Source organism: Gammaproteobacteria bacterium (assembly GCA_019748175.1).
GTDB lineage: Bacteria > Pseudomonadota > Gammaproteobacteria > JAIEPX01 > JAIEPX01 > JAIEPX01.
The window spans coordinates 1-57,671 of the sequence record JAIEPX010000027.1 but is presented as its reverse complement, the minus strand read 5'-3'; the positions used below and the strand labels follow the sequence as shown (position 1 = coordinate 57,671).

Sequence of the window (57,671 nt, the reverse complement as noted above, 5' to 3'; positions counted from 1 at the left end):
CAGTGCCTTTGTCTGCTGAGTCCGGATTGTACACTTCATCTCGATAAATAAAGGTAATGATATCCGCGTCTTGCTCAATCGCACCACTCTCACGCAAATCCGACATGATCGGTCTTTTATCGGTTCGTGATTCTAAACTTCGATTTAATTGTGATAACGCAACAACCGGCACTTTCATTTCTTTTGCTAACGCTTTTAATGAACGAGAAATTTCTGAAATTTCCAGTGTGCGATTTTCTTTAAATCCAGGAACTTGCATTAATTGCAAATAATCTAAAACAATTAAACCTAAATCACCGTGTTCGCGAGCAACGCGTCTCGCACGAGCGCGCACTTCTGCGGGACTTAATGAAGGTGTATCATCAATCAGCATTTTTGCTTCAGACAACATACTCACAGCAGACGAAAGGCGAGGCCAATCATCATCAGATAGTTTACCTGTACGCACAGTATTTTGATCAATTCGTCCTAAGGATGACATCATACGCATAGCCAGTTGTTCACCAGGCATTTCCATACTAAAAACCAGTACCGGGGCATGCCCACGAATCGCTACGTTTTCTGCTAAATTCATTGCGAAAGCCGTTTTACCCATGGATGGTCGACCCGCAACAATCACTAAATCACCTTTATGTAATCCCGACGTCATTTGATCGAAATCGGTAAACCCTGTCGATGTTCCCGCTAATTCAGAGTCAGAGTGATACAATGCGTCGATGCGCTCAGAGGCCAACGCTAAAAAATCAGATAATTTAGTAGGGCCCGTACTTTGCCGACCGTGATCTGAAATATGAAATATTTTTTGCTCTGCTAGATCAATTAATTCAGAACTATTTCTGCCTTCAGGATTAAAAGCCATATCAGCAATTTCAGAAGCTGTTTGAGTTAATTGTCTCAACACAGAACGTTCGCGCACAATATCTACATAGGCGCGAATATTCGCAGAAGAGGGTGTATTTTTTGCAAGCTCGAATAAATAAATATCACTGCCAGCTTCTGCTAATTGTTGATGCGTTTTAAGGTGTTCACTCACCGTAAGAACATCAAAAGGTTCATTACGATGTGCTAAAGCTTCAATGGTTCTAAAAATTAAACGGTGATCGGAACGGTAAAAATCATTTTCAGTAATATGTCCTGCAATTTGATCCCACGTTAGATTATCGAGCATTAATCCGCCAAGCACAGATTGTTCCGCTTCAACAGAGTGGGGCGGGATTTTAACTCCCGTTACTTGATAGTCTTCAAATTTTTTTTTCCCACGGACGGTATTGGATTGCATGAAAAAATCCTTTTCGAGGGGAAGATGAAAGGGGCAAACAGAGACTTGCCCCCTTCATTATATTTACTTCGCTGGTTCTTCTGCGATAACAGTCAATTTGAGTTTCAACTCAATTTCGCTATGTGTATGCACGAAAAATTCATGTTCGCCTAATTCACGAACCGGTCCGCCTAACAGATCGATTTCGCTCTTATCTACATGATGTCCCGCATCTTCAAATGCCTTCGAAATTTCTCGTGGACCCACTGAACCAAATAATTTTCCGTCTTCACCTGAATGCGCTGTTACAATTAACGTAACATCTTTCAAAGTATCAGCACGACTTTGTGCAGCAGCAAGAACTTCAGCTTCTTTCTTTTCTAACTCAGCACGACGTTTTTCAAATTCAGCAATATTTGCTGTAGTCGCATAAACCGCTTTACCTTGTGGTACTAAAAAATTACGACCATAACCCGGTTTCACTTTTACACGATCACCAATGCTGCCCAAATTGCGAATTTTCTCTAATAAAACGACTTCCATCTTACACCTCGTATGTTAATTAGTGCGTATCGCAATAAGGTAAAAGCGCCAAATAACGCGCAATTTTAATTGCCGCAGATAATTGACGTTGAAAGCGTGCACTGGTACCCGTAATTCGGCTCGGAACCATGCGACCATTTTCCATGATATAATTTTTCAACGTTTCTACATCTTTATAATCGATAGCATTGATGCCATCGGCAGTAAATTTACAAAACTTTTTACGACGTGAATAACTCACTAGCATTCTCCTCTTACATTATTCGGCAATATCGTCTTCAACGAGATCTTCGTTTTTAGACGTTTCGCTTCTGGTAGTTTCACTCTTCACTAATGAAGACGGTGCGGTAATAGGCGCATCCATGCGGATGACCAGATTACGAAGCACGGCATCATTAAAGCGAAAACCCGTGGTCAACTCATCCAACGCTGGTTGACTGCACTCAATGTTCAGGAGCACATAGTGAGCTTTATGGATTTTTTTAATTGGATAGGCTAACTGACGTCGGCCCCAATCTTCAAGTCGATGGACAGTGCCACCGCTTTCTTCGATCATAGATTGATAACGTTTCACCATGGACGGAACCTGATCGCTTTGATCAGGATGTACCATGACGACAATTTCATAATGTCGCATACAGATTTCCTCTCGGTTTATAGCCTCCCCAACGAGGGGTGAGGCAAGGAAGTTAAATACAAGCCGGCCATTATAAGCTTATTTCCAGAAGAAGAGAAGGGGTAAGATCTTGGTTTGATGGGTTCTTACAGGACTCATCAAACCAAGATCTTACCCCTTCTTTGCCTTCTTCCTTAATCCACATTATTTATTGAGTTAGCAGCCATTCCAAAGGAGATACTATTGCTGTCTTCAGGATGCTCAACGAGTGACACATATTTATTAGATCGCGCAGAAGATCCAAAAAATGAGCCTACAAAATTGCCCGCGCTTTCTCCATAAGTAAACTCAGCTTTCTGAAAAGATTTTTCTGCGGTGTTTTCTACTGGAAGTGCATTCAATGCAGATTCTGATAAATACAGTGATTTCAGAAATGCCAAATTATTGAATTGAATATCTCCGCTCCAGCAATTCAAAAAGAAATACTCACTGATCATCGCTGAAGTATTCGCGATGAATGTGTTGAAATTTTTCACCGGGAAATAGCCCCACAGCAGAGCAACTAAACAAAGCACTACGGGAATAGCGATCATAAAAACCAGTGACGAGTAAATAACAAGTGGGAGTGTGATAAGCAGAAGATCATGTAAAATCCAATAATATATAGCCCCACCGAAACAGGAAACTGCTGCAGCTACCCACAACCATTCTGTGACATTGCGGATATATTCAACACTCGAAACTTCATCAATTGCATAATCATAATAATCACGATTCGCTAACTCTAGATTAATTGCTAGCGTTAACAATCTGTGCAGGGATTGAGCCGCACTCTCTTTCGTAAGATTTTTATTAATATATTCAACCATTGCTGGTTGACCTTGACGTGTAAAAATTGAGTTTAACATTGGATCAACAAGTGTTTTAACGTCCTTTTTATAACGCAAAGGATAAGGTAATCTATATTCGCCTGATACCACCAACTTGAAAAGGACCAGCAATTCACTCGTGGTATAATTTTCTGCTGTAATTACAGTGAGATCATCATGTTCACCTCGGAGAACTGTTGGTAAAAATTTCTGATCTATTTTTTGAATTGCAGGAAACAGAAGATTAATAAACACAGCAATATTATTTTGAATCAATGGTGGAAAATTCTCTAACCCTACAGGACTAGGAAGCATCTTCATTTCCTGTCCATTTTTATAAAAGGTGAATGTCAAATGATATCTGAAAATTTCTTTTGAAAATTGAGGATGCCGACTGAGCAAGGCAAAACTAGAATTTTGAAAGAGTCTATAAAGCTGAGCCTTTTGAGGCGATCTCAACAGCGAATTAACAGATTCCATAGCTGCATTAAGTTGTTTTGTTTTTTCCTCTGAACCTTTAGCATGAGTTGTTTTTGCAGTTCTATCAGGATGATGTTCAAGTAATGCCTTCGTAATCGCTTTTTTTAATTGTTTTATTGATGCGATTCGTTCAAGCCCAACAAGATCATATGCGTTTTGAATTGCTTCAATATCTGCAGCGGTGAGGACTTCGATAGAAGGTACAGAAGGGAGTTCACTAGAAGGTTGTTGACCGCACTCTGTGCAATTAGGATTAGTGCAAGGAGCATCAGACTCATTGTATGTGGCACGACAATCGTCGCAATCGCATTCCCCATGATCGCTGTTTTCACTAGCATCACTATTTTGATCAAAATCGTGATCATCAGCCTGATATTGTTCGAACGCTTTTTTGCCAGCCATTTTTACCCTCTTCATTTAGATAATATTTGATGGGCATTATCCCATTTTTCTAGCAAATATTCAACAAAATTTGATCAACTAAGCAAGTGTTGCCTAACAACCTCAAAGCAGCATATTCCCGTCGCAACTGACACATTCAAGCTATCCACCGAACCTTCCATAGGAATTTTGACCAGAAAGTCACAATGATCGCGTGTTAAACGCCTTAAACCCTTGCCTTCAGCACCCATCACGATCGCCAATGGGCGCTCAAGTTTCTTATCAAATATCGTGTCTTCGGCCTCTCCTGCCGCCCCATACAGCCATATACCGCGATCTTTGAGCTCTTGCAGTGTTCGAGCAAGATTAGTCACCTGGATGTAAGGCACCGTTTCAGCCGCCCCGCTCGCTACTTTCCGGACCGTCGGCGTCAAGCTCACAGCATTATCTTTTGGAGCGATCACTGCATCGACCCCCGCAGCATCCGCCACCCTCAGACAGGCCCCCAAATTATGCGGATCTTGGACACCATCCAACACCAACAGAAAGAGTTTCTCTGTCTTCTCATACACATCATCCAATGTCACCACACTCGATGAAATCGCCCTCACACTTGCCACAACCCCCTGATGCACTCCGCCCTGCACCATCTTATCGAGCTCATCACGCGACAACTCACTTATACCAATCTGCAACCCTTTGGCCTGCCCCACTAACGACTCCAAGCGCACGCTTCTCTTTCCCGCCAGCACATAAATCTTTTGCACCGAACCCGGCGACCGCTTTAGCTTCGCCTGAATCGCGTGTATCCCATAAATCACATTGTTACTCATTGCTTCTCCAATTTCATATGAATCATCAACCGTAATAGTAGCACTTCACTATCATGATAATAAGGAAATTAATTCTTTATTCACTGCCTCAAACGCTTCTCCGAACGACCATCTAGTTCCTTCAGCCAACAGATTGAATGTATCTTGTTGAAAATCAAGATTTCTCAATTTCTCTGTTAGATTTTTTTCAAATAATCTTCGAGAAATTTGAGTCCCATCTCTATCGCCATGAGCTAAAAACACATCAATAACAACATTAGTATCAATAAGTTTATTTTTCAACACAATCCAAAGATCAAACAAATCACGCCCTTTACGTCGTTGATATAATGCACGTAATTTAGTTCCCATCAACTCATTCAGTTGATACGTTCTAATAGTACATTTCCCAGAATACCAAGAATTGTTGAACTTAAATTCATAGTCAATTAAATCATGGACATAAAAATGTTCAGTAGTATTTATTTCAATTTTAAGTCTTTTCTTTGAGCCATCTATTGCATTATATCTATAAATTAATTTCACACCTCTTTCTGTAATTTTTCTGATAGGATCACCAAGCCAAACTAAATTTTCTCGAATTTCATCAATCACCTCTCCTATAGGTTCAGGACGAATCTGTACTAAATCAATATCTTCACTATATCTTGCTGCAGGCGTAATAAACAACTTATGCAAAGCTGTACCACCACGAAAAACGAGACTATCTCTAATTACAGGATTTTCATAGAGACTAACGAGCGCTCTTGTAATAATCAAATCTTGTTCAACTTGGTAATCCTGAATCCATGGAACTTCTTGCCTCCATTCAGCAATGCAATAATCAGGTATCATAAATCATTCTCCAAAGTTATATTTTCAATAATTTTCCAATCATTATTCCTTGGATAATATTTATTGATACCTTTTTTCCCTGGCATTAATAAAATGTAATCGACTCTTTTCAATTTAACTAAATGCATTCGCAATACTTCTGCCAAACCTCTTGCACCAACATGCTCAAACAAAAATCCTAATCTTTGCTTCCACGCAACTTCTTTACTTGACTCAGCCAAACTCGATAATTTCTGGCGATCTATGACTTCTTGAAGTTCCTCAAGAACAGTCACTATGTGATTTAATCCACCACTTTGTCCTAGATAATACATCAAATCTTTAGCTGTGCCTTCTGGTGTTGACACATTTAATATACTTTTTGAAGTGCTAATACGTTGAACAGGTATTTCTTTCAAATGTTGATTAGTCATAAACCGAACTCTTACTCTGCCACAATGCAATTCTGGATGGCGTCCTTCAATCATAACTTGAAAATTTTGCACAGCTTGGTGAGACGCACCATGATATGACGCTGCTGATAACAACCCTGCATAGTAACTACTATTCCAATACTGCATTAAATAGGGAATAAAATGTTCAGCGGGAATACATCCCAGCTTCTGATACTCAGGTGCTACTATGACATAAAAGCCCCTAGCTGGACTGGCAATCTCACCTCTAGCTAACAAGTGCTCTATAGAAGATAGAACTGCTTTACGGCTTTTACCCATTCTCAGTACAGCTTCTTCAATACTAAAGCAGCATTTACCATATTGCTGAAGTTCACGAATATAATTTGAGAAACTCATAAACTGCTCCATTCTCTTTAAACCCCTAATTTGGGGGTTATATATGATTATATCCGATTTATTGGCATATATCAAACCCTATCGAGCAACTGCGACTGTAAAGATATACAGTTTTCAAAGGTTTATAGGGAGCACATTATCAACCGTTCAATATGAACTATAATAGTATTATGCCCGAGCCAAATTTTGATTATTAAGTTTCGATATAACAATTGGCCTCATTACTTAGTAAAATTCTACAATGAGCGCATGGGGAGTATTTATGATAGTTAAAAAATTATCAGAACAAGATTTGAATAATTTTATTAAAAATCAAGTACCGGAATCTCGATATCTAGAGTATAAATCACAAATTTTGCTTGACGGGAATGAGAAATATGAATTTTGTCGAGATGTCTCCGCGTTCGCAAATACGGAAGGAGGACACATTATTTATGGGATTAAAGAAGAAAATGGACTACCTGTAGATCGCTGTAAAATTACCGACAATATAGATGAACTACAAATTCGTATTTCACAAATTTTACAGTCTAACTTGGAACCAAAATTATTAGGGTATTATTCATATCCATTAAGCGGATGCCTCGTCATTTCTATTAGAAAAAGCTGGAATGCACCTCATGCTGTAAAACTCGATGGATCGGAATGTAAATATCAATTCGCTTATCGCACTGACGCAGGTCGACAATATTACGATATACATACACTTAAGGATAAAATTATGCAATATGGTACGTTAATTAAAGATATAAACGCATTTATTGAAGCGCGAATTAATAATTTTTGCAATGAAAACCTTAATGCATTCACAAACGATGGTAAAATTTTTGTTTTAGCGCATATGATCCCTATCGGTTCATATTATAACCATAATAGCATTGATGTTGACTCATTAAATACCGACAAAAAAAATAATGTTTATAATATCCTCAGGCCGTTTAATTTAGGCAATGATGTGCATAATTTTCACATCTTTCCTAATTTAGAAGGTTTACGGATTTATTGGAACGCACCAGAACGCCATTTTTATAATCAAGTCTTTAGAAATGCATCTATTGAAGCTTGCTATGAAGTTAATATTTCTTCAGATCCACTACAAACAATAATCTCTTTTCCTGCGGGTAATTTCGAAACGAAACTAATTGATGGCATCAATAGATTGATAGCATTTTTAAAATCTGAAGGAATATGTGAACCATGCATAGTATCCATTAATATGTTCAACATTAATAATTGTCATTTAGGAGGAATAGGTTTTGATGAAGATTCCATGCCAGATCCAGTCACTAAAAAGCGTTTAAATCTTGGTAATATCGAAATAAAGTTAGACGAAAAAATTGACGATTCTCTAGAGCCCATATTCAAAATACTTTATAATTCTTTTGGACTTACAAAACATAAGTGATGCATGATAAATTATATTTCAGAATGACGATTTTTACGTACGATTTTACCAATCACAAAATGAGGTTGGATTCTGAATAAGGCAAACACATGAGCAATCGTAGCTAATGTTAAATTAGCCCCACCACTTTTAATTCTAGAAGCCTGAGTTGGGCTAATTTGTAAACGACGCACTAACTCATTAAAACCAATGTTTTCTTCTTTCATGTAAAAAGTAACAGCTCCAGAAATATCTTCTTGGAGTGATTTAATATATTGGGCTTCCAAATTTGCTGACTTTTCAATTTCAGCAATTTCACCCTTATCCAACCTTTTTTCAAGGTATTTTTTAAAGCCCCTAGATCTCATAATATTATTCTCCTAAATCACAAAAAAATTGTTTACTCGCAAATCTACTCACTACACTATAATGTAGCACTTTTAATTGTATCTGTCTAGATGGCCTTGAATTCACACACTGGACAAACTCGCGAAAACCCTATTACAATCGACCTAATTTCAACGGCTGATGAAAGGATCCAAGTTCATGAAAATCCAACAGAATGCTCTCAAAACCACCTTGATCATTGGGATGTTATTAGGGCTGGCTGGTTGCGTCGATGATCCTTATAACTATGATGCTCCATACTCTGAACCGCATTTCGCCACACGCTCAATCCCTCAAGATGAACCACTTTCTAGTTATGGCAATGAACGTGAATATGTGGTGGAAGGAAAATGTTATAAAGTCCTGCACACTGCCAAAAATTACACCAAAGTCGGAATTGCGTCCTGGTATGGTCAAAAATTTCATGGTCATCTCACGTCAACCCATGAACGCTACGACATGTTTGGTATGACAGCAGCCAGCCCAGATTTGCCATTGCCAACCTATGCGCGTGTAACCAATCTAGAAAACGGGCATTCGGTCGTTGTTAGAGTAAACGATCGAGGACCGTTCAAATCAAATCGTGTCATGGATGTATCTTATGCAGCCGCCAAAAAACTGGGATTAGTGGCTAATGGCACCGCTAAAGTACGTATAGTGGCGCTGCACAAAGGAGAGCCTGAAACTTTAGATACACTCGCCACTCGTCAAATATTACAAGTCGGTTCATTCGCTCAAAAAGGCAATGCAAATCAATACAGCGCGAAAATCACACAAATGACGAACTTACCCGTCAGAGTGCGGTTGACGATGGTCAACAACACACCCGTTTATCGGGTTGAGGTCGGGCCATTTCAGGACCAAGCCTCTCTCGATAGCACTCAAAAGACCCTGGAACAGCACGGGGTGAGGAATATCACAGCCCATAGCAGCTCAGGCAATATTCAGGCTTAGAGTCAAGGGGTCAATTCTTGCCCCCTTCCCAACCTTCACCCTGTAAAACTCCATTTCACTATGCTAAGATCCCCCCAACTATATATTCAATTTTTATTACGGGAGACACGTCATGATAAATTTCAAGCAAGCAATCTCTGCTTTCTTGATGGCTGCAGCCTTCACGCTTGGAACCACACCCTGCTTAGCAGACCAAGCCACGCCACTCATGCTCAAAGCAACTGCCGCTGCAACTAGCCCCAACGCATCCAACTTTATTCCTACCGCTCCCGATCTTGCTGTAAAATCTTATGTGTTATTAGACGGCGTTAACGGACAAATCTTGACCGAAAAAAATGCTCACGACAAAGTGCCTCCCGCTTCGCTCACTAAAATGATGACCTTGTATGTTATTTCAAGCGCACTCAAATCAGGAAAAATTTCGCTAGACACGCCTGTCACCGTCAGTGAAAAAGCGTGGCGCACCGGTGGCTCACGCATGTTTATTAAAATAGGCACCAAAGTTCCAGTGAATGATTTATTGCAAGGAATTATTGTGGCTTCTGGCAATGATGCGTGCGTTGCACTTGCAGAACTAATTGCAGGCACAGAAGAAGCCTTCGCTGATTTAATGAATCAAACTGCAAAATCATTGGGCATGAAAAATTCTCATTTTGTTGATTCAACAGGTTTACCTAACCCTCAACATTATTCTACAGCGTACGATATGGCATTACTCGGTCGTGCACTGATTAAAGATTTCCCGGAATATTATCCTTGGTACAAACAAAAATGGTACACGTTTAATGGCATTAAACAGCCCAACCGAAATCGATTATTGTGGCGTGACGATTCGGTAGATGGTCTTAAAACAGGCCACACTGAAGAAGCAGGATTTTGTTTAGTCGCTTCTGCGAAAAAATCAGACACTCGTTTAATTGCAGCGGTGATGGGATCAAAAAGTGAAGACAGTCGCGCAAACGATACAGAAGCTTTATTAAATTACGGCTTTCATTTTTTTGAATCGCACAAATTATTTTCTGCTAATACAACCGTTAGCCAACCTCGCGTTTATTTAGGAAAAGATAAATCTGCCGACATCGGTCTCGCGAATGATTTAGTGGTAATTCTTCCAACAGGAAAATTAAAAGACATCAAAGCAACGATGGTGATCGATAAAGAATTAAAAGCACCTCTTATTAAAGGGAATACTTACGGTACCGTAAAAATTATGCTCGGTGATAAAGAAATAGCTACACAACCTTTAATCGCGTTAAAAGACAACCCACAAGGTGGTCTGTGGAGCCGACTTTGTGATCGTTTAAACATTACTTTTCATCGGTGGTTTGGTTAATTAAGAATCCTTATGAATGTGAATCAACAATGGCTATCAGAAACTATTTTTTTCGATGGCCATTTTGTGAGTAAATGATGACTTCTGATCGCACACCTGTCCTACAGTTTCCTTGTGAATACATGATTAAAGTGATGGGTAAAAACACACCTGAATTTGAAGGGACTGTATTAAAAATTATTAATCAGCATGTCAAAGATCTTAGTGAAGGCGCCGTTTCTTCTCGCCAAAGTAAAGAGAGCAATTTTTTAGCATTATCCGTAACATTTACAGCGACTAGTCAAGAGCAACTCGATCAAATCTACACTGCGCTCTCTGAAGCTGAAAGTGTGATCATGGCATTGTGAGGATTTTATGAATAGTTCCAGCGATATCATCATTCGTCAACTCGGCATGCAAGCCTATGCTGCCACTTTTGCTCGTATGCAAACTTTCACTCTCACTCGCACCGAAAATACCACAGATGAAATTTGGTTACTCGAACACCCTCCTGTTTTTACACAAGGCCAAGCAGGAAAGCCTGAACATGTTATTGATCCTGGCACAATTCCTGTTGTACAAACGGATCGTGGTGGACAAGTCACTTACCACGGCCCTGGACAATTAGTCGCTTATTTTATGTTAGATTTACGACGATTAGGTTTTGGAATTCGTCGATTAGTTACCTTACTTGAAAATAGTGTCGTAACTACTCTCGCTGAATATGGAATTCATGCTGCTCCTCGTGCCGATGCACCGGGTGTCTATGTTGACGGGGCTAAAATTTGTTCGATTGGATTAAGAGTGCGACAAGGCTGTAGTTATCACGGTATCGCATTTAATGTGAACATGGATTTATCGCCCTTTCAACGCATTAATCCGTGTGGATTTAAAAATCTTCTGGTAACACAAGTACACGATTTTTCACCCGATACCACAGTCGCCACTGTCGCGGGTCGATTAATCCCCAATATATGTCAGCAATTTGGTTACACCAATTGCAATATTATTAATGAAGTTGAAATCCATGAATCAGAACCCGCCATTGCTTGACCCCAATCAAAAACAACGCGCTGCCGATAAGCTTTCACGCATCCCTGTGAAAGTTGAAAACCTTGAACCCGCGTTAGCAAAACCTGATTGGATACGAATCAAATTACCATCGAACGAAAAAATTCTTGAATTAAAAAATATGCTGCGACAAAAAAAATTAGTGACTGTTTGTGAAGAAGCTTCTTGTCCTAATTTACCTGAATGTTTTTCACACGGCACAGCAACATTCATGATCATGGGTGATCGTTGCACACGCCGATGTACTTTTTGTGATGTTGCACACGGTCGTCCTGAACCACTTGATCCAGAAGAGCCCAATAAAATTGCTGAAGCAACTGAACAACTCGGATTAAAATACGTGGTCATTACTTCTGTCGATCGAGATGATTTACGCGATGGAGGTGCTGCTCATTTTGCCGACGTGATTCGCGCACTGCGCGCGAGAATTTCTCATATTAAAGTTGAAATTTTGGTACCCGATTTTCGCGGGCGTATGGAAAAAGCGCTTGATGCGTTATCGTTGGCGCCCTCTGATGTTTTTAATCATAACCTTGAAACAGTACCACGATTATATAAATCCATTCGTCCGGGCTCAGATTATCAATGGTCACTCACACTATTAAAAGAACACAAGTTACGCTTCCCCAACATACCGACTAAATCGGGCTTAATGGTTGGATTAGGTGAAACCGATGCGGAACTCGAGCAAGCCTTTGCAGATTTAAGAGCCCATAACGTTGATATGCTCACAGTGGGGCAATATTTAGCACCCAGTAGGCATCACTCTCGCGTCGAACGTTATGTGACTCCGGCTCAATTTGAGCATTATCATAAAATCGCCAAAGAAATAGGATTTTCTCAAGTAGCGAGTGGACCTTTAGTTCGTTCTTCGTATCACGCCGATCAAATGGCGAAGGAATTAGATTAATAGTTTATTAAAGAGGTTAGGACACTGATGTTAGAAAGTTTTGCCCACGGAATGGTCACAACCTTACATACCCATCCCAATTGGGGATATTTTCTCGCTTTTTTTGTCGCCTTTATTGAATCACTCGCCATCATTGGAACCATAGTACCTGGATCTGTCACCATGACCGCTATAGGAGCATTAGTAGGTTCCGGGGTATTGCCCGCTGCACCCACTTTTATAGTTGCTGTCTTAGGAGCATTAACAGGCGATTTCATCAGTTTTTGGGTGGGTAAACATTTCGATACTCGCTTATCCAATATGTGGCCATTCACTAATCATCCACAATGGATTCCTGCGGGTAAACTTTTTTTTGAAAAACATGGTGGCAAAAGCGTCATCATCGGACGATTTTTTGGACCCGTACGCAGTTTCGTTCCTTTAATTGCGGGGCTTTTACATATGCACCCGATTTATTTTTTATTGGCTGCCAGTATTTCAGCAACGCTTTGGGCTATTGTCTATATGTTACCCGGCGTATTTATTGGTGCATTATCGATGGAATTACCACCTGGGTTAGCCACAAAATTTGTTCTCTTTATTTTAGCGGGGCTCATCGCCATTTGGCTATTAGTGTGGCTCACTCGATTCACAGCACAAAAAATTTGGGGCGTCTTTGATTTAGGCATCAGTAAAATATGGCAAGGAATGCGTGCCCGCAAATCGTGGCATTTTATTACAACGCCATTAGCAGATCCTCGCGAACCGAATTTACATAACCAATTATTTTTATTATTCGGCGTAATTGTTTCTTTCACGTTACTTCTCATTTTTCTGTGGAATATTACACATCACGGGATTTTGACAGCACTCAACCAGCCTATTTACAATTTGTTGCAAAGTATTCGTACACCTATTGTTGATAGCTTTATGACGTTGTTTACATTACTCGGCGATCGAAAATGTATTTTAACTTTTTCTGTTGCGATATTGTTATGGCTCACGTATCAACGTAATTGGCGTGCTGCAGCACATTGGTTAGCGCTGATGATTTTAGTCATTGGCAGTGCACTAACCATTAAATATGGTTATTATTCTCCTAGACCTTCACCTGATTTACCCTCTAATTCCACATCTTCATTACCTAGCGGTCATACTATTTTTACGCTCGCATTTTTTGGATTTTTATCCGTAATCATCGGACACGAATTACCAACAGCCCAAAGAAAACGCTGTTACAAAATTGCGCTAACAATGGTTGGATTAGCGGCATTTTCACGCATCTATCTTGGTCCTCACTGGTTAACGGATATCATTGCTAGCTTTTTGTTAGGATTAACGTGTCTATTAATTGTCACTATTTCTTACAGACGACACCTCACTACTCACATCTCGCCGAAAAAATTAAGCATTGCCTCCATCATTATTTTACTGATTTTATGGTCCGGATATAGTGCGTGGAAATATGAGGAAACGATAGAGTTTCATCAACACCCGCCCAGTGCGACGCATATAACCGAAAATGATTGGTGGCAAAAAGCCAACCCTGTTATTCCTACAGCACGATCCAATCGAATAGGAAAACCTACGGATCCTTTAAATATTCAATGGTATGGCTCTCTAGAATCTATTAAAAAGCAGCTGGAAACTAAGGGTTGGCAAAGCCATTACCCCACATTAAATCTACGAGGATTTTTTGACAGACTGTCCCTGCAAGATCCTGATCGTCGTTTACCACTGCTACCGCAGCTGTATCATAATCGCCCCCCTGCACTGCTCATGACAAAAACAAACGATCAAAATCGCTACGATATTGTTTTATATTTATGGCAATCGGATATTGAATTAACTGATCATAAATCCTCTCTCTGGATCGGAACTCTCATGGAATACGAAGATCCACACCAAGGAATTCTTCATCCCAACAGAGAACCTAAATTGACTTTTAAGGATGCATTACCCCTTCTTATTCATGATCTTCAAAATGAAAAAATCACGACGCTACAGTTGTTTCCATCCGAACGTATCAATGCTCCACATCTCAAACACTGGGATGGAAAAATACTGCAGATAAAAAATCACGAATAAAAGTCTACTTTGTCAGCAGTTCCTGATCAAAGAAAATTATTTAACAAGAGATGCACATTGTTTGTGATCATTGAACCTAGATTCTGCAGTTGGAATCGTAGCGAGAGGCCCTAAAGTGCTGAAGACAAATGCTTTTACTTCGTTCTCAAATCCAAACCAGCAAATAACTTTGATCCAGCCTGTGATTCATCTGCTTCATCTGTTACTGCTGCATTTGGTACTATACCAAATGAAGTCGTGACTCCATGAACTCGCAATAAGCTTGTGACTTGAGTAATTTTGGGTACTAAAACTTGAGCGAAAGTAGTCCCTTGTTCAGCATTAGGAACACCTTCAACGTTGAGGCAATCTTTTAAAGATTCGGGAGCAGCCTGAAACCAAGACATTATAAATTCAAAAAAGTTTTGAAAGGCTCTCAGTAAAACACCATTTTCTGCTTCTAATTTTTCATTTACTGAGGCAAGTCTTTCATTATCAACACCAAGTCTTTCAACTTGTCTGGTCAACCCATCAATTGTTTTAGTTTGCTCACCCATTACATCAGTTTGAGCTGCTAAATGTGAAGCTAATCTCTCATTTGCCCTCTGCATTTCAGTAATTTGCGAATTATTCACAGTGGAAGCTGCTCTCATTCCACCCTTAGTCGGTGAGGTTTGCAGAGCTTGAATGCTTTTTAACTCTTCAATTTGTGCTCTGTTTCGTTTCACTTCATCAACTAGAAGCTGATTTGCCGCTTCTTTCTCACGCAGAGCATTAGCATATTCAGCTTCTTTAGCCCTCAGCGCGTCGCTATAGGCTGATTCTTTTTGTAGATTTTGTTGTCTTGCTTGCTGTTTTAGTTGAGCATTCACACTTGTTGAATCTTTTATTTGATATTGCAACTCTTGAATTTTTTGCCTGAGAGCCTGTATCTCTTGAGCTTGATTATCTTTTTCAACCAATAACTCCCTATTTAGCTGATTCAATCGAGTTTCTTCTTGTCTCATTTTCGACAAGATTTCTTTATGACCATCAGCAGAACCTGTTGCAAGTTTTAAATCTTGTTTAAATGAGGTCGCCATTTGAACAGAAGTATTATATTGAACGCCCCGAACTTTAATCATTTCACTCAAAGCAAACAGCCGACTAGGTAATCCATTCCAACTACCAAATTCTTGAACGCGATTTCGTTGAATCAGCTGAGCGAATACATTTGTAAAAGCATCAAAGGTGTGCATGGTAGACGCAGTATCTGTTAGTCGATGTTTTTGTAGGGTTCCATCGGCCTTTTGCACTAGTTTATAAAAATTTCCCTGCTCTTCTATCACAGGTATAGGATTGTCAAATTGGTCTAATATGACTCGAGGATAAAATGCCACTCCATCAGCTGTCTGATACATCGCCTTAGTTAAAAATAGTATGGCTTTTAGAATAACATGCACATGACTATTCGAAGGAGAACCTTTACGTCTAGTACCAGAAGTGCTTTCAGGTAAAGAAGTTGCGTCTTTAAAAAATTTATACGCTTGATCTGCTGCATCAGTATTGCCATTAAACCCTTTATAAAATTGTTCTTTAAAGCTAGCGGGAACATTAGGAAATACATATAGCGTGTATTTAGGATCGCCTGTGAGTCCGTAGCTAACGGCTACATCAAGTACAGCTCTCCAAGCATTGTGAATATATCGATCTACATCAATATAGACATTGTTCTTGCTTTTAACAGGAAAACTAACTGTTTCGTGGTAGACTACTATTTCATTCTCTTTTGCTAAGCGATCGTATGCCAACGGTGATTTCATGATAATTTTTACTCCAAGATGCCTTTAATTTTTGCTAACGAATAAGTCGAACGATAACAGAGATCCGGTGAAATGTCAATTATTTCTATGAAGATTCCACATTTTTGCTCCAAAAAATGAGGCCATAAAACCCTTAAAATTATTACAATTTAATATATAACATACTGCGACAACTGACAGCTGAAAATGACTTCACCTTACTCCTCTGGACTAGACTTCGTATAAAGCAATACTTAAAAAAATACGAATCTATTGCTTATCCCTTAGGTGCAGGGCTAAAGTTCTCAAGTAAAGTTTGTTGCTCCAAATGTACACAAATTGATGCTACTTGGTCATATGCTGAGTGGATGGCTTTTTTAGCTTTTAAGCGCTCACTATCAGAATCTAATTTAAAAACCAATAAATTCATAGCCGTCGAATAATCAAACGTACTTTTATCAGTTATCCCTGAAACAGACAAAGAGGTAGACTGCATTTTTTTTATTTTATCGATAATATTAGGTCTATTTTTTTCAAAATGCATAAAAACATAAAGAATGTTTTTAATTGAGCGAGCAATACCTAATTTAATCATATCCGGCTTTAAATATGAAGATAAGGGCTCCATAATAGCGTCAATAGCTTTAGAAATAAATTTATCATCTGTTGTCTGAAAAAAAAATAAACTCCTTAGAATGTTTCATTGGCACTCCGATACTTTATTAATAAAATAATATATTGTTCGTTATAATTTAACTTGCTCCCCAAGCAGGCAGCAAATCCTGCTCAATCCCCAGAGTATTCAAAATTCGAGCCACCACAAAATCAACCAGCTCATCAATACTCTTAGGCTGATGATAAAATCCAGGTGAAGCCGGCATAATGACCGTATTTAAGCGAACTAATTTCAACATATTCTCTAGATGAATTGCAGATAAAGGCATTTCGCGAGGCACTAAAATGAGTTTGCGCTGCTCTTTAATCACTACATCAGCGGCTCGTTCGATTAGATTATTACTCAATCCATTCGCAATCGCTGCCAATGTCCCACTGCTGCAAGGACACACTATCATTCCATCAACATAAGCGGATCCACTCGCAATCGGCGCAGTCCACTCCTGTGCAGAAAAAACATCGAATTGATTCGCATCAACCGAAAAACGCTGCTGAATAAATTCTTTGAGCAAAGAAGATTGTCCGGGAATATTTAAATTTTCTTCGTGAATTGCAACAGCTCGCGCTGCTTCAGAAACCAATAAATAAATATGATGTCCGGACTTTAATAAACATTCTAATAAACGAAGCCCGTAACGAAATCCTGACGCGCCTGTTATTGCTAATGTCAGCGTTAATTTTTTACTCATTATATTTACCTATTTAAGCGTAGTCATCGCGAGCGAAGCGTGGTGATCCAAGATATTTCTCTGGTTGGCCATGCTTCGCTAGGGATGACTTGATCAGAAAGCTCACTATTATTAAACAACCTTCCTATGAAGGATTAATTCCTAGTGCACGGACAATCGCTGCAGCATCTTGATTGGATAACACTAAAATTACATCACCAGAATTCACATTTTCTTTTACGGCTTGTGCAAGATTAGGTAAATCTTCACAGACTGTTGCAGGACAATCGACTGCATCTGCTAATGCAGACACATTCCATTCCACTGTAGAAGGTGCTAGAAAAAAGGCTCCATCTACATCTGCAAATACGTCAGTTAAAGTATTTTGATGATGCCCTGTTCGCATCGTGTACGAACCAAAATCCACCACGGTAAAAATTCGAGTGGATCCTAAATTGGCACGCGCACCCGCTAGTGTTGTTTTAATTGCTGTCGGATGATGAGCAAAATCGTCATAGACTTTCACACCAGACACTTCGCCTCTAAAATGCATACGACGCGCCACACCTTCAAATGTTGCTAATGCTGAAACGGCTTTGCTTGGTTCAACACCCGCATGCACTGCAGCTGCAATAGCAGCCAATGCATTTTCAACATTATGTTGGCCAATTAATTTCCAGTGAACTTTTCCAATTAATTTTTCTTTATGATAAACAGAAAATTGACTTCCATCTCTTGAAACATCACGGGCATGCCAATCACCATTTTCTCCGCCAAATTTTACAACACTACTCCAACATCCTCGCACTAAAACATTAGCACAATTATTATCTGTTGCATTCGAAATAATTTGACCTTTACTCGGAATGGTTCGTACTAAATAATGAAATTGTCTTCTAATGGCTTCTAAATTTTCATAGATATCAGCGTGATCAAATTCGATATTATTCATGATTAAAGTTTTAGGGCGATAGTGAATAAATTTCGGGCGCTTATCAAAAAATGCGCTGTCATATTCATCCGCTTCAATTACAAAAAATGGACTGTCTGTCAAACGTGCGGTAACACCAAAATTATGAGGCTCTCCACCAATCAAAAATCCTGGATTTAGTCCCGCGCTTTCTAAAATCCATGACACTAGACTCGTTGTAGTTGTTTTTCCGTGCGTGCCACTCACAGCAATGACCCATTTCGACTCTAAAATATGTTCCGCCATCCATTGCGGCCCTGAAGTATAAGGCAGTCCTGAATCTAATAACGCTTCTACAACAGGATATCCTCGTGACATCACATTCCCAACGACCACGCAATCTGCTGTTTTATCCAGCAAATTGGCATCGTAGCCTTCTTGCAAAGGTATTCCTACCTCCACCAACTGCCGTGCCAACTCCGAGTGAATATTCTTATCAAGACCAATGACATCATGACCCAGCTGCTTTGCCATCAAAGCCAAACCGCTCATAAACTTACCGCAAGCCCCTAAAATTTGAATCCTCATAGCTTTATCCTCATTGTTACTTAGCCGTATAGTATCAAAGATAAAAACGCGACGCTATTTTCTTTCCGGGCAGGCTGATATAATCCGGCCTTATTTTTATGACAAGGCAGTGAGTATGGCTGGAAACAACGTCTTTTATGCACAATCAGGTGGCGCAACAGCTGTGATTAATGCGTCAGCGTGCGGGGTAATCGAAACTGCACGAAAGCACTCAGATCAATTGGGCAAGGTCTATGTTGGGAGAAATGGTATTTTAGGCGCATTACGCGAAGAACTGATCGACACTAGCCAAGAATCGCCCGAAGCAATTTCGGCTCTACGTTACACTCCATCCAGCGCCTTTGGATCTTGCCGTTATAAACTCAAAGGTCTAGAGGAAAATCGCGCTGAATATGAACGCTTGATCGAAGTATTTCAAACACACAACATTGGTTATTTTTTCTACAACGGCGGCGGAGATTCTCAAGATACTTCCCACAAAGTGTCACAAATGGCTCAAAAAATGGGCGTTCCTTTAACATGCATCGGAATTCCAAAAACCGTCGATAACGATTTACCTTTTACAGACAACTCTCCGGGATTTGGTTCTGTCGCAAAATACGTGGCAGTATCAATTCTCGAAGCCGGATTAGATGTCGCTGGTATGGCAGCCACTTCAACAAAAGTATTTATTATGGAAGTGATGGGTAGACATACGGGATGGATTGCGGCGTCAGCAGGGCTTGCAAGTGAAAAAGAAAACGAGCCACCGCATATTATTTTATTTCCTGAAGTTCATTTTAATCCTGAACATTTTCTTCTACGCGTCGATGAATGCGTAAAAAGTTACGGCTACTGTGTGATCGCTGTTTCTGAAGGTGTTCGCAATCAGGAGGGACAATTTTTAGCTGAATCAGGATTACGTGATGCATTCGGGCACGCTCAACTCGGTGGCGTTGCACCCACAATTGCACAATTAATTAAATCTTCACTCGGTTATAAATATCACTGGGCCGTTGCAGATTATTTACAACGAGCCGCGCGACATATTGCCTCTAAAACCGATGTTGAACAAGCGTATGCATTAGGACAAGCTGCTGTTGAAGAAGCGTTGAAAGGAACAAACGGCGTGATGCTTACACTGGAACGTATCAGTGACACCCCTTATCAATGGAAAATTGGCACCGCTCCGCTAGAAAAAGTCGCCAACGTTGAAAAAGGATTACCTCGCGAATTTATCAGTGAAAATGGAATGCATATTACACCTGAATGCCGACGTTATTTACAGCCATTAATTTTAGGCGAAGATTACCCACCCTATCGCAATGGAGTTCCTGATTATGTTCGCTTGAAAAACAGTCTCATTGGGAAAAAACTCGAGTCTTTATTCAGTATGGGTGGCTGAAGTGTTAAAACTAAGCTACAAATTAAAACTGGTCTTTGAGTAAATATTATGGCTCGTTCACAATGGTCTTCTCCACTTTCTTTTATTATTGTTTCCACGGCAGCGATGGTAGGCCTCGGCAATATTTGGCACTTTTCTACATTAGTAGGAATGAATGGTGGAGGCGCATTTGTTTTAGTGTATTTATTGTTTGTTTTTCTGCTGGGAATTCCCATGATGGCTAGCGAAATTTTAATCGGTAGGCGCAGCGTGAGAAATCCTGTCGATGCTTTTCGCACTACAGCTATTCAAAGTTTACACAGCCCAAAATGGTCACTAGCCGGTGGCTTACAAATCATCACGGGCCTTTTAATTCTTACTTATTTCTGTGTGCTTTCGGGCTGGATTTTACATTATATTTTTCTTGCAGCACGTAACAAATTTGAAAATATTTCCATTGAAGGGGCAAGCCAAGCTTTCACACAACTTTTAAACGCACCGATTAATATGGCATTTTGGGATACATTATTTATTATTGCGATGGTTTGCACCATAAGTCTTCACATCAGAAAACGATTAGAAAAAGTTATTATTGTTGCGCTGCTCGCAATGCTAACGCTAGTCATCACTTTAATTGTTTACGCCTTTGAAACATCAAGTTTCGCAGAAGGTCTCAATTATTTATTTCAACCCGACTTCAGTAAACTTAGCGCTCGAAGTGTATTAATAGCATTGGGACAGGCTTTTTTCAGCCTAGGCATTGGCACCGGCATCATGCTAACCTATGGCACTTATGTAACTAAAGAAACATCCATTTTAAAATCCTGTACTATCATTGCAATCAGTGATTGCGTGATTGCTCTTCTCGCAGGGATGGCAATTTTCCCCCTGATTTTCGCCAACAATCTTTCGCCCAATCAAGGTTTTAGTTTAATTTTTCAGACACTTCCCGTTGCATTTGGACATATGCCATTCGGCCATCTATTCGGCACACTCTTTTTTATTATGCTTGAAATTACGACTTTTATTTCTGCCATCGCTCTGCTTATGCCAACTGTAATTTTTTGTCGCGAAGCCTTACTCTGGAGGCGAACAAAGTCCGCTATTGTAGCTGGAATTCTAGTATGGATCGTCAGTATGGGAGTCATTAGTTTCAATTTATTTGAGTTTATCGATTTCCTCACCGCAGATATCATGTTGCCCATTGGCGGATTATTAGTCGCAATCATGACGGGTTGGATGATGTTTAGAAAAGATACATCAGATGAATTAGGTGTAAATCCACGTGGACTTGCATTTAGAAGCTGGCGTTTAGCCGTTCGTTTTGTCGCACCCGTTGCAATATTATTAATTTTCTGTCATCTATTAGGACTTTTTTAATTTCATTTTAAATATTTACTATCATTTGCATCACTATAATCAACAAGGAAAAGAGCATAATAATTGCCATACCCAATTTCCCACCAGGAGCTAAATATAATTCAGGCAATCTTTTATTTCTTCCTGACCAAGCCATAGCAGCCGGCAATAGTCCATGTAATATAGCAACGAAGACACCCGCATAACTCAGCGCCAAAATAAACCCTTTAGTAAAAAATAGTGCGTAAGTTAATGGCGGAACAAAAGTTAAAATGGTGCTTAAAAATTTACCCAGAGCTGTTCGCGGAATTTTCAATCCATCAGTTAAAAAATCAAACAATGCTAAAGAAATTCCAATAAAAGAGGTTGAGATAGCAAAGAAAATAAAAAATTCAATAATCATCACCAAAGAAGTATTATGTGATAATGCAGCCAAGGTAGAGGCAATTTTTGTAGCCGGTTGCCCACTGTGTTGAATCACCTCTAAACTCATCGGACCATTCGTAGGAATTGTTCCAAACACTACTAAATCCCAGAATATATAGACGACTAAAGTAATAAAACTTCCTAGTAAAATGATTTTCACAAGATTATTTACAGCCCCAGATAAATATAATCGCATACTGGGTATCACAACATGATATCCAAATGCCGTACTTAAAATAGGAAAAGCGTACAATAAAGACAATGGTTTACCAGGCAACAAGTAAGACATATTAATGTGCGGAATTGTGAAAAAAACCATTAGGAAATACGTTGCAATCAAACCCGCAAATAACAATCGATTTAACCGATCTACCGCACGAGTACCAAAATAAATAGCAACACTCGCCACCGCCATCCAAGGCAGAGGTTTAATCCAAGACTGTAAATCACTATGAACTACTGAGGAATAAGCACTTTCAACTAAATCACCTCCACCCGACAAATACGCTGCCATCAATGAATACAGTAGCAACAAATAAGTACTCCAGGCGACAATTTCGCCGGGTTTACCCAGTGTCAGCTTCGCCATTGAAATAAAATTAGATTCTGAAGGTAAATAAAGATTGACTTCAAGCACATACAAACCTGTCAATGCCATCGCCAACCAAAAAATAATGAGCGCACCGCAGGAACCAATAAATCCACCACTCGCCATCGCCACAGGCAGCGCTAACATTCCTGCACCTATACAAGTGCCTGCAATAATTAATGTTCCACCAGTTGTTTTATTAATCACAAATAATTACACACTATAATACATATCAAATTCTACGGGATGCGGAATTGTACGTAATCGATTGATTTCTAGAACTTTTAATTGTCCATACCCTTCTAATAAATCTTTAGTAAACACATCGCCAACGAACAGAAACTCGCTGTCTTCTTTCAGAGCTTGCAATGCCTCTTCTAATGTTCCTGCAATTCGAGCTCGATTGCGTGATTCAATGGATGTTAATTTAAACATGTCTTCATCAAGAGGATCACCCGGGTTAATTTTTCGTTCGATTCCATCTAATCCCGCCAATAACATGGCAGAGAATGCCAAATAAGGATTAGCAGCAGGATCGGGAAATCGGACTTCGATTCGAGCATCTTGTGGTTGTGCAACATGAGGAATTCGAATGGCAGCAGAACGATTTCGTGCAGAATACCCTAAAACTACTGGAGCCTCATAGCCTGGTACCAATCGTTTATAACTATTTGTTGTGGGATTTGTAAAGACATTCAAAGCTCTCGCGTGTTTGATAATTCCGCCGATAAAATGGAGAGCGGTTTCAGATAAACCACTATAGGCATTACCTGAAAATAAATTTTTACCATCCTTACTTAAAGAAATATGACAATGCATACCACTGCCATTATCACCTGCCATGGGCTTAGGCATAAATGTTGCCGTACGACCAAATTGATGCGCCACATTATGAACCACATATTTTAATGTCTGCAAATTATCCGCCATCTTTAACAAATTCGCATAACGAATATTAATTTCTTGTTGGCACGGTGCCACTTCATGATGATGCCTTTCAACTTGAATACCAAGATCTTCCAACACTAAACAAATAGCAGAACGTAAATCCTGCGTGGAATCAACCGGAGGAACAGGAAAATAACCTCCTTTAATTTTAGGGCGATGACCTGAATTACCACCATCATACACTTTTGATGTATTCCAAGAAGCTTCATCAGCATCCATATGAGAAAAGACATGATCCATGTCCAGTTTCCAACGAGAATCTCTAAAGATAAAAAATTCGGCTTCTGGACCAAAATAACACGTATCAGCGATTCCAGTTTGTTGCAAATAGGATTCAGCTTTTTTTGCAACTGCACGAGGACATCGTTCATAACCTTTCATGGTGAGTGGATCTAATACATCACATGTCATTGATATCGTAGGGCGATCAAAAAACGGATCTTTTTTCGCAGTAGAAGCATCTGGCATTAAAACCATATCGGAAGAATGAATGCTTTTCCATCCGGCGATAGAAGAACCATCAAACATTGCCCCATCAGAAAATAAAGCTTCATTGACTTTATTCGTTGACATCGTCAAATGCTGCTCTTTTCCACGACTATCCGTAAAACGCAGATCAACAAATGCAATTTTTTCCTTTGCAATTAAATCAAGAACAGTTGAAATTGACATATTTGGCACTCCAGACAAATTCGACACCGATATTCAGAAAGCATTTTGATTCAAATTAAACGCTAATGCAACAACGATGAAGATAGAAATCGGGAGTGAAGAGACTTAGGAGAGGAGGGACTATCGGGGAGGCAACTCCCGCTGAAAACAGCGAGAGTTGCTTCGTGCCCAAACTTACTTTTGAACGATTACTCAGAAGCTGGAGCTGATGACTCGTCAGATTTTGGTTGATCTGAACTATTAGAGTCAGCAGGTTTGCTTTCTTGAGCATCTTTTCCATCTTTACCGTCTTTGCCATCTTTTCCATCTTTGCCATCTTTTGGAGCTTCAGTTGAAGCTTTCTTTGCTTTAGCATGATGCTTTTTGTGCTTAACATGTTTTTTAGCTTTTGGCTTTGCAGCTTCAGCGGGTTTAGCAGGAGCAGCTGCTTCTGGAGCAACTTCTTTCTCAACCTTAACATGATGCACAGCACCACGAGGATGAACAACATGATGATGCACAACTTCAGTGCTCACTGCAGGAGCTTCGTTCACACCTTCATTGGTAGGAACTTCGCTGCAACCTGCAACGAATAAGCCAGCAGACAGCAATAAAACATAGGATATTGAATTTTTCATAGAAAATCTCCGTTAAATTAAAATTAACTCCGTTGAATAAACAACTGACTTTTTTCAACAATTCCTAGATAAACCAGGAAAAGCTAAGTGTCGCTTAGTAACCACAACCACAAAAATTGCGTAAGGAAGCATACCTACTTCCAATTGAGTTTACAATATGTTTCCTTAACAAAAAATGTGGAAATAAAACCTAAGGCCAAGCATATTGGCAACGCCAATACGGCATAACGATAAGCTTCAACTGAATACACTGGAACACCTCCAATACTCGTACCATCCCACTGCAAATCAAGGAACCAACCAATCAAAGGTTGAAATGCCGCAGCAATAATGATTGATGCCATATTCGCAAATGCAAGTGACGTTCCTGAAACTCTTCGTTCGTTAATTTCCCCAGCTAAAGCATAGGATACACCAACACCCGTATTGGCAAGACCATACAAAAACATCAGTAAAAAGAGCATAGATAATGAAAGATTAGGCCAGTATAAAGCTGCAGTCATCGTGATGAAACTGAAAAAAGCAGAGCCGTACATAACGGGTTTACGGCGTTCAATTCGATCAGATAACAATCCCACTAAGGGGCCACCTAAAGCCCAACCTAAAAAAATACAGCTAACTGCTTCTGCAGCATGAATTTTATCAAAGCCATTGTTATGCTGAACATACGTTGTCCCCCAAAATTCCGCGAATGCTCCTGTAGGAGCATAAATTAATCCAACATAAATTCCATTAAACCAACTCTGAGGATTTTTAAGTACGCGCCCTAAAGCTTCTCTAAATGAAAGATGAGCTTGCTTTTCATGTGAAGAATGTTCTGTATGATGAGCACTCGTTTTATCTCTGACAATTAACCCGATTAATACTGCTATAAAAATTAAAAAACCACCAATTAACCACATCGTGTAACGCCATCCTAATCCAACAACGAGAATGGAAAGAGGACCTGCACCAATTGCAGCACCGAGCATTCCTAATGCTTGAGTAAAACCGGCTAATAAACCAAAACGTGTCGGACTAAACCACATCGTCGCTAATTTTAACGCACCAACAAATGCAAACGATGCACCAAAACCCATTAAAAAACGACCTAACTGTGCAACAAAAAGCCCAGGAGACATTGCAAATGTGATACAACCAATCCCCGTTAGCGCTGCCATTCCACTTAATAATTTTCTCGAACTATATCGATCAACCAACATACCAACAGGCATTTGCATAATAATATAGGGCCAAAGGAACATACTCGATAATGCACCCAACATAAGCGCAGTGACATGAAATTCCTGAGACAATTCCGGAACAACAACACCCGGTGCAACTCGACCTAAATATTCTGAAAAGAAAAATGCAGCACCTAACCCCCAAATTAACCAGGGATAAAACCGATGCTGAGTTTTAGTCTGCTCTACTATTTGTTGATCGGTCAATTCTATACTCCTCATGACATTCTCCTACCGACACTTAATCGAATTAAGATCTCGAATAAATCAAATAACCACCCAACGCTCCAAAAACTATCACGGGCATCACCGCTGCCAAAACAGGTGGCACTTGATACACCAAACTCATCGGACCTAAAAACTGATTCAGCATATAAAATACAAATCCCACTGTAATTCCCGCAACAATCCGCACACCCATGGTCACGCTACGTAACGGTCCGTCAACTATAGGCACTGCTAAAATAATCATTACTAATGTAGCGAAAGGCAGCATTAATCTTCGCCAAAAAGCAAATTCAAATGGCCCTACATCTTGCCCGCTGATCTTGCGAAAATGCACATTATTATAGAGTTGTGGTAATGATTGTTGAGAAGGCTCCGTATCGATTAACCCCATCATACGTGGGTCTAATTTTAAATTCCATACTTGTTGATCATAGAATTCTCTGTTTACTCGCTCGGGTTCAAAATGACTTTGCTGTACGTGATGAAATTGCCAACTACCATTTCGAAATTCACCTCGTTCAGCAAAACTCGCTAGTCGTAATTCATGATTTTGATCAAAATAATATCGCGTTACACCAAACCATTGGTCTCCGCTTGCGATAGTTTTGATATGAATAAAATTCATCCCATCTCTCACCCAAGTGCCATGATCCGTTTTTAATGTGTTACCACGACTCAAAGCATGCGATTTAATTGTTGTAGCCATATCACAGGCATACGGTGCAATAGATTCTCCCGGAATTATTATCACTGCAATAAGTAAAATTGCGGAGAGCAAAACAGAACGTGTAATTTGCCACATTGACAAACCAGCTGAATGTAAAATAATCAATTCGTTTCGTGACGCTAATCGTCCCAAACCAATAATACTGCCAATTAATGCAGCGACTGGGAATAGTTGATACACTTTTGACAACAACATTAAAGGAACAACCATAGCCACCAAATAAATTGTATAATCACCCTTTCCAACATCTTTAAGCTGTTGAGCAAGTTCAATAAAACTTTCCACCGTAATTAAAATTAACAAAACCATTAATATCGATTTAATGACATTTTTCCCAATGTATTGACGATAAATAGTCATTGTAAAAACCTCATTCTCCATTTTCTGAAATGACCTGTATATTGTAAAAATAATCCTAAGCCTAATACAAAAATCATTCCGTGTACCCACCACAACCCTATACTAGTAGAAACAACACCGTGCTCCACCCATGATCGACTCACAAATAATAAATCGACATAAACTATATAAATGATAATTCCAGGAAATAATTGAGCAAAACGACCTTGGCGTGGATTCGCTCGACTCAATGGTACAGCGATTAATGTCAATAATAAAACAGATAATGGCATTGAAAATCGCCACTGAAGCTGAGCCGCCGCCAAACGATTAGTATTTCGTTCTCGCCACAATTCCACCGTCGATAAATAATCCTCATCGCGTTTCACTTTGATTTTAGGCGTAGGAAGTCTCACACCATAATGATCAAATGCAACCAATTGAAATGCTTGCTCACCTGGATTTCCTTGATAACGAAATCCTTTTTGAAATTCAACAAATTCCTGCTGAGTCGCAGAATCTTTTACTTGTTTAGCGCTGTGCGCTACCATAACGCCCCACGTGGAAAAATGATTTTTAAGCGGCATTTCTGCTGCAAAAACATTTTCAAGCTGATCACGATTTCGTGACATTTTTTCAGCATAAACGACATAGCGACCCGCAATAAATTGAAATCGACCCGATGTCATTTTTTGCAAAGGTGATGCTGCCACGGCTTCGGCTAATATACGTTCACGATAATAGGTCATTTGAGGTTCAACCCACATCATTAATGCGCCCACAACTAATGTTGTAATGCTAGCTCCAATTAAAGTTGCACCGAGTAATTGAAATCGACTAAAACCAGCACAAAAAAATGCGGTCATTTCATTTGTGGTATATAATCGACCGTAACTGATTAAGACCGCTAAAAAAAATCCGAGGGGCAACAAAAATCCTGCGAGCAACGGCACTTGGATAGACATCATTTGCATCACAGATTTTGCTGTCATACGCCCCATCGCAGCATCACCTAAATATCGAACAAACTGGTTGCAAATTAATATCGCTAACAATATAGCCGTAATGATCAACATGGTGTTGATGATTTCTCGATTTAAATAGCGAACGATGATTCTGGGCACAATTTCTCTCTTCAAATACACTATCCGCCCCTGGCAGGCACCTATCGGCCAATATACCCCGCCACGCTTGATTTGGCTAGTATAAAGGGGTCGGGTCTCCCGTTGGCTATAGGCAAGATTGCCAACGGGAGACCCGATCCCTTTATATTTTACCTGACCCCATTTATCTGGTTATACTACTTTATATAGATAACGTTTATTAAGGTATTTTCCATGGCAGTTAACACATCGGTTGCTCTCGACAAAGCATTCCAACCCGACCAAGCTGAGTCTCGGTGGTATCAAATTTGGGAACAAGAAGGTTATTTTAAACCATCAGGTGATGGAAAATCGTACTGTATTATTCTACCTCCTCCGAATGTTACTGGAACATTGCACATGGGACATGGTTTTCAGGTAAGTCTCATGGATGCCCTCATACGCTATCATCGTATGCAAGGCCGACAAACCCTTTGGCAAGCGGGCACAGATCACGCTGGCATTGCGACTCAAATGGTTGTGGAACGACAACTGGCCAAAGAAAATCTTTCTCGACACGATTTAGGACGCGAAAAATTCATCGAACAAGTCTGGAAATGGAAAGAACATTCGGGCAACACAATCAAACAACAACTCAAACGTATGGGCAGCTCTCTAGACTGGGAGAGAGAATGTTTCACAATGGATGCTTCTGTGGCAGAGGCTGTCGTCACTGTATTCGAAAAACTCTTTGATGAAGGACTCATTTACAGAGGACAACGACTTGTCAACTGGGATCCGGTTTTACACACAGCCATTTCTGATCTTGAAGTAGTCTCTAAAGAACAAGAAGGAAAATTATGGCACATGCGCTACCCCTTTTCTGAAGGTGAAGGCTTCATAGTTGTTGCCACCACACGTCCAGAAACACTTTTGGGAGACGTCGCCGTCGCCGTTCATCCGGATGACGCTCGTTATCAACACTTAATTGGAAAAACGGTTCAATTGCCGTTTACCGGAAGATCAATTCCAATTATTGCTGATAGTGCTGTTGTCCAAGATTTTGGTAGCGGTTGTGTCAAAATAACTCCCGCTCACGATTTTAACGATTACGCGATGGGACAACGACACAATCTCGAACTCATTAATATTTTTACTCACGACGCAAAACTCAATGATAATGCACCAGCAGAATATCGCGGGTTAGATCGATTCGACGCTAGAGAAAAAATTGTTCAAGACTTGGAAAAAGCAGGATTAATTGAAAAAATTGAAAAACATATTTTGCAAATTCCATTTGGCGATCGATCTCATGCCGTGATCGAACCCTATCTTACCTACCAATGGTTTATCAAAACGGAATCGCTTGCAAAACCCGCTATCGATGCAGTGAAAAACGGCGAAATAAAATTCGTCCCTGAAAATTGGCAAAACACGTATTTTAGTTGGATGGAAAATATTCAAGATTGGTGCATCAGTCGACAATTATGGTGGGGACATCGCATTCCTGCATGGTACGACGACCAAGGAAATCATTATGTAGGTAAAGACGAAGCTGCCGTCAGAAAAAAGTATAATCTTGGGGATAATATTTCGCTTAGACAAGATGATGATGTATTAGACACGTGGTTTTCATCTGCACTCTGGCCATTTGTCACTTTAGGTTGGCCAGAGCAAACACCTGAATTAGAAACGTTTTATCCTACAGATGTACTTGTCACCGGTTTTGATATTATCTTTTTCTGGGTGGCACGCATGATTATGTTTGGCCTCAAATTCACCGGAAAAATACCCTTTAAAAAAGTGTATATCACAGGCCTCATTCGCGACAGCGAAGGCCATAAAATGTCAAAATCAAAGGGGAATATCTTAGACCCTATTGATTTAATTGATGGCATTGATCTTGAATCACTGGTGCAAAAACGCACCCGCGGATTGATGCAACCACAGCTTGCCACTGAAATCGAAAAAACTACGCGCAAAGAATTTCCGGAAGGAATTCCTGCATTCGGTACCGATGCACTGCGTTTTACATTTTGCGCTCTCGCTTCAACAGGTCGCGATATTCGATTCGATATGAAACGGGTTGAAGGCTATAGAAATTTCACCAATAAAATTTGGAACGCAGCGCGTTACATCTGTCTTCAATTAGAGCAATCGGATATTGATTTACATTCTGGCGAGGTATTTCAAAATGATGCGAGCCAGTGGATTTTGAGCAGACTTTCTCAGACGATCCAGAAAATAGATCACGCATTTTCCGAATATCGTTTTGACTGGATTGCACAATCATTATATGAGTTTACTTGGAATGAATTCTGCGACTGGTATTTGGAGCTAACTAAACCGACATTATTTTCAAAAGAAGCAAATGAAGCAGAAAAACGTGGTTCTTTGCTCACACTCATTACCGTGCTCGAAAAAATTCTTCTGCTATGTCATCCATTAATGCCGTTTATCACAGAAGAAATTTGGCAAACCATTAAACAATATTTAAATAAAACCACTCCGAGCATTATGCTAGAATCTTACCCACAAGCTGAAGATCAGCATATCAATCCTAAGATTGAATCTGACATCGCGTGGTTGCAAAATATCATTATCGCCATTCGTAATATTCGAGGGGAAATGCAAATTTCACCAGGAAAATCCATCCCTCTACTCCTGCGTCATCCCGATAAAAATACGCAGCCACGTTTTGAACACTATAAACACTACGTACAATTTTTAGCTAAAGTAGATTCTATCACCTGGCTAAACAATGAATCCTCTGCACCTCATGCAGCAACCGCTGTAGTAGAAGAGCTTGAAATCTTAATACCCATGGCAGACCTTATCGATAAACAAGCAGAACTCACTAGACTTCAAAAAGAAGTGATGAAAATTGAAAAAGAGCTAACCAGTTTAAATGGTCGCTTAAATAATGCAAATTTTGTCGATAAAGCCCCGCCAGAAGTTGTACAAAAAGAAAAACTTCGCGCAACAGAGCTCACAGAGACATTAGCGACCTTGCAAAACAAAATGGAATTAATTTCTGAACTGTAATAGCCAGGAGGCATCGGTAGTTGAGTCGGGGCTGCTTGCAGATGCCCCAGCGTGCACTTTCGCTCGTTGCTCAGCTAACGCTTTTATCGTATCAGTCGAATTCTCTTTTGAAAAATGTGCGGTTATTTTTTGAAACTGAGCCTCATCTCTATTTTTTAAATTTAACAGAGCTTGGGAAGATAGTAATTTTTCGACTGCTAAAGGATCTCGTGTTAGTTTCTTCAACAACAATCTATTCTCTGTTTCTAAACTGAAAAACCAATCAAAAAATGGATTGAATTGGTTTGAGAGCCCTTCATCCGCATCAATTAATCGCGCTAATTGCTGCGCATTACAATGAGAAGTACTCAACTTGAAAAATTTATCTTCTGCGCCTATCACTCTAGCAAATAAATCATTCAATGACGCTGCTATTTTTATTGTATGATACAACTTATCATTAGGATCCATGAGCTTGTAATAAATTAAACTTAAGTGTCTAACAAAAGTATATAAGGTATAGAGCACAGCCTCTGTCCTAGAATAGGATCGAGAACCATCAGATACTTGACCACTTCTGTAGTCATCAGAAATCAAATCATGAAATGTCAAATCATAACCCGCAACATCGTCCCTTTCTAATTGATCCAGAAAATCTTGGACCTTTAAATTAACACAAATTCTTTCGGAAAATTTCCTCAATAAATCGATTCGATCATTATACAGAGTAGAAATCGCTTCACCACCACACAAATGATAAAACATGAAAATTCGTGTTTTGCTATCATTCAATGGCACGGAAAAATTCAAGAGAAAATCGCCTCCCGCAACGCGATAAATGCTACCTAAAATTTCAAACACCGTCTCGTGATCAGATGATTGCTCAACAAAATCGATTACAATAGAATCAAACCACGTTGTACAATTCTTAGCACGATCCTCTCGAACATGACCCACGAATAAAGAAGTGATCTCTGCATGCGTTGAAAATAATTGCTGCAATTGCCTCAAATGAGAGAGATCCTTCAACTTACTCGACCGTTTCAGCGCTGCAAAGAATGCTTCAGGTTGAAACTTAAAATAATCAACAACAACTTGACTGATCTCTTTATCAGCCGATAATAATGAATTTAACTGTGTTAGCGTGACATTACTCAGCAGCACTTTCAAAAATTCAGCGTTTTTCACAAGCTCTTTTAATTTGCCACAATATTGTTCTGATGGGAAATGATTTAATAACGTTTTAATCATTAAACCTGTGAATTTTGTAGAGTTACTATTACAATTTCGGGGAACATCTTGAATTCCTAAATCAAACGATTCAAGTTCCTGTGTCATGAGGCTCGCGAGCTTATTAGCATCCAGCGATAACCACAATTTAGCCATTAATGAATCACCTAATATAGGATGTTGAAAGAAAATCGATTTCACAGCGCGTGGATCATTAGTTTCACTAAACAAATGATATAAACTTTCACTATCAGCCAAATGCATATTTCGACTAAAGGTCGCACTTTGAAGGTAGACAGTAACCTGTTGACGTTTTGTAGGATCTGATCGAACTTGGCTAATGAACAGAGATAACATCCTTAAATGCAATGATGAGTCTTGGCACATCCCAAGATTATTGAGAATATTCAGCCCTAATTGTTGAATGAGAGTATCATGCTGAGCACTGATAACATGAGTAGTTGTATTAGGTTCTTTTAAATAAACATAGAATCGCTCATTGAATTCTACGTTATTTAATTGCTCGCATCTTTCCAGCAATTGTTCATCATTTAAAACACAATCAAAGCCCTTGCTATTCGCTTTTAATAATAGCGGCAATTCAACATCCGAGCTAGAGTGCAATAATTTCCGCAGTAACTTCAATTCATGATCTTTATTTAATTGTTCCGTAAAATTTTGAGAAGATAAAAACGCTTTTTTGAGACACCCAACTTTACGATCTTCATCATCTGTATGTCCGCTCTCTAGCCACATGTGCAAATGCGTATAATCAGCGAAATTTATAATTTCTTCTTCACACCAACCCAATAATTGCCTGGCAATTTCTGAGTCTTTCTCTAACACACATACTCTGACGATTAAGTTCGCCCACTCTTGTCGATTCAACGTTTTTCGATTGCAGCGCAGTGCACGCATTAAAATAGCCGGGTCTTTGAGCAGTCTCGCTCTAAGAGGTGAGTCTATAGCATGAGCCTGATGTTCTTTCTCTAAAATCTTTAAGACATCAAAACCACTCACCGTGTAATCCAATAAGCTTTGAATTTTATCTTTATCTAAAGCAAACACAATTGTATGGGTTAATTGATAAAGCATCCAAGCAGCAAAATTGGGTACATTATTAATGAGATAATCCCAGTCTCTGTCTAAGAGCCGACTATTATTGGGATCCAGTAATTTTACAAATGCCAAGCCCCAATTTAGCACTGTTTCTTCAGGACATCGTGAGGATCGAATAAAAAGCAAAACATAGGGCAGACTCGCTTTCTCAGCTAATTCAGCCTGATGTTCTGGATTTTCCCAAACCTGTTGACGCAGAATTGGATCAGAAGAAGCGTTTAACAGCTCTTGCTCGTATTGATTGAGCACCTCTGAAGATACTTCACTAACCGCCAACTTTGCCCTAATCTCATCTTTTTCTTGAATTGTACGAACAGAAATATTGAAAAATTCTGAGAAGAAGTCGTATTTTTTCTTCTCATCACTTAGGACTTTTATTTCTAGAGCTTTTTGCGTTAATTCTTTGTGGCGACCACGTTTTCTTTTATTAATTAAAAGAGTTTTATGTTCAGCTTCTAAAGCAACAATTCGAGCCTCAATCTCAGCAATTTTTAATTTTATGTCCGACCGTATACCTACAGAACGAGATAGCCACTCAACGAGCTGCATAGGTTTGGCATGTTGCAATAATCGAGCAATATTCTTTTCTTTGTGAAAAGTTTCACTACTCAGCAAAAATGATATTGCAGCCAAATGATCGTGAGACTGCAAAAATACATTGATTAGCTCAACACAAACAATAGGATGATTCAAAATCTCGTCCTGAGGAACATTATACAATCTAGATACAGCAAGAAGATGTTTCTCATTGAATTCTGTTGTACCACCATACCCCTGACGAGTCGCTCTCACTCTTTGCAAAACCCATTGAAACATTTTTGAACGAAGACTCTCTATCGAAAAGCTTAAAAATCCTTTTCGACTGAACGCTTCTTGAAGTGAACTATTCTCTAAAAAATTCTTGAATATGATAGGATCAGAAAACAGCTCGATATAGTATTCTTCTGGCATATTTTTTAATACTGTATTTTCTGGGGAAAGCCTCAATACACGAAGCATCGCTTTTTTCTTGATAAGCTGTATACGAACATCAGATTCTTTAGCTGTTTTGCTATTATTCCAGAGCCCTTTTATAGTGTTGCGCAATGCAATATGCCCATTACGAGTCTTTTTCCGATCAGAAGTTTGAATCAGCGCCAGGAATTGTTGGAAATAAAAATTTTCGAGTGCAGCATCGTCAGCAACATATTTATCTTCAGAACTCCCATTTAAAATAACTTCTACCAAGCCACCCATTTTTGATTTTTTTCTCTTATCAAGAATGCTGGCGCCGTAATCACGAAGCAGATTCACCCTGGCGTTGGCAGCTTCTTGAGATTTTGGCTCTACTTCTAAAAGTTTCCGTAACTTTTTATCTTCAAGCACGGCTTTACTCGTAGCATGCCTGATTTCACTAGCAGGATTTTCAGTGAGCTTTTGAAGATTTTCAAACCGTAATTGCTTTCTTAACTCGGAGCCTTTTTTTACAGGCCCATTCCAATATTCTGGATAATGCTCCAGGACTTGTCTAACATGAATCCCTTTCAATCGATCAACGGGAATTTCCAAGGTTTTCTCCGGCCAAAAAAATTGTCGAATTGAAAACCCAAGCCACTCCCAAAATGTTTGATGGAAAATCTTATCGGCAATAATCTGATCTTTAAGCGCAAAAAAAGTGATAGCGCCTGCATCTAAAGAATAATAAATTCGTGGATATTCGAGCGCCTTTGAAATTTTATCCACATTTTGCATCGAGTACAACGCGGACATCATTAATTCTCGAGTATCTGCATGGTTCAAATGCTCAGAAACATCTTCCCATTGTTCTTTTTCAATCAGTAAAAGAAATTCAATTAATTGATCCATCATTCTGAAAGCATCACTTAAGCCTTCTTTACCCGCCTCATAAGATAACTTGAGTTTTTTTAATTTTTTTACTGGATCAGAACATTGACATAATTTTTTGAGCAAATTGTACTGCTGAAAATTTCGATCAAAAAGATTTCTAAAAAATAATCCATCTTTTTCTGCGCGACCAAAAAGTGTTTCGTCGAAATTCTCTCGACGCTCCAGAAATGGACGATGCATACTTTTTCCTCATTTTCTATCGTTTGACGCTTTTGCGAATTCTTTTACTACACGCTGCTCAGTAACGCTGACATTTAGGTATCAGATCTATGATTATTCTCTAGTAATTTGCAGATTATATCAACCTTGTATCTGAAAACGCAGGTAACTTCTTCCAGCATCTGCCACACCCAATGCCCTCTATATTCAGGACTGGATTTTAAAACAAGGAAATGCTTTCTTTAACAGTATTCCACCAAGTCGCTTTAAGTTTTGGGTTGGCGCTCACTTTTTCAGGACCATCAAGAACGATTGCATCATTCAGCACATCAAAAGAAAAGGTAGCACTGACTTTAATGGCTTGAGCCAAATCATCCCCTAAAATAAGGACAGGCGAAATATTAGAAGATTTTAACGAATCAAGAGGGTGGCTCTCGCTACTGCAATGGCCTGCATTTTCAATTGCGCGCCAAAATCCACTGAGTAATTCAACAATTTTTTTATCGCAAAAGCGCGGGTAAATCACACTCAACAACAGATTGTCGGCACGATAAAACTGCATCATATTTGCTAATAACTCAGGTTTTGCACCCGGAAGTGGACGTTTGGCACGCCAAGTTTGTATTCCAATCGCCGATAAAACGGTCATTTCATCATTGCCGGAATGATATAAGCTAAGGCAATGCCAACCCCACCTAATATGAGCGGTTTCTTTAACGACGGCTTTCCCCCACCTAATTTTCGCATCACATTTACCAATAGCCAGAAAAACGCTATCAGAGTGAACAAACGCCCGAATGCGGCCATTGAACCAATCATTACTTCCTTCTGGGTAATCTGGCCATGTTGTACAGCTAAGGGGATAGAATTTGCTGGGGCGTTGAAGGTATGTGGGGCTGGGGTTGGAGCAGGAACGGGCGCTGGCACTGGGGCAACCTGAGGTTGCGGGCTCGTAACTACTGCTCCCCCGCTATTGACCACAGCCTGAGCGGCAAGCACTCCGCGGCAATAAAGACTCAATACGATAATCCCCAAAGAACCCCAAAGGCACTTAAACCGATGCACCATGGCAAATACTCCCTATTAGTAAAAAGAGCAATCTTAACTCATGAATACCATGGTTCTCAAGCGACAAATCCCAATGCCACCCGTAAAAATGCTTACATAAAATACTTTGACTTTCCTACAAAATTTATGATAATATACGAACTTCGTAACTTTTTTATGATAGGAGCCAAGTATGGAACAGTTAAGTAGGTCACAAGAATTTAAATCTAATCCGAAAGCAGTGCAACTTCCCTCTATTGATCTAGTCACCCAAAATGATCAAAACTACCTTGGTCTCGATACCCGAAACATAGACCCCACCTTCTCTGGTTGGCTGGGAAGTTTTTTTTCCAAAAAAGCGAAAAACGACTTAGTCCGATACACCTTCTGGAATCTTTTTTCAAAGCCTGCGACTTGGCTTGCCAGCGACACTTCTAAACGCACTGAAATTAAACGTCGAGCTTATGAAGAATTTAGTCAGTACGATGGTGACATAGAGGTTAGCATACCGCGCATGAATTACAGGACGACAGTACGCGATATTTTGACCTCATTATCTACTAATACAATCGAGCAATTAAGAGCCGACCACATCTCTTCTCCAAATGAAGCTGTAGAAAAACTAATTCGAAAATACACTGCTGAACTTCAACAAGAAGACCATCGCGTTGTAAACGAATTCGCAAGAACTTTGAGTGATGCTGCTCCGAACGGAATGGTTGGAACGTTTATTCAAGGACGTCGTAACCCACATTTATCTCAAATTCTTTCTAACTTCACTCTACTCTATATTAACTCACCTGAAAAAAATCCATTGCTGCATGCTAGCAAGCTAGAAGAAAACCCTACTGATTTTCTACGTCGTCACACTGCCCATGATACACCTTGGCCAATTTTAGATCGCAGAGCTGTTGATGGCTATATGGCTAGAATTCAGTCTGAAATCACGAAATTAATCAACATGCCTCCAGAAGCACTTGGTATGCCATTTTCTGAAAAACACAAAACTGTTGATAAAGTGTTAAAACGAGCTTTTAACCGCTTGGCCGCAGAAATCGATTACGGGTTTCGTTTTGAAAATCGACTTAACGGATTTGGCTATGAGGTTTGCCCTGCTCCTGATTCATTAGACAATATGGAATCAGGGAAACTTTATTACAATGCTGAGAACTATAGTATTCTAGATTCTGCAAATAATCCCGTTACTGTTCCCCATCATCTCGATTCAGTAGAAATAGATCATGCTGATTTTCCTAAGTTCAAAGCTGATCTTCTAAGCTTAGCGGCAAAAAATGGCCACGTTTTTGCTGAAAAAAGTAATGATTATGCACACGAAAAAACTCAGCGCAATACCGATGCAGACCACAAAAAACTGGAAAGCAAACTCAGCATGCGCAGTACTAAAAAAGTTCTTTTTTGGACTGCCGCAATCTTCGCAATCATCATTGCTGCAGGACAAGTTGCGATTGCTGTATTTGCCACTACAGGTTCATTAGCAGTTGCTATTGGTATTGCATGTGCCGTCACCAATACTATCTTATTCTGGCGTGATATTGCTGGAGTCATGATTTCTCTTGTACGAGGCGACCTCGCATACGGACTGTCTTGGAGACTCAAAGTCTTTTTGGGAGTTTTCTTTTCATTCTCTTTGGCTATAGGAATCGTCAACGGTGGGTTTGCTTTCAGCGCATTAATCCCTCTTACAGGTTTTACATTAGCCACAGCACCAGCGATTGCATTAATCGGCACAGGTTTTATTGCGCTCATAACAATCGTAGGCATGACCTCGATGTTCTTCATGCCGGGCGTAGGTTTTGCCAAAGCACTACGCGGTAAAACAGTTGGCCAACTCTTTTCAGAAGGCTGGAAATCTGTCTATGGTTTCATTTTTGATTTTCCTGAGTACAATCATGACATCGTAAAGTTGCAGGATGATGTAATCAAACTCATGGCATCAAACGACCGTGAAGTACATGATTATGAAGTTCATAAAGAAATCTCACAAAAGAGATGGCAAATCACTTTATTGAAGTTCCAACATAACCTTCGCCATATATTGAAGGTAGCTTTTGCATTCGTACTTGTACCCGCAGCTATAGTTGGGACTGGGATTGCAGCTTACGCATTCTCCAAATCTGCTGTGGAAGGTACACGCAACCTAATCCAATTAACTTTAAAATGGAGCGCTGCAACAAGTCTCGCCGTTGCGAGCTTTTTATCTTGGGTACCCACTTTAGTAGGTAATCTAGTGTTAACGGCGAAAAATTTAACCGGAGTTTCGTTACTGCTGGGAACAAAAGTTGCTCAAATACCCGCTGCGATATTTTATGGAATTGGTATGGCAGGTGTTATTTTGACTTCAGGTCGCGGCACCAGAACCATTAGCGAATCCGTCAAATACTATCGAGATAATTTCACTAAAGAGATTGTATTACCTGGCTCACGAATTATTCTAGGCTTAGGCGTATTAGTTCTCATAGTCCTGAATGGCTATGGCAACGGCAGCACTCTCGGTCAACAAGGTGCGTTCTCATTAGAATGGTTACCTACTCGAATGTTAGCTTGGCTTGAGAAAATGGCGCCTGCCACAATGGAAACACTGAACAATAGTTTTGGAATTGTTACGGCGGTTGTTGGTACCAGCTCATCAATTGCGCTGAATGCTAACGCTTGTCGCGATTTCTCACTGGAATACAGCCTTTTATCAGCGCCTGTTTTGACACTCGACAGCAAGGAAAGAGAGACTCATCAACAAATGGTTGCTAGAGTAGAAAGAAAAACTAACGGAATAACTTTCTTTGATCAAAGATGTTCTGCTTATGATCAGCATGTCGAAACTTTAGAGCCAGGCTACAATCCATTAATGGCTAACGACTAATACCGACCAAGACAGACAGCTGCGCTCATTACAGCGCAGCTTCTGGTTCTCGCCAATAACCGCTCGTTGCCTTTCCCAATCACTCTTGCTACTCTACAGACTTTAAGAATTGCTGGAGAGCCATATGGAATGCTTATTTTGCCGCATAGCGAGCCACGAAATTCCTAGCCAAATAGTCTATGAAGATGAGCACGTCGTTGCATTTAATGACATCAATCCCGTAGCACCCCATCATGTACTCATTATCCCTCGAGAGCACCTCTCTACACTGAACGATCTCACAGAAGAACACAAAGCATTATCAGGACATATATTATTGACCGCACAAAAACTAGCTAAAGAACTTGATATTGCCGAAACAGGTTATCGTGTTGTTTTTAATTGCAACCGCGGTGCTGGACAGGCGGTATTTCATATTCATCTCCATCTGATCGGTGGACGTCCGCTCACCTGGCCTCCAGGTTAAATTAATTCTGACGAACCAAAAACACGAGATACCATTATGGAACAAGCTTATAAACAATTACTCGAGAGTCTCGACCCTTCAGTAAAAACCGATAGCCTTAAAGATACTCCTAAACGAGCAGCAGAAGCATTTCGTTATTTAACACGCGGTTATAATCTTAATATTTCCGACGTAGTGAACGGAGCGATATTTGATTCTGATATGGATGAAATGGTTATAGTGAAAGATGTTGAAATTTATTCCCTATGTGAACATCATCTTCTTCCATTTTTTGGAAAATGCCACATCGCTTATATTCCGAACGGCAAAGTATTAGGTTTATCAAAATTCGCACGAATCGCAGATCTTTTTGCACGTCGACTTCAATTACAAGAAAGACTCACGCAACAAATCGCACAATCTATTTTAGAAGTCACTCAAGCAAAAGGCGTTGCTGTAATAATTGAAGCTCAACATTTGTGTATGATGATGCGCGGTGTTGAAAAACAAAATTCAGTGATGAAAACATCGGTAATGCTTGGAAGATTCCGCAGCGACGAACGAACCAGAAACGAATTACTCAGCTTATTACGATAAAAAAAGGGGGCAAATTTTCATTTGCCCCCCTTCAATAGATTGTTAAACAACAATCAGATTAAGACATTTCGCCTTCTTCAAACACAGCTTTCATACTCAAACGAATGCGACCTTGACGATCCATTTCAAGTACTTTCACTTTTACAATTTGTCCTTCTTGCAAGAAATCACCCACATTTTCGACTCGCTCTTGAGTAATTTGTGAAATATGAACCATTCCTGTTTGTGCAGGCGTTAATTCCACGAGAGCGCCGAACTCAAGTAATTTCACTACTTTACCATCGTAAACTTTTCCAATTTCAACATCAGTGACAATATCAAGAATGCGTTTTTTCGCCGCTTCACCTGCAGCGCCATCAACTGCTGCGACATTAATTGTACCATCATCTGAAATATCAATTGTCGCACCGGTGCTTTCAGTAATATCACGAATGGTTGCGCCACCTTTACCAATAACTTCGCGAATTTTATCCGGATTAATTTTGAAGGTTAAAATGCGAGGAGCAAACATAGAAATTTCTTTACGTGCTTCTGGCAACGCTTGATTCATAATGCCTAGAATATGCATCCGACCTTCACGCGCTTGATCCAATGCAACTTGCATAATCTCTCGCGTAATGCCTTCGATCTTGATATCCATTTGTAAAGCAGTAACACCTTCTTGCGTACCAGCCACTTTAAAATCCATATCGCCTAAATGATCTTCGTCACCAAGAATATCGGTCAACACAATAAATTTGTCGCCTTCTTTAACAAGACCCATCGCAATTCCTGCTACAGGTGCTTTAATCGGCACACCGGCATCCATTAATGCAAGACTTGTACCGCACACTGTTGCCATTGAACTTGATCCGTTCGATTCTGTGATTTCAGAAACTATTCGCAATACATACGGAAATTCTTCTGCTGTTGGCAACACAGCCATAATAGCGCGTTTTGCCAAACGACCGTGTCCAATTTCGCGTCGCTTTGGTGATCCCATCATACCCACTTCACCCACACTGTACGGAGGGAAGTTATAATGCAGCATAAACGGATCACGACTTTCACCAGACAATCCATCAATAATTTGCGAATCTCGAGCTGTTCCGAGAGTCGCAGCGACAATCGCTTGAGTTTCTCCACGCGTAAATAAAACAGAACCATGAACACGCGGTAATTTGCCCACTTGAACATTAATAGGACGAACAGTTTTGGTATCACGCCCATCAATTCGTTGACCAAAATGCAGTAATTGATCGCGTACCACTTTCTTTTCTAGAACAGATAAATGATCACGAACATTTTCTTCAGTCGGCGCAGTAGGATCTGCTGTGCAAAGATCTGTAACAACGCGATTAAATAGTGCATGAACCGCATCATGACGCGCCCCTTTATCATGCATTTTATACACTTCAGCCATTTCTGCAGCTGCCAGTGCATTAATTTTTTGAGTGAGCTCAGATTCAGCAGGTGCAGGGGTAAATTCCCAACGGGCCTTACCTGCTTCTTCTTTTAATTCATTAATTGCCTTAATAACAACTTGACTCTTTTCATGACCAAACATTACCGCTTCTAACATTACTGATTCTGGAAGTTGTTGCGCTTCTGATTCAACCATTAACACAGCGTCTTTCGTACCAGCGACAACCAAATTTAATTGCGATGTTGTTAATTCAGTATTATCCGGATTTAACAAAAACTCACCATCACGATAACCCACACGCGCAGCTGCAACAGGTCCGTTAAATGGAATTCCTGAAATAGCTAACGCAGCTGAACAACCAATTAATGCGGGAATATCGGAAGGAACATTTTCATCCAAAGAGATAACCGTAGCCACAACCTGAATTTCATTGGTAAATCCAGCTGGGAACAGCGGACGTAGTGGCCGATCAATCAATCGGGAAACCAATGTCTCATGTTCGCTCGGGCGCCCTTCGCGCTTTAAAAATCCGCCAGGAATTTTTCCTGCTGCGTAGGCTTTTTCTTGATAAATTACTGTGAGCGGGAAAAAATCGACACCTGGTTTTGGGAATGTCATACCCACAACCGTACATAAAACGACGGTTTGCCCCATAGTCACTACCACTGCACCAGTGGCTTGACGAGCAATCTCGCCTGTTTCTAAAGTGACGGTGTGTGCTCCGTATTGAAACGTTTTTTTAACTACATTAAACACTGTTTGTTTCCTTTAAAATAAGTTGATTGATCATGTGCTCAGATCCTTCTGAACAACAAAAACCTTTAAAAATAAATCGAGAATTACCCACGTAACTCAAGTCGCTTGATCAGATCACGGTAACGCGTAATATCGATGTTTTTCAGATATTGAAGCAATTTACGTCTTAAGTTCACGAGTCTTAATAATCCGCGTCGAGAATGGTGATCGTGAGGATGAGCTTTGAAATGATCGGTGAGATAATTAATTCGAGTCGATAAAACCGCTACCTGAACCTCTGTAGAGCCTGTATCTCCTTCAGAGCGTTGGTACGCTTTAATGACTGCCTGGATATCTTGCGCTGTCAATGACATGTTAGTTCCCCTTTAGGTTAGTTGATTACTCATGCCCCGTCCGCTGTCATTACAGATCCTGGGCAACAGGTAACTATACCCCGAAATGGCCGTAAATACAAGGATTTCAAGCCAATCTAAGCGATCCGCTCACGCCACAAACCCACTCTCTACATGCCCGCTAAAGCCGCCTTGGCCTTGCATCCCAGCAAAATCCTGAATTTCTACTATAATTGCAGTAAGTAAAGCGTTTTCATATTTTAGCTAGGCTGAAGGTCTAAAACAGGTAAGGTGTGATCAGGTACGGTAATTATTGTTAACTTTATAGCGTTGCGGGGAAGCTGTGTATGAACGAGAAAACGAAATCAGAGTTAAAGGCATTTATTTCGCCAACAAAATTTTTGCTATTGAAAGGCACTCCACCCACTGTGGATGAGAGAGTAGATTACCTCCGAAATAATACTACAATTCCTTTAGACGACCCTATCAGAAAGGAAATAATGGAAGAGGGTCTTAAAGAGCATGAAAAAGGAGAATTAATTCGCAAAATTGATTTATTGAGCAAGGAAAGAATAGTTCAAGATTTTCTTAGATCATCACCTACCGTTGATGAAAGAATAAATTTTGTTATTGCAAATTCCTTGATTGGCGAGAAACTAGGTGAACAAACTTTTCATTTAATGCGCGAAGGATTAAATGAGTCAGACCAAAATGAGTTTATTAGCAAACTCGTAATGCGAGAATGGGAGCGTGTAAAAAACTCAAAAGGCGAATATTTTATACGTGGAAGTAGTATTTATAGCACTGCAGTAAAATTTGCAGTAAACCAAGAATACAAGAATGATCCTATCTCAGCTGCCAAATATAGTCAGAACACCTCCGAATGTGTACGAGATTTCAGAGTTCCAAGTGCCTTAGTAGGAGTTGCTAAAGAAATCGCAAACAGTGGTGATCTCGCAAATTTAATTTTCCCCATGATTAGCGGCGTGATTACCGATAATTACAACAGACAATGGGAAGAGGCTAAAAAAAGTACAGATCCTACTATAACTGAAACAGCTGAAAAGATGTACAAGTCTGTTGCAAATGCATCCCAGAAATTGAAAAAATTAAATAATGCAAGTAAAAAACCCCCTAGTGACAGTGATGCCGATGATCTAAAAGAGTATCGTAAAGCAGTCGAGGCGCTCACTTCTAAGGTAATAGAAGCCAAAATAAATGAACCTTCCAACACACAACCCAAAACAGCTCCTCCGACCACCCCACGTTCTGCACCCACGACTCCGCGCTCTGATGATGATGCTCAATCACCTAGAAAAGACAGAACAAAACGTGGAGCGATGAAACTGTCTGCTGAAAAGTTAGAAACAGCTGGAATAAAAACTTCTCCACGAACGGAAACATCACACGAAACATTAGCAGAACCTCCTGTTGAACCAGCGGCAAGAGCTGCAACAACTCGTCCTCGAAGCCCCAAAGAACGGCCCCCTCTACCCGATTTTAGCCCAGCACCAGCAAGCTCCCCAGACAGCCCAAGAGAAAAAGTTACTACTGGTACGCAACGTACTACAAGCGATTCAGAAAAAACTCCACCGCCTAGCCCTAGAGACATAAAGATTGCTACCCACAGACCTCCTCCACCCGATTACAGTGCCCCAAGCCCGTCTGCTAGCCCTAGAGGCCAACCTATGATTGGCATGCAACGTAAACAATCTACAGAAAATCTGGCAGCTAAAAGTGGCACTACTAGTGATCCAGAAAACACTGCCACTTCTAGACCAAGAAGGGGTGCCATAATTGACAGGCAATCTGATAATTCAAAAGAAGCATCGCCGTCAAGTCCCAGAAAAGAACCAGCCTCAGACAATATCCAACTTGCATCATCCTCAGACATAGTACGATTGAGAAAACAAGTTGCGGAAGTAAAAGCCAAAGCAAAAGCACTGGAAACAAGAGTCGCTGAAACTCGTCAAGACTATAAGAACGTTAAAGATCAGCGCCTTGAAGTCAATAAACTTGATACTGAGATTGGGGGATTAGAAGCTAAGAAAGAAGCTGCCAAAATTCTTCGAGAAGAACATCAGGCAAAAATAGCTCAACATCGAGAGAAGACCTCCACACAACAATTAACTGGCTCTCATCCCCAAGAAAAAGACAGTTTACCTCCTCAAGTAAAAGATATGATGACCAAATCAAAAGTACAACAAGAAAAAGCTGAAAAAATTGCAGATGCTGCCGATGCCGCAAAAACAAACCCCAGACATTCTACACCTTCTCGTGGAAGCGAACGAAGATGATAATTTTAAAAATAGTTTAATTAATACGGCCAAGCGAATTAATAATAATGCGCTTCGTACCCAAATAATTATTCTCAATCCAAAAACTGCCCCACTGGCCCTCTGGAATACCCATCCGAGTAAAAACAATTAACTCATTATGTCCTAGATTAGAACGCCAATTTACAGTAATACCAGTAGATAAAGCAGGAAAAATAGAAATCAATTTTTTAGATTCTTTATCAACAATAAGTTGACCATCTGACCATTTTCCATCACAAAACATCCCATTACCACTACCACAAAGAATAATTTCACTCTGATTATGAAGTGCACATTCTTTAGCTTGAGTAATGGCTCGCACCAATTGTTGGCTAGCAGAGCGTATACGGTAATTGGCAATAATTTTCTGATAGGAGGGAATACCTATGGCAATAACAATGGCAGACAATGTTATCACCACCAAAAGTTCAGATAAAGAAAATCCCTGTATTTTCCTCACAATTCTTCCACAGAAAACAATTAATTTTGAGTACTCAACAATCTTTTTGGTATTAATAGCCCATCAGAATGTATTTCACAAAGCCCAATAAATAGATTTTCTGGATCATACACTCGAACTAACTCAAGTTCACTACCGTACTTTGTAGATTCAACAATCTTTACTCTTTGCCCTTTTTTCAATGAGTCAACATCTTGTTGATTTAATTGAATAGCAGGTAAATATTGAACAAGACTATCAACGGGCAAAAGAGTTTCAAATAATTCTTTCTCTAGCTTTTTTTCTGACAAATCTAAAAGCCTTTCTAAAGACACCATTTTTTCTATTTTAAAATCTGCCACTGCAGTGCGTCTCAAAGCAGTAACGTGAGCTCCACACCCAAGTGCTAACCCAATATCTTCGACTAATGATCTTATATAAGTTCCTTTACTACAACGCACCACTAAACTGATTTCATCACCCGAAAAATTAACTAGGTCAAGTTGATGAATGTTAATTTTCCGTGGCTCGCGCGGCACTGAAATTCCTTCTCGCGCTAATTTATATAATGGCTTACCTTGCTGTTTAATCGCTGAAAACATAGAAGGAATTTGATTCTGCTCTCCACGAAATTTTTCTAGCACGGCATTCACTTTTTCTAGTGAAACATCCGTAATTTCTCTGCGCTCAATCACTTGCCCTTCAGCATCTCCCGAATCGGTGATCACACCTAATTTAGCAGTGGTTTCGTAGGTTTTATCCGCATCAAGAAGAAACTGCGTAAATTTAGTGGTCTCACCAAAACAAATGGGCAGCATACCTGTCGCTAAAGGATCAAGAGTTCCGGTATGCCCAGCTTTGCGTGCATTGAAAATTCTTTTCGCTTTTTGCAGCGCTGCATTGGAAGAAAGGCCTAGAGGTTTATCTAATAAAAGCAATCCATTAATATTATTCTTTTTCATCTTCGTTTCGAATTCGTGCTGTTGCTTCGTTTATTAACGTACCCATTTTTCGGCTATACTCAATGGATTCATCATACACAAATCGTAATTTTGGCGTCGTGCGCATATTCACTTCTTTAGCTAAAAAACGACGGAAATCTCTGGCTGATTCATTCAACGCTTTAATTAAGGATTTAATATCTCTTTCATCGGGAACTACGATGTAAATAGTCGCTATAGAATAATCGGGCGCAACTTTCACTGCTGTTAAGGTGACTAAACGAAAACGTGCATCAAGAGACTCACGGTGAATAATTTGAGCTAATTCTCGCTGTATAAGATCGGCTACTCGCCGTGTTCTATCATTAGACTGATTCATAAATAACAATCACAATAATTATAAAGTACGCGCAACAGAAAATGTTTCGAAGGCTTCAATTTGATCACCTGCTTTAACATCATTGTAATCTTTCACAGCCACGCCACATTCCATACCTTTTTTCACTTCATTGACATCATCTTTAAAGCGACGCAAAGATTCTAAATGGCCTGTGTAAATAACAACGTTCTCGCGCAAAACCCGGATCGGTAAATTACGTTTAAGCATGCCATCAAGCACCATACATCCAGCGACAGCACCAAATTTCGTCGATCTAAACACATCTCGAACTTGCGCCAATCCCACAATTTTTTCTTGTTGTTCAGGTGATAGCAAACCAGACAATGCCGCTTTAATATCATCAATCAAATCGTAAATCACACTGTAATAGCGTAAATCAACACCTTCGTTTTCTACGATTTGACGAGCTATCGCATCAGCGCGCACATTAAATCCTATAACGACGGCATTTGAAGCAATGGCAAGATTCGCATCAGAACCCGTAATTCCACCAACACCACTTGAAACAACTGTCACTTTAACTTCACTGGTCGATAACTTATGCAGCGATTCTGTAATCGCTTCCAACGAACCTTGTACATCACATTTCAATACAATCTTTAATTCAACGACTTCGTTTTCAACCATGCGTTCAAAAATATTTTCGAGTTTTGCAGCTTGCTGACGCGCTAATTTCACTGCACGAAATTTACCTTGTCTAAACATGGCCACTTCACGCGCTTTTTTCTCATTGGGTACAACAACAGCTTCATCGCCTGCACTCGGCGTGCCAGACAAACCTAATACTTCAACCGGCATGGATGGACCCGCAGTTAACGTTTCTTTGCCGTTATCACCAATCATCATTCGGATGCGCCCATATTCTGAGCCTGCTAATAAAATTTCACCTTTGCGAAGCATTCCTTGCTGAACTAAAACCGTTACTACTGGGCCTCTGCCTTTATCTAATCTTGATTCAATCACAACACCAGATGCAGCACCTTCAGGAACTGCTTTTAGCTCTAAAAGATCGGCTTGCAACAAAATCATATCGAGCAAGTCATCAATATTTTCACCGGTTTTTGCTGAGATCGCTTGAAATACGACATCACCACCCCAGTCTTCTGCGATAACACCATATTGAGTTAATTCTTTTTTCACACGATCAACATCAACACCCGGTTTATCAATTTTATTAACAGCAACAATCATCGGAACATTAGCCGCTTTGGCGTGTTGAATGGCCTCCACGGTTTGAGGTTTAACACCATCATCTGCTGCAACTACTAAGATCACTATATCCGTACATTTTGCTCCACGTGCACGCATCGCAGTAAACGCTTCGTGACCTGGTGTATCTAAAAAGGTAATTACGCCTCTATTTGTTTCAACGTGATAAGCACCAATATGTTGGGTAATTCCACCCGCTTCAGTACTCGTCACTTTTGTTCGGCGAATATAGTCGAGCAAACTGGTTTTACCATGATCTACATGGCCCATGATTGTAACCACAGGTGCTCGTTTAACTGGCGTTGCAGTAAGAGCATTTTTATCGACCAATGAATCTTCCAATGCATTTTCTTTGATTAATTTTGGAACATGGCCCATTTCTTCAACAACAATTGCAGCTGTTTCTTGATCGATGAGCTGGTTAATGGTAACCATTGCACCCATTTTCATCATTGCCTTAATAACATCGGAACCTTTAACAGACATTTTTTGTGCTAAATTTGCAACAGTGATGGTTTCAGTAATAGGAACCTCACGCACAACTGGCGCAGTGGGTTTTTCAAAAACATGTTCTAAACTCATCGCAACTTTTTTAGCGCCTGGTCTAAATTTCTTTCTATGTCCAACATTAAAATCTGATCGCTCAATAACTTTAGCTTGTTTAGCACGTTTTTTGTCCGCTTTTTTCTTGGCTTTCTTACTAACAGCTTCGCCTTCATCATCCACTTGCTCAAAACTAAATGTCTTTTCAAAATCAACTTCCGCTTCGCTAATTGATTTGGGCTCAGCTTCCTGTGCCCCAACAGGCTCCTCTGCGACAACAACATCTTCTTCGGAAACAGTTTCTGCTTTCTCTTTCGCTTCCACTTTTGCCTTAGCTTTTGCTTCAGCCCTCGCTGCTGCTTCTTCTTCCTTCCGTCTTTTTTCTTCTTGCAATTGCAGCTCTTCTTCTTGTTTTTGCTTTTCTAATTCAGTGGGTGTCAGATAAGTTCGCTTTTTTCGCGTACGCACTTCGACTTTTACAGTATTTCGAGACACTTTTGGTTCAATTACAGATTTACCTTTTAAGGTAATTTTTTTCGATCCAGCTTTTAAATGATCAAGCAAAATTTTCTTTTGCTGATCATTAATTAACGAATTTTGATCAACCGCAGAAATACCCGCTGCAGATAATTGACTAAGCAATTTATCAATGGTTGTACCGACCGTAGTCGCTAATTCCTTAACGGTAACTTCTGCCATTTGTCTTTATCACTCTCAAAATATTTTCAAACTACTCAAATCCAACTACTCAAACCAAGGTTCACGTGCCTTCATGATTAGTTGGGCAGCAAGCTGCTCATCCATGCCTTCAATATCGATCACATCATCAATCGATCGTTCGGCCAAATCTTCACGCGTAATAATGCCGTGTTTTGCAAGACGAAAAGCCATTTCGCGTTCCATACCTTCCATCTCGAGTAAATCTTGATCAGGTTTGGCACCACTTCCCTCTAGAGCTAATTCTTTAGTCAACAAGACATCGCGTGCACGCTCTTGCAATTCATTAACAATTTCTTCGTCGAATTCTTCAATTTCTTCCATTTCTTCTGAAGCCACATAGGCCACTTCTTCGATCGTTGTAAATCCTTCAGCAATTAAAAGATTCGCTAGATCTTCATCAACACCTAATTGTTCCATAAACAAATTCTTAGTGGTTTCTGATTCATCTGTGCTCTTATTTTCTGCTTCAGTTACTGACATTACGTTCAACGTCCAACCTGATAATTCACTAGCCAATCGAACATTTTGACCATTTCGACCAATGGCTTGTGATAGCTGATCTTCGCTCACAGCAAGATCCATTGAATGAGATTCTTCATCAACAACAATAGAAGCAATTTCTGCAGGTGCCATTGCATTAATGACTAATTGAGCAGGATTATCATCCCACAAAATCACGTCGATTCGCTCACCGTTGAGCTCGCTTGAAACAGCTTGCACACGAGAACCTCGCATACCGATACACGCACCTTGTGGATCGATTCGTCCATCATTTGTTTTAACAGCGATTTTTGCACGAGATCCTGGATCACGCGCAGCGGCTTTTATTTCGATCACTTGCTCAGCAATTTCCGGCACTTCTATTTTAAATAATTCAACCAACATTTCTGGACGTGTGCGACTCAATAATAATAATGGACCACGTCTTTCGCGATTAACCTCGTAAAGATAAGCACGTAAACGATCATTCGCTCGAACAGCTTCTCGTGGAATCATTTCTTCTTTCAAAATAATTCCTTCAGCATTTTCTCCCAAATCTAATAAGATGTGATCACGAGATACTTTTTTAACAACGCCGGTAATAATTTCACCAATACGTTCTTCAAATTGACCTGCAACTTTGGAACGTTCGGCTTCACGAACTTTTTGAGTAATAACTTGTTTTGCTTGCTGTGCAGCAATACGACCAAATTCAGGAGATTCTACTTGTTCTTCAACAACATCACCCACTTCTAATTCGGGATCAATTTCTCGAGCTTTGGAGAGTATAATTTGTTTACCAGGCTCTTCGATTTCAGCTTCATCAGGAACAACTAGCCAACAACGGAAAGTTTCATACTCGCCAGATTTCTGATCAATAGCCACACGAATATCAACATCTTCGGCGTAACGCTTAGCCGCAACTGTTGCCAATGCCTGTTCAATAGCTTCAAATATAACCGCTTTGTCGACGCCTTTTTCATCAGCGATCGAACCAACGACCAATTTAATTTCTCTATTCATAGTGCCCACCTCAAAATACTAAGTTAGCCTTTTCGATTTCATCAAATGGCAAAACAATAGTCTCGCCTTCAACAATCAAGCTAACAGCTTCACTCGTAACCTCTGCCAATTCACCTCGGTAGGTGCGCCGTCCTTCTCCTTCAATTGATGTTTTTATTTTTATAGGTTGACCTATATAACGTTTATACTGCTCTACAGTAAACAAAGCTCGCGTCAGCCCTGGCGAAGACACTTCAAGAAGGTACTTGCCCTTCATTACATCTTCGACGTCTAACACAGCCCCAATTTGACGACTCGCACGTTCGCAATCATCTAACGAAACACCCTGGGGTGTCTCGATGTAGACCTGCAAACGACTGTTACCTTCAAAACTGTTGAGTTCATAACCCCACAGCTCGTAACCATAAACCGCCAAAGCACCTTGTAAAAGCTCAGTCAACACATTATCTTTTAACATTTACACTTATCACGCACAAACGAAAAGTGGGCACAATGGCCCACTACCGTTAATTAGCTCAGTTATTCCAAAAACATTTGGTAGCGGGGGCAGGATTTGAACCTACGACCTTCGGGTTATGAGCCCGACGAGCTGCCAGACTGCTCCACCCCGCGTCAATCAGTGCGGATTGTAACTCAAAGTTAACATTAAAACAATATGAAGGTGAGATAAAATTCACGCAAAGTGCCACGCAGCACGGTTTTTTCAGAGGAAAAAGAGATAGGCCCTCCAATCTTTGCCCCTCGCCATCGCGAGCGTAGCGTGGCGATCCAGTAATTTTTGGATCACCGCGCTACACACCTCCTAATTCTGAAAAAAAAGTTTCCACTTGAACAAACCCTGTGGCAGAATAGATCCTATGGGGAGGTCTAGGATTTGACCATTGAAGCCATATCACGGAAGGATGCACGGAAACCATGAGCACCAGACATATATTGACTGAGGACGAGATACACACACTGTTGCACTCTGCCAGCACACACCAACAACCCAATTTTCCAGCCAATGACCAGAGCACCCAAGAAAAAAATGCCCCTTTTAGCTCAACTAATCCGCCCAATGCCAATGCCGATCAAATGCTCAACATCATTCAATCGGAACTCAGACAAATTCGACAATTGGTGGCATCTCGCGCAAGTCTCGCTAATGCCAGCCATGGATCACCTTTAAAATTTAAGATTTTAGAGCGCTTAACGCTTCAGGGTTTTCAGCCTAGTGCGTGTGAAAAACTCCTCTCGGGCTTGACCCTCGCTTCCGATGAAGCCACCGCTTGGCAACAAATTGTTTTTAGCCTAGAAACTCAACTCCCAATCTCAACCGAAAACATTTTGGATCATCAGGGAATTATCGCTTTAGTCGGCCCCACAGGATCTGGAAAAACGACCGGGATTGCCAAATTAGCCACTCAATGTTTATTGCGTCACAGCGCTCAAGATATCGGTCTCATTACAACGGATTTTTATAGCGTTGGCGGTCGAGATCAACTATGCACCTTTGGGCGTATCTTAGATATTCCAGTACACCGTGTTAATAACAGCGCCGATTTAGAAGAAACACTGGCACACCTTAGCAGTAAACGCATGATACTCATTGACACACCAGGCATCAGTCATCGCGATCAAGAATTAGCAGATAAATTAGGCTTTATTTTACATTCGCCCAAACCGATAAAAACCATTTTAACGCTTTCCGCAACCACGCATGAAAATTTGATTAATGAAATTATTGATGCCTTTAATTACACTCATCTTTCTGGCATTAGCATAACGAAAATTGACGAAGCACCTTTTATCGGGCATGTACTTTCTTCCTGTATAGATTATCAACTACCGATTTATTCTTATACAAATGGCCAAGATATTCCAGCCAACTTTTCGATTGCTACACTTGAGAAAATTTTGAATTTCGTCATTCAAAAACCCTTAATTAATCTTAATGCTCTCAACACAAAACTTGAGAGCGTTAAATGCTAAATCCCATAAAAATTATTTCCATTTCAGGCGGAAAAGGTGGCGTAGGAAAAACGAATACAGCCATAAATCTTTCCATTGCTCTCGCTGAACTCAACAATAAAGTACTTTTATTCGATGCAGATTTAGGTCTATCAAACGTAGATGTTCTGCTGGGAATTCAAGCGCCAAAAAATATTTCGGATATTTTGCAAGGACGATCTTCAATGCAAGAGATCCTTGTGACAGGACCCGGTGGAATTTTCATTATTCCTGCAGCATCAGGTTTAGAAGAATTGGCAAATTTGGATAATATCGAAATTTCTCGATTAGTGCAGAGTTTCAATCAGATCACGCAAAATATCGATATTATGATTGTTGACACAGCAGCAGGAATCTCTAATCAAGTACTGAGTTTTGTGCATGCGTGTCAAGATAACATTCTGGTCGTGTGCAATGAGCCTACTTCTTTGACGGATGCTTATGCGTTAATCAAAGTACTCGCAAATCAGCAAAGCAATATGAGTTTTAAAATTCTTGCCAACATGACACGAAATGAAGATGAAGGACTTGAGGTTTTTTCTAAATTAAAAACAACCACTGATAAATATCTAGACATCAGCCTTCAATACCTTGGCGCAATTCCTTTCGACCCTCTTCTTCGACAAGCTGTTCAAATGCAAAAACCCGTTATTACCGAATTTCCTGATAGCCCTGCATCAAAAGCTTATCATTTGCTGAGTCATATCGTGAACGATTGGCCCGTGATCAATCGCCCTGAAGGACATATCACTTTTTTCTTTGAGCGATTTCTTCATAACCAACAATTTGCTGGCAATATTTAGAAAGGAGACTATGATGAATTATCAAGAACTTTTTGAGGTACTGATTAGAGCGACCCCAGCAATTACCATTGTTTTTCTTTTTACCTTGATAATCATGCTAACACTTCGCTGGCTAAAAAAACCTCATCCTCAATCAAATCAAGAACAAAATCCTGCGAGTAATCTTTATGATCGAATACACAACTATCAAAATAGTCAACCTGCAAAAACATCCAGAACTTATTCGCGTTCACACTCACAAAGCAATACTTCAACCGACAGCAATTATCATCACGCCATTAAATTATTACAACGTGGCACGGATATAAAAACCTTAGTCGAATATTGCAATCTTACGCAAGGCGAAGCAGAGCTCTTACACGCAGTCTATGCGAAAAAAGCCTAGACGAGCACCCGAATATTATTTCGTCACTTTAAACAACGATAATAGACATTTTGCTGGATCCGACCCTACAAATTCGTTATCATCCAAAATTAAACTACTGATTCATTCACTCATAAAGGGTTATAATCATGCTTACGCCAAGTCAATGGTTGCTCAATGCTACCAAAAAGTGTTTTCTCTCCGTAATTCTAATGGCTTCTTACGCGGCTAGTGCAGCCCACCCCATCGTACTAGAGACAGATTTCGGGCTTCAAGATGGCGCAGTGAGTTCCATGAAAGGTGTGATCTACCAAGTTGAACCCAAGCTCGGTATTTTCGATTTAACCCATGAAATTGCACCACAAAACATCTGGGAAGGTGCGTATCGATTAGTACAAACGGCTCAGTACTGGCCAGCGGGTACCGTGTTTGTCATCGTAGTAGATCCTGGTGTAGGAACTGATCGAAAATCCATCGTCGCAAAAACAAAAACCGGCCAATATTTTGTTACACCCGATAATGGAACACTCACTTTTATCGCTGAAACGGCTGGTATCGATTCAGTGCGAACGATCAACGAAAAAGTTAATCGGCTTCCAGGTTCTGAACGTTCATACACTTTCCACGGTCGCGATGTTTATGCCTACACTGGTGCGCGATTGGCCTCCGGCAGAATTAATTTTGATGGTGTAGGTCCTTTAATGACAGGTGAAATCGTCAAACTTTCACATCAAGCTGCTAAAGTAGAAAAAAACGACATTGTAGGCTCTATTCCAATTTTAGATGTGCGGTATGGTAATGTATGGACCAATATTCCAGCCAAATTACTTGATGAACACCATCTGGTACTGGGGAAAAAATATCTTGTGAAAATTTATCATCACAACAAATTAATTTACGATAATGAAATTCCTTATCTCAACACGTTCGGTGGTGTTCGTGTTGGTAAAGAATTAATGTACATTAATAGTCTTGATAATTTGTCATTAGCTATTAATCAAGGCAGCTTCGCTGGGCGTTATCACATCACGCCTGATCAATTTTGGCGAGTTGAAGTGGAAATTCCAAAGGAAAAATAATGAGGACTAATGTTATGAGTTCTGCGTATTCACAATTAAAGGATCAATTGACAAAGATTTCTCATTTGAATCATCTTCGCAGAATTACAGAATGGGATGAAGCGGTCATGATGCCTGCGGGCAGTGGCGAAGCTCGAGCTACTGCGCTGGCTACTCTCTCAGAAATGATCCATGACATGGAAACATCCGATAAAATAAAGGATTTTATCCAACACGCCAAAACAGAATCTTTGATAGATCCTTGGGAGAAAAAGAACTTAACCCTTATTGAAAGAAATTATCGTCGATCAACCTGTGTTCCAACCCGGCTTATTGCCGAGTCCACAAAAGCAAACTCTCTTTGCGAACAAGCATGGCGTCAATTACGTGCTGACAACAACTGGAAAGATTTTCTACCCTTACTAAAAAAATCATTTTCATTAATTGTAGAAATTGCACAATCAAAAGCGGATGCTCTGCAATGCGATCCTTACGACGCAATGATTGACGAATTCTCGTCGGGATTTAATCAAGCCATTATAGATCCTATTTTCGCCCGTCTCAAAAAAGAATTACCTGATCGCGTCGAAAAAATTATTTCATTTCAACAAAAAGAAAAATTTCTTACACCTGCAGGTCCTTTTCCAATCGATTCACAACGCCAACTGGGCTTAGAGTTAATGCAAGCCTTAGGATTTAATTTTCAACAAGGTCGTTTGGATGTTAGTCATCATCCATTTTGTGGTGGTGTACAAGAAGATGTTCGAATAACAACGCGGTACAACGAAAACGAATTTATCAGTGCAGCAATGGGAATTTGTCATGAAACAGGGCATGCACGCTACGAACAAGCTTTACCTACACAATGGAGTGGTCAACCAGTAGGCGATCATCTGGGTATGGCCGTTCATGAAAGCCAATCACTTTTAGTGGAAATGTACGCGTGCCGCACTCGGGAATTTATGGAATTTTTAAGTCCGCGTGTCATCCACTTTTTCGGTGATCAACCCAGTCTGGCTCCTGATAATTTATATTCATTATACACACGAGTGAAGCGAGGTTACATTCGTGTTGACGCTGATGAAGTGACATATCCTTTACACGTTATTTTACGATATGAACTTGAACAACAATTATTTAAAAAACAATTAACCCTCGAAGATCTACCCGATGCATGGAACGAAAAAATGCAAACATATTTTCATTTATCCACTGTCGATAATTACAGAAATGGCGTGATGCAAGATGTGCATTGGCCTGTAGGATTATTCGGTTACTTTCCTGCTTATACCTTAGGAAGTCTGATTGCAGCACAATTATTTTCTACAGTAACAAAAGCTCACCCCGAATTATTCAGTGAAATCAAACACGGTAATTTCTCTACCTTGTTTAAGTGGCTGAATACTCATATTCACTCACGCGCCTCTTCTGTGGACGTCACCACGCTCATTAAAGATGCGACGGGGTCTGATCTAGATCCTAACTATTATCTCGCTCATATTGATGAACGCTATCTACCTTGACTTGGGGAAAAGGCTTTGCGGCCTAAGCCTGACTTTGCTATGATTGCCGACTTGTCAAAGCGCCCGTAGCTCAGTTGGATAGAGCACCTGGCTTCGAACCAGGTGGTCGGGAGTTCGA

49 protein-coding genes and 1 tRNA gene (1 of these 50 running past the window's edge) are annotated in these 57,671 nt (G+C 40.1%); 19 read left to right on the top strand and 31 right to left on the bottom strand.

The features are described from left to right. The 8 genes from dnaB to K2X50_09990 form a co-directional block, all read right to left on the bottom strand. Positions 1 to 1,279 carry the 5' portion of a replicative DNA helicase gene (gene dnaB, locus K2X50_10025; GenBank protein MBX9587579.1) on the bottom strand. 125 nt of this gene lie to the left of the window's left edge, so 1,279 of the gene's 1,404 nt are visible here — the first part of the coding sequence; the start codon lies at positions 1,277 to 1,279; its stop codon lies off the left edge, out of view. Between the two features lie 63 nt (positions 1,280 to 1,342). Continuing rightward, positions 1,343 to 1,801: a 50S ribosomal protein L9 gene (gene rplI / locus K2X50_10020; protein MBX9587578.1), complete on the bottom strand. Its 459-nt coding sequence runs from the start codon at positions 1,799 to 1,801 to the stop codon at positions 1,343 to 1,345. Between the two features lie 19 nt (positions 1,802 to 1,820). Beyond that, the gene (rpsR, locus tag K2X50_10015) at positions 1,821 to 2,048 is read right to left on the bottom strand and encodes a 30S ribosomal protein S18 (GenBank protein MBX9587577.1); all 228 of its coding nucleotides are present in this window, start codon (positions 2,046 to 2,048) and stop codon (positions 1,821 to 1,823) included. A 12-nt stretch (positions 2,049 to 2,060) separates the two neighbouring features. Beyond that, positions 2,061 to 2,438 carry a 30S ribosomal protein S6 gene (gene rpsF, locus K2X50_10010; protein MBX9587576.1) on the bottom strand — a complete coding sequence of 126 codons (378 nt, stop codon included), beginning with the start codon at positions 2,436 to 2,438 and terminating at the stop codon, positions 2,061 to 2,063. Positions 2,439 to 2,611: 173 nt separating this feature from the next. Then, positions 2,612 to 4,168, bottom strand: coding sequence for a J domain-containing protein (locus K2X50_10005; protein MBX9587575.1), 1,557 nt, complete (start codon positions 4,166 to 4,168; stop codon positions 2,612 to 2,614). Positions 4,169 to 4,242: 74 nt separating this feature from the next. Beyond that, on the bottom strand, positions 4,243 to 4,980 hold the full coding sequence (gene rlmB / locus K2X50_10000; GenBank protein MBX9587574.1) for a 23S rRNA (guanosine(2251)-2'-O)-methyltransferase RlmB: 738 nt from the start codon (positions 4,978 to 4,980) through the stop codon (positions 4,243 to 4,245). Positions 4,981 to 5,031: 51 nt separating this feature from the next. Next, a complete protein-coding gene (locus K2X50_09995; GenBank protein ID MBX9587573.1) occupies positions 5,032 to 5,814 on the bottom strand; it encodes a nucleotidyl transferase AbiEii/AbiGii toxin family protein in 783 nt (260 codons plus the stop codon). Then, positions 5,811 to 6,605 (bottom strand): type IV toxin-antitoxin system AbiEi family antitoxin, encoded by a 795-nt coding sequence (locus K2X50_09990; protein MBX9587572.1) that lies wholly within the window; start codon positions 6,603 to 6,605, stop codon positions 5,811 to 5,813. The genes K2X50_09995 and K2X50_09990 overlap by 4 nt, the downstream gene beginning before the upstream one ends. A 262-nt stretch (positions 6,606 to 6,867) precedes the next feature. Here K2X50_09990 and K2X50_09985 point away from each other — a divergent pair, with 262 nt between their 5' ends. Further along, the gene (locus K2X50_09985; protein ID MBX9587571.1) at positions 6,868 to 8,010 is read left to right on the top strand and encodes an ATP-binding protein; all 1,143 of its coding nucleotides are present in this window, start codon (positions 6,868 to 6,870) and stop codon (positions 8,008 to 8,010) included. Positions 8,011 to 8,021: 11 nt separating this feature from the next. Here the strand turns inward: K2X50_09985 and K2X50_09980 are convergent, their stop codons facing one another. Further along, complete coding sequence (locus K2X50_09980) at positions 8,022 to 8,357, bottom strand: hypothetical protein (GenBank protein ID MBX9587570.1); 336 nt, start codon at positions 8,355 to 8,357, stop codon at positions 8,022 to 8,024. Between the two features lie 160 nt (positions 8,358 to 8,517). On the opposite strand from K2X50_09980, the gene K2X50_09975 reads away from it, so the two are divergent. The 6 genes from K2X50_09975 to K2X50_09950 all read left to right on the top strand — a co-directional run bounded on the left by K2X50_09975 (position 8,518) and on the right by K2X50_09950 (position 14,690). Further along, positions 8,518 to 9,330, top strand: coding sequence for a septal ring lytic transglycosylase RlpA family protein (locus K2X50_09975; GenBank protein ID MBX9587569.1), 813 nt, complete (start codon positions 8,518 to 8,520; stop codon positions 9,328 to 9,330). Between the two features lie 208 nt (positions 9,331 to 9,538). After that, positions 9,539 to 10,663 carry a D-alanyl-D-alanine carboxypeptidase gene (locus K2X50_09970; GenBank protein MBX9587568.1) on the top strand — a complete coding sequence of 375 codons (1,125 nt, stop codon included), beginning with the start codon at positions 9,539 to 9,541 and terminating at the stop codon, positions 10,661 to 10,663. A 77-nt stretch (positions 10,664 to 10,740) separates the two neighbouring features. After that, a complete protein-coding gene (locus tag K2X50_09965; protein ID MBX9587567.1) occupies positions 10,741 to 11,010 on the top strand; it encodes a DUF493 domain-containing protein in 270 nt (89 codons plus the stop codon). A gap of 7 nt (positions 11,011 to 11,017) precedes the next feature. Further along, positions 11,018 to 11,695: a lipoyl(octanoyl) transferase LipB gene (lipB, locus tag K2X50_09960; protein MBX9587566.1), complete on the top strand. Its 678-nt coding sequence runs from the start codon at positions 11,018 to 11,020 to the stop codon at positions 11,693 to 11,695. Further along, entirely contained in the window at positions 11,670 to 12,623 is a 954-nt protein-coding gene (gene lipA, locus K2X50_09955) for a lipoyl synthase (protein MBX9587565.1), read from the top strand. The genes lipB and lipA overlap by 26 nt, the downstream gene beginning before the upstream one ends. 27 nt (positions 12,624 to 12,650) lie before the next feature. After that, complete coding sequence (locus K2X50_09950; GenBank protein MBX9587564.1) at positions 12,651 to 14,690, top strand: LssY C-terminal domain-containing protein; 2,040 nt, start codon at positions 12,651 to 12,653, stop codon at positions 14,688 to 14,690. A 134-nt stretch (positions 14,691 to 14,824) separates the two neighbouring features. On the opposite strand, the gene K2X50_09945 is transcribed toward K2X50_09950, so the two are convergent. The 4 genes from K2X50_09945 to mpl form a co-directional block, all read right to left on the bottom strand. After that, positions 14,825 to 16,471, bottom strand: coding sequence for a hypothetical protein (locus tag K2X50_09945; GenBank protein MBX9587563.1), 1,647 nt, complete (start codon positions 16,469 to 16,471; stop codon positions 14,825 to 14,827). Between the two features lie 256 nt (positions 16,472 to 16,727). Next, positions 16,728 to 17,045 (bottom strand): hypothetical protein, encoded by a 318-nt coding sequence (locus tag K2X50_09940; GenBank protein ID MBX9587562.1) that lies wholly within the window; start codon positions 17,043 to 17,045, stop codon positions 16,728 to 16,730. 157 nt (positions 17,046 to 17,202) lie between these two features. Further along, positions 17,203 to 17,814: a UbiX family flavin prenyltransferase gene (locus K2X50_09935; protein MBX9587561.1), complete on the bottom strand. Its 612-nt coding sequence runs from the start codon at positions 17,812 to 17,814 to the stop codon at positions 17,203 to 17,205. Positions 17,815 to 17,938: 124 nt separating this feature from the next. Beyond that, positions 17,939 to 19,291 (bottom strand): UDP-N-acetylmuramate:L-alanyl-gamma-D-glutamyl-meso-diaminopimelate ligase, encoded by a 1,353-nt coding sequence (gene mpl / locus K2X50_09930; GenBank protein MBX9587560.1) that lies wholly within the window; start codon positions 19,289 to 19,291, stop codon positions 17,939 to 17,941. Positions 19,292 to 19,406: 115 nt separating this feature from the next. Here mpl and K2X50_09925 point away from each other — a divergent pair, with 115 nt between their 5' ends. Together K2X50_09925 and K2X50_09920 are read left to right on the top strand one after the other, a co-directional pair. Then, the gene (locus tag K2X50_09925; protein ID MBX9587559.1) at positions 19,407 to 20,675 is read left to right on the top strand and encodes a 6-phosphofructokinase; all 1,269 of its coding nucleotides are present in this window, start codon (positions 19,407 to 19,409) and stop codon (positions 20,673 to 20,675) included. A 48-nt stretch (positions 20,676 to 20,723) separates the two neighbouring features. Continuing rightward, positions 20,724 to 22,034 carry a sodium-dependent transporter gene (locus K2X50_09920; protein ID MBX9587558.1) on the top strand — a complete coding sequence of 437 codons (1,311 nt, stop codon included), beginning with the start codon at positions 20,724 to 20,726 and terminating at the stop codon, positions 22,032 to 22,034. 7 nt (positions 22,035 to 22,041) lie between these two features. On the opposite strand, the gene K2X50_09915 is transcribed toward K2X50_09920, so the two are convergent. The 6 genes from K2X50_09915 to lptF all read right to left on the bottom strand — a co-directional run bounded on the left by K2X50_09915 (position 22,042) and on the right by lptF (position 28,906). After that, complete coding sequence (locus K2X50_09915; protein MBX9587557.1) at positions 22,042 to 23,235, bottom strand: tyrosine transporter; 1,194 nt, start codon at positions 23,233 to 23,235, stop codon at positions 22,042 to 22,044. Between the two features lie 6 nt (positions 23,236 to 23,241). After that, positions 23,242 to 24,648: a type I glutamate--ammonia ligase gene (gene glnA / locus K2X50_09910; protein ID MBX9587556.1), complete on the bottom strand. Its 1,407-nt coding sequence runs from the start codon at positions 24,646 to 24,648 to the stop codon at positions 23,242 to 23,244. A gap of 188 nt (positions 24,649 to 24,836) precedes the next feature. Further along, positions 24,837 to 25,265, bottom strand: a complete 429-nt coding sequence (locus K2X50_09905; protein MBX9587555.1) for a hypothetical protein — start codon at positions 25,263 to 25,265, stop codon at positions 24,837 to 24,839. 134 nt (positions 25,266 to 25,399) lie between these two features. Next, positions 25,400 to 26,710: an MFS transporter gene (locus K2X50_09900; protein ID MBX9587554.1), complete on the bottom strand. Its 1,311-nt coding sequence runs from the start codon at positions 26,708 to 26,710 to the stop codon at positions 25,400 to 25,402. A 28-nt stretch (positions 26,711 to 26,738) separates the two neighbouring features. Next, positions 26,739 to 27,803, bottom strand: coding sequence for an LPS export ABC transporter permease LptG (gene lptG, locus K2X50_09895; GenBank protein ID MBX9587553.1), 1,065 nt, complete (start codon positions 27,801 to 27,803; stop codon positions 26,739 to 26,741). Further along, positions 27,800 to 28,906, bottom strand: a complete 1,107-nt coding sequence (gene lptF, locus K2X50_09890) for an LPS export ABC transporter permease LptF (GenBank protein MBX9587552.1) — start codon at positions 28,904 to 28,906, stop codon at positions 27,800 to 27,802. The genes lptG and lptF overlap by 4 nt, the downstream gene beginning before the upstream one ends. Positions 28,907 to 29,119: 213 nt before the next feature. Here lptF and K2X50_09885 point away from each other — a divergent pair, with 213 nt between their 5' ends. Then, the gene (locus K2X50_09885) at positions 29,120 to 31,909 is read left to right on the top strand and encodes a valine--tRNA ligase (protein ID MBX9587551.1); all 2,790 of its coding nucleotides are present in this window, start codon (positions 29,120 to 29,122) and stop codon (positions 31,907 to 31,909) included. On the opposite strand, the gene K2X50_09880 is transcribed toward K2X50_09885, so the two are convergent. From K2X50_09880 to K2X50_09870, 3 genes are all read right to left on the bottom strand, one after another. Continuing rightward, on the bottom strand, positions 31,892 to 36,304 hold the full coding sequence (locus K2X50_09880; GenBank protein MBX9587550.1) for a hypothetical protein: 4,413 nt from the start codon (positions 36,302 to 36,304) through the stop codon (positions 31,892 to 31,894). The genes K2X50_09885 and K2X50_09880 overlap by 18 nt on opposite strands. Before the next feature lie 199 nt (positions 36,305 to 36,503). Next, positions 36,504 to 36,932, bottom strand: a complete 429-nt coding sequence (locus K2X50_09875) for a hypothetical protein (GenBank protein MBX9587549.1) — start codon at positions 36,930 to 36,932, stop codon at positions 36,504 to 36,506. Further along, positions 36,929 to 37,351: a hypothetical protein gene (locus K2X50_09870; protein ID MBX9587548.1), complete on the bottom strand. Its 423-nt coding sequence runs from the start codon at positions 37,349 to 37,351 to the stop codon at positions 36,929 to 36,931. Before K2X50_09870 ends, K2X50_09875 begins: the two co-directional genes overlap by 4 nt. A gap of 172 nt (positions 37,352 to 37,523) precedes the next feature. Here K2X50_09870 and K2X50_09865 point away from each other — a divergent pair, with 172 nt between their 5' ends. The 3 genes from K2X50_09865 (at position 37,524) to folE (ending at position 41,250) form a co-directional block, all read left to right on the top strand. Next, entirely contained in the window at positions 37,524 to 40,208 is a 2,685-nt protein-coding gene (locus K2X50_09865) for a hypothetical protein (GenBank protein MBX9587547.1), read from the top strand. Between the two features lie 124 nt (positions 40,209 to 40,332). Then, a complete protein-coding gene (locus K2X50_09860) occupies positions 40,333 to 40,674 on the top strand; it encodes a histidine triad nucleotide-binding protein (protein MBX9587546.1) in 342 nt (113 codons plus the stop codon). 36 nt (positions 40,675 to 40,710) lie between these two features. Further along, the gene (gene folE / locus K2X50_09855) at positions 40,711 to 41,250 is read left to right on the top strand and encodes a GTP cyclohydrolase I FolE (protein ID MBX9587545.1); all 540 of its coding nucleotides are present in this window, start codon (positions 40,711 to 40,713) and stop codon (positions 41,248 to 41,250) included. Positions 41,251 to 41,308: 58 nt separating this feature from the next. On the opposite strand, the gene pnp is transcribed toward folE, so the two are convergent. Further along, complete coding sequence (gene pnp / locus K2X50_09850) at positions 41,309 to 43,411, bottom strand: polyribonucleotide nucleotidyltransferase (GenBank protein ID MBX9587544.1); 2,103 nt, start codon at positions 43,409 to 43,411, stop codon at positions 41,309 to 41,311. Positions 43,412 to 43,494: 83 nt separating this feature from the next. After that, the gene (gene rpsO / locus K2X50_09845) at positions 43,495 to 43,764 is read right to left on the bottom strand and encodes a 30S ribosomal protein S15 (protein MBX9587543.1); all 270 of its coding nucleotides are present in this window, start codon (positions 43,762 to 43,764) and stop codon (positions 43,495 to 43,497) included. Positions 43,765 to 44,090: 326 nt separating this feature from the next. Here rpsO and K2X50_09840 point away from each other — a divergent pair, with 326 nt between their 5' ends. Next, complete coding sequence (locus tag K2X50_09840) at positions 44,091 to 46,040, top strand: hypothetical protein (protein MBX9587542.1); 1,950 nt, start codon at positions 44,091 to 44,093, stop codon at positions 46,038 to 46,040. Between the two features lie 16 nt (positions 46,041 to 46,056). On the opposite strand, the gene K2X50_09835 is transcribed toward K2X50_09840, so the two are convergent. From K2X50_09835 to K2X50_09805, 7 genes are all read right to left on the bottom strand, one after another. After that, positions 46,057 to 46,521, bottom strand: coding sequence for a prepilin-type N-terminal cleavage/methylation domain-containing protein (locus K2X50_09835; protein ID MBX9587541.1), 465 nt, complete (start codon positions 46,519 to 46,521; stop codon positions 46,057 to 46,059). Between the two features lie 20 nt (positions 46,522 to 46,541). Continuing rightward, on the bottom strand, positions 46,542 to 47,462 hold the full coding sequence (gene truB / locus K2X50_09830) for a tRNA pseudouridine(55) synthase TruB (protein MBX9587540.1): 921 nt from the start codon (positions 47,460 to 47,462) through the stop codon (positions 46,542 to 46,544). Beyond that, complete coding sequence (gene rbfA, locus K2X50_09825; protein MBX9587539.1) at positions 47,449 to 47,820, bottom strand: 30S ribosome-binding factor RbfA; 372 nt, start codon at positions 47,818 to 47,820, stop codon at positions 47,449 to 47,451. Before rbfA ends, truB begins: the two co-directional genes overlap by 14 nt. Positions 47,821 to 47,838: 18 nt before the next feature. Beyond that, positions 47,839 to 50,292, bottom strand: a complete 2,454-nt coding sequence (infB, locus tag K2X50_09820; GenBank protein MBX9587538.1) for a translation initiation factor IF-2 — start codon at positions 50,290 to 50,292, stop codon at positions 47,839 to 47,841. Positions 50,293 to 50,337: 45 nt separating this feature from the next. Next, the gene (nusA, locus tag K2X50_09815; GenBank protein MBX9587537.1) at positions 50,338 to 51,816 is read right to left on the bottom strand and encodes a transcription termination factor NusA; all 1,479 of its coding nucleotides are present in this window, start codon (positions 51,814 to 51,816) and stop codon (positions 50,338 to 50,340) included. A 10-nt stretch (positions 51,817 to 51,826) separates the two neighbouring features. Beyond that, positions 51,827 to 52,273: a ribosome maturation factor RimP gene (rimP, locus tag K2X50_09810; protein MBX9587536.1), complete on the bottom strand. Its 447-nt coding sequence runs from the start codon at positions 52,271 to 52,273 to the stop codon at positions 51,827 to 51,829. Positions 52,274 to 52,351: 78 nt separating this feature from the next. Then, positions 52,352 to 52,428, bottom strand: a tRNA-Met gene (locus K2X50_09805). 303 nt (positions 52,429 to 52,731) lie between these two features. Between K2X50_09805 and K2X50_09800 the strand changes: the two genes are divergently transcribed. From K2X50_09800 to K2X50_09780, 5 genes are all read left to right on the top strand, one after another. After that, positions 52,732 to 53,787, top strand: coding sequence for a hypothetical protein (locus tag K2X50_09800; GenBank protein ID MBX9587535.1), 1,056 nt, complete (start codon positions 52,732 to 52,734; stop codon positions 53,785 to 53,787). Beyond that, the gene (locus K2X50_09795; GenBank protein MBX9587534.1) at positions 53,781 to 54,608 is read left to right on the top strand and encodes a MinD/ParA family protein; all 828 of its coding nucleotides are present in this window, start codon (positions 53,781 to 53,783) and stop codon (positions 54,606 to 54,608) included. Before K2X50_09800 ends, K2X50_09795 begins: the two co-directional genes overlap by 7 nt. 13 nt (positions 54,609 to 54,621) lie before the next feature. Next, a complete protein-coding gene (locus K2X50_09790; protein ID MBX9587533.1) occupies positions 54,622 to 54,993 on the top strand; it encodes a DUF2802 domain-containing protein in 372 nt (123 codons plus the stop codon). Positions 54,994 to 55,184: 191 nt separating this feature from the next. Continuing rightward, positions 55,185 to 56,051 (top strand): S-adenosyl-l-methionine hydroxide adenosyltransferase family protein, encoded by an 867-nt coding sequence (locus K2X50_09785; GenBank protein ID MBX9587532.1) that lies wholly within the window; start codon positions 55,185 to 55,187, stop codon positions 56,049 to 56,051. A 14-nt stretch (positions 56,052 to 56,065) separates the two neighbouring features. Continuing rightward, positions 56,066 to 57,553, top strand: coding sequence for a carboxypeptidase M32 (locus K2X50_09780; protein ID MBX9587531.1), 1,488 nt, complete (start codon positions 56,066 to 56,068; stop codon positions 57,551 to 57,553). The last annotated feature ends 118 nt before the right edge of the window (positions 57,554 to 57,671 follow it).

Bases quoted from the DNA above. Each gene is read 5' to 3' on its own strand.
- K2X50_09935 (MBX9587561.1), bottom strand. From the start codon at position 17,814: ATGAGTAAAAAATTAACGCTGACATTAGCAATAACAGGCGCGTCAGGA.
- K2X50_09870 (MBX9587548.1), bottom strand. From the start codon at position 37,351: ATGGTGCATCGGTTTAAGTGCCTTTGGGGTTCTTTGGGGATTATCGTA.
- rpsF (MBX9587576.1), bottom strand. From the start codon at position 2,438: ATGCGACATTATGAAATTGTCGTCATGGTACATCCTGATCAAAGCGAT.
- rplI (MBX9587578.1), bottom strand. From the start codon at position 1,801: ATGGAAGTCGTTTTATTAGAGAAAATTCGCAATTTGGGCAGCATTGGT.
- folE (MBX9587545.1), top strand. From the start codon at position 40,711: ATGGAACAAGCTTATAAACAATTACTCGAGAGTCTCGACCCTTCAGTA.
- K2X50_09950 (MBX9587564.1), top strand. From the start codon at position 12,651: ATGTTAGAAAGTTTTGCCCACGGAATGGTCACAACCTTACATACCCAT.
- K2X50_09885 (MBX9587551.1), top strand. From the start codon at position 29,120: ATGGCAGTTAACACATCGGTTGCTCTCGACAAAGCATTCCAACCCGAC.
- K2X50_09840 (MBX9587542.1), top strand. From the start codon at position 44,091: ATGAACGAGAAAACGAAATCAGAGTTAAAGGCATTTATTTCGCCAACA.
- rbfA (MBX9587539.1), bottom strand. From the start codon at position 47,820: ATGAATCAGTCTAATGATAGAACACGGCGAGTAGCCGATCTTATACAG.
- K2X50_09970 (MBX9587568.1), top strand. From the start codon at position 9,539: ATGCTCAAAGCAACTGCCGCTGCAACTAGCCCCAACGCATCCAACTTT.
- K2X50_09875 (MBX9587549.1), bottom strand. From the start codon at position 36,932: ATGACCGTTTTATCGGCGATTGGAATACAAACTTGGCGTGCCAAACGT.
- nusA (MBX9587537.1), bottom strand. From the start codon at position 51,816: ATGAATAGAGAAATTAAATTGGTCGTTGGTTCGATCGCTGATGAAAAA.
- lipA (MBX9587565.1), top strand. From the start codon at position 11,670: ATGAATCAGAACCCGCCATTGCTTGACCCCAATCAAAAACAACGCGCT.
- K2X50_09905 (MBX9587555.1), bottom strand. From the start codon at position 25,265: ATGAAAAATTCAATATCCTATGTTTTATTGCTGTCTGCTGGCTTATTC.
- K2X50_09995 (MBX9587573.1), bottom strand. From the start codon at position 5,814: ATGATACCTGATTATTGCATTGCTGAATGGAGGCAAGAAGTTCCATGG.
- K2X50_09880 (MBX9587550.1), bottom strand. From the start codon at position 36,304: ATGCATCGTCCATTTCTGGAGCGTCGAGAGAATTTCGACGAAACACTT.
- K2X50_09800 (MBX9587535.1), top strand. From the start codon at position 52,732: ATGAGCACCAGACATATATTGACTGAGGACGAGATACACACACTGTTG.
- K2X50_09980 (MBX9587570.1), bottom strand. From the start codon at position 8,357: ATGAGATCTAGGGGCTTTAAAAAATACCTTGAAAAAAGGTTGGATAAG.
- K2X50_09785 (MBX9587532.1), top strand. From the start codon at position 55,185: ATGGCTTCTTACGCGGCTAGTGCAGCCCACCCCATCGTACTAGAGACA.
- K2X50_09925 (MBX9587559.1), top strand. From the start codon at position 19,407: ATGGCTGGAAACAACGTCTTTTATGCACAATCAGGTGGCGCAACAGCT.
- K2X50_09865 (MBX9587547.1), top strand. From the start codon at position 37,524: ATGGAACAGTTAAGTAGGTCACAAGAATTTAAATCTAATCCGAAAGCA.
- K2X50_09780 (MBX9587531.1), top strand. From the start codon at position 56,066: ATGAGTTCTGCGTATTCACAATTAAAGGATCAATTGACAAAGATTTCT.
- K2X50_09920 (MBX9587558.1), top strand. From the start codon at position 20,724: ATGGCTCGTTCACAATGGTCTTCTCCACTTTCTTTTATTATTGTTTCC.
- K2X50_09795 (MBX9587534.1), top strand. From the start codon at position 53,781: ATGCTAAATCCCATAAAAATTATTTCCATTTCAGGCGGAAAAGGTGGC.
- rpsO (MBX9587543.1), bottom strand. From the start codon at position 43,764: ATGTCATTGACAGCGCAAGATATCCAGGCAGTCATTAAAGCGTACCAA.
- rimP (MBX9587536.1), bottom strand. From the start codon at position 52,273: ATGTTAAAAGATAATGTGTTGACTGAGCTTTTACAAGGTGCTTTGGCG.
- K2X50_09945 (MBX9587563.1), bottom strand. From the start codon at position 16,471: ATGAAATCACCGTTGGCATACGATCGCTTAGCAAAAGAGAATGAAATA.
- glnA (MBX9587556.1), bottom strand. From the start codon at position 24,648: ATGTCAATTTCAACTGTTCTTGATTTAATTGCAAAGGAAAAAATTGCA.
- mpl (MBX9587560.1), bottom strand. From the start codon at position 19,291: ATGAGGATTCAAATTTTAGGGGCTTGCGGTAAGTTTATGAGCGGTTTG.
- lptG (MBX9587553.1), bottom strand. From the start codon at position 27,803: ATGACTATTTATCGTCAATACATTGGGAAAAATGTCATTAAATCGATA.
- K2X50_09900 (MBX9587554.1), bottom strand. From the start codon at position 26,710: ATGAGGAGTATAGAATTGACCGATCAACAAATAGTAGAGCAGACTAAA.
- K2X50_09790 (MBX9587533.1), top strand. From the start codon at position 54,622: ATGAATTATCAAGAACTTTTTGAGGTACTGATTAGAGCGACCCCAGCA.
- K2X50_09860 (MBX9587546.1), top strand. From the start codon at position 40,333: ATGGAATGCTTATTTTGCCGCATAGCGAGCCACGAAATTCCTAGCCAA.
- rpsR (MBX9587577.1), bottom strand. From the start codon at position 2,048: ATGCTAGTGAGTTATTCACGTCGTAAAAAGTTTTGTAAATTTACTGCC.
- K2X50_09940 (MBX9587562.1), bottom strand. From the start codon at position 17,045: ATGATTAAATTAGGTATTGCTCGCTCAATTAAAAACATTCTTTATGTT.
- K2X50_10005 (MBX9587575.1), bottom strand. From the start codon at position 4,168: ATGGCTGGCAAAAAAGCGTTCGAACAATATCAGGCTGATGATCACGAT.
- K2X50_09975 (MBX9587569.1), top strand. From the start codon at position 8,518: ATGAAAGGATCCAAGTTCATGAAAATCCAACAGAATGCTCTCAAAACC.
- rlmB (MBX9587574.1), bottom strand. From the start codon at position 4,980: ATGAGTAACAATGTGATTTATGGGATACACGCGATTCAGGCGAAGCTA.
- truB (MBX9587540.1), bottom strand. From the start codon at position 47,462: ATGAAAAAGAATAATATTAATGGATTGCTTTTATTAGATAAACCTCTA.
- K2X50_09990 (MBX9587572.1), bottom strand. From the start codon at position 6,605: ATGAGTTTCTCAAATTATATTCGTGAACTTCAGCAATATGGTAAATGC.
- infB (MBX9587538.1), bottom strand. From the start codon at position 50,292: ATGGCAGAAGTTACCGTTAAGGAATTAGCGACTACGGTCGGTACAACC.
- K2X50_09985 (MBX9587571.1), top strand. From the start codon at position 6,868: ATGATAGTTAAAAAATTATCAGAACAAGATTTGAATAATTTTATTAAA.
- lipB (MBX9587566.1), top strand. From the start codon at position 11,018: ATGAATAGTTCCAGCGATATCATCATTCGTCAACTCGGCATGCAAGCC.
- K2X50_09965 (MBX9587567.1), top strand. From the start codon at position 10,741: ATGACTTCTGATCGCACACCTGTCCTACAGTTTCCTTGTGAATACATG.